Consider the following 57,671-nt stretch of genomic DNA (forward strand, 5'->3'; position numbering starts at 1 on the left):
ATTACGCGTCAGGATATTTTTGAACCTCGCGTGGTGTCGCCTTCGCTCGTTGTATTTCTGACCTATTTTAGTTTTGGTGGAGTCCTTACGCTCATTCCGGATTTTAGCGACGCCCTGGGCCTTCATAATCACGGCCTGTATTTTCTGGTATTTACGCTTACTTCCCTGCTGATCCGGCTGGTGGCGGGCAAAGTCTCCGACCGCTACGGACGGGTAGAAGGCACTGTGGTGGGGTGTGCCAACCTGATTGTGGCTATGCTTGTGACGGCATTTGCAACTTCGCAGGTACTTTTCTTTACGGGAGCCGTATTTTTTGGATTTGCCACGGGTATTTTATCGCCAATTCTCACCGCCTGGACCGTCGACCTGAGCGATGAGAACAACCGGGGACGGGCAATGGCCACTATGTATATTTCGATGGAAGCAGGCATTGGCATTGGGGCGTTTTTGTCGGCGGCTATCTTTGCCAACACCATGACCCGCATGCCGCTGGCATTTGTCGTGATGGCGCTTTTTGCTTTGGCCGCTTTGGTATATGCTTTGTTTATTTTAAAAGTTAAAAGAAAAACCGCCCATGTTGTTTGACGATTCTTACCAGACGATTGAGGCACCCGTCGAAGGTTTTTTTAAAGACCGCGGCAGTAAATTTCTGGCTTTTGCCTACCCCATACGATCCGAAGAAGACACAAAACCTCTGCTGCTGAACCTGCGCGAACAACACCCGAAGGCCGTGCATCATTGCTATGCCTACCGCCTTGGGCCCGACCGCAACCACTTCCGGGCCAACGACGACGGCGAGCCTTCGGGCACCGCCGGGCGGCCCATTCTGAACACGCTCTATTCACGCGATCTGACAAACCTGCTGGTCGTAGTTGTGCGGTACTTTGGCGGCACACTTTTGGGCGTGCCGGGGCTGATCAATGCGTACAAAACTGCTACCGAAGAAGCACTCAGTCAGGCCACCGTGACCACTCATTATGTATGCGATATATATCAAATCCTGTTTCCGTATGAAACCATGAACGAGGTCATGCGCGTCGTCAAAAGCTACGCCCTCGATGTGCAGGAGCAGGACTTTGCCATGACGTGTAAACTGCTGGTGCGGGTCCGAAAAACGCAGCTCAATCAGGTCGTACCAGCTTTGGAAGCAATTCGGCACGCCGAAGTAAAGTATTTACACACGGTCTGATTATTCTTCAATCCGAAATACATACGCATACGACGACCCGACGGCCTGCGCTGTTTTGGCGGAGACTTCAATAAAACCGTTTTTAACCGGACATTTTTTCTCCGGGCCGAGTAGCATGACGCGGGCTTTTTCGGGCAGCGAGAGGCCATCCGGTTTCAGGCGCGTTGGTAGCGTCTCCCCGGCTTCTGCCAGGTAAGTTGCGTAGCGCGTCTTTCCTTTTTGGGTAAAAGCCCATTTCCCCTGACGATAGGGTGCCAAAGGCCGCGTTTCATAAATAGATTCCCCGTTACGATCCATCCAAACTCCAACTTCCCGCAAGCGATCGTAGGCTTCGTTGTGCCACTCGCCGTCGGGCCCGGGTGCAATATTGAGCAGTAAGTTTCCGCCTTTGGCCACAATATCAACGAGCGTATGTACCAGTTGATGCGCCGATTTAAAATTCTCCTTCGGAACATACGACCACGAACTACCCATCGTCATGCACGACTCCCACGGAATGGGCATGTACTGATCCGGAATCTGCTGTTCAGGAGTCACATAATTTTCAAACTCCCCCGTTACCGTCCGGTCTACTACCAGCAAACCCGGCTGATGGCTGCGGGCCATTTTGGCAATGCGCGCCATGTCAATATCCTGCTCGTAAGGAATCGATTTTTGCCAGCTGATGGCCGGATCAATGGTGTTATAGGGACGAACCCATCCGCCATCGAGCCACAAAATATCCACCGACCCGTAGCCCGTCATGAGTTCTTCAATCTGATTGTAGGTAAAGTCCTGAAATTTTTTCCACATATCCGGGTACTTTTTGGGGTCATACGACGAGTTCCGGTCTTTGGGTGGAAAATACGGCCACCAATACGAATCGACGTTCCAATCGGGCTTGGAAAAATAAGTCCCCGTCATAAACAACCCCTTGTCTCTGAAAGCAGCCAAAATCTCCTTCGTAACATTGCTGCGCGGATTATCGGCAAACGGAGATTTTGCACCAGTGATCTTATAGTCAGTCTGTTTGGTATCAAACATACAGAAACCATCGTGATGCTTGGTCGTAAAAACCACATACTTCATCCCTGCTCCCTTCGCTGCTTCTGCCCATTTTTCAGGCGCAAAGCGGGTGGGGTTAAAGGTCGTTTGCAGCGCCTCGTAGTTCTTCTTGTACTCGTACCAATTATGCGCATGCGGCCCCCGGCGCTCGCACCAGCCTTCATCTTCGGGGCATAGCGACCACGACTCCACAATGCCCCACTGACTATACGTGCCCCAGTGCATCAGCAGCCCAAACTTTACATCCTGCCAATGACTTAGTTTGGCTTTTACCTGCTCGTCGGTGGGTGGCACATACCTTGAATGGTCTTGTTCGGCATGCTGTTGCGCCTGAGTCATCCGGGCAATTCCCAGAAGGAGAAGGAGTACAATATATTTTTTCATGGTCTGATGAGCTAGCTACTACGAAGTTTCTTTTTAAATTAATTTTCTAATGTACGCAAGTATATTAAAAAAATTAATCATTAAGAAAAACTAACTGCCTTGAAGCACCAAAGCCATTCTATTTTAATTTACCTGAATATGAAAGCAGGTGAAGCTAATCGAGCTTCAGATTTTTGAGGAAGTTTAATCAAGATCTTTACCCCCCCTCACTTCCGAAGTTTGTCAGAGCGAATATCCGCGTCATCATAAAAGTATTCGTCAAACGTACGCCCGGAGGCTTTTCCGTGCCGCAACACCGAATACACAAGTCCGATCATAATCACCGGCGAAAACATGAACATCCCCAGGGCCAGGTTATTTGACAAACCCAGCGCAATTACCAGAATGTAAATCAACAAATAGGCTGTGGCAGCCAATGCTACTATATTTGGATTTTTGAGCATGAGTAAAAATCGTTTAGTATGAAAATATGTCTCAATTTTTCACAAAAACATTCGTACCAGGCAATTGTTCAGATGTCCCTTTGCCCTGATCAATCCTCTTTCTTCCCGAACCTATCCCCTATCTTTGGGGTTACTATTCAGATACAGTACTAGCCAAATTTTCCCCCTTGAAATCAACCAATACAACCGACCTCACGGGCTACGATTCCATCGAAGTACAGGGTGCCCGGGAGCATAATCTCAAAAATATTGACGTCACTATTCCCCGCAACAAGTTGGTAGTAGTGACCGGCATCAGCGGCAGCGGTAAGTCTTCGCTGGCTTTTGATACCATTTATGCCGAAGGACAGCGGCGCTACATGGAAAGCTTTTCGAGCTACGCCCGGGGATTTATCGGTGAAATGGAGCGGCCCGATGTGGACAAAATCAGCGGGTTGTCGCCCGTGATTAGCATCGAACAAAAAACTACGTCCCGCAATCCGCGCTCAACGGTAGGCACCGTTACGGAAATCTACGACTTCCTGCGCCTGCTGTATGCGCGTGCCGGCACGGCTTACTCCTACGTTACGGGCCGGCCCATGGTCAAGCAATCTCAGGATCAGATTATTGATCAATTGCTTAGTCAATTTTCGGGGCAGAAAATCAGCTTGCTTGCTCCCGTTGTCAAGGGCCGCAAAGGGCATTACCGGGAGCTTTTTGTGCAGATTGCCCGCCTGGGCTACAACAAAGTACGGGTAGACGGCGAGGTGCAGGAAATTGAACCCAAAATGCAGCTCGACCGCTACAAGGTGCACGATATTGAGATTGTGGTAGACCGCGTCATTCCCAAAGCCGAAGAACGTTTTCGTTTGAGTCAGTCGGTAGCGACGGCCATCAAACAAGGCAAAGGAGCGATGATGATTCTGGATCAGGCGGGCGAAACCAACTATTTTTCCCAAAATCTAATGGACCCCGAGTCGGGCATTAGCTACGACGACCCGGCGCCCAATAGTTTCTCTTTCAACTCTCCCTATGGCTGGTGCCCGGGTTGTCAGGGGCTTGGATTGGTGGAAGAAATCACCGAAGAATCGATCATTCCCGACCGCAGCCTGAGTATCAGCCGGGGCGGGATTGCGCCGATGGGCGAGTACCGCGAAGCCTGGATTTTTAAGCAGCTGGAAGTCTTGCTCAAAAAACACAAGGTAAGTCTCAGTACGCCTATCGAAAAGTTTCCACCCGAAGCGCTTCACCTCGTGCTGTATGGCAGCGACGAGCCCGTACCGGTACCTTCCAAGAAATATCCCGGCACGGAATGGGATACTAAGTTTGACGGAATTATTAATTTCCTAAAAAGGCAACAGGAAAACGGGACCGAAAAAATTCAGGATTGGCTCAAAGATTTTATGGTGATTCGCACCTGTCCCGAATGCGAAGGCGGGAGGCTGCGCAAAGAATCTTTACACATAAAAATTGACGGAAATAATATTGCCACGCTGGCCGAAATGGACATCCGCGAGCTGGCCAACTGGCTCGTAGGTCTGGAAGATCGCCTTGAAAACCGGCAGCGGGTCATTGCGCACGAAGTACTGAAAGAGATTCGAAAACGGGTCGGTTTTTTACTCGACGTAGGTCTTGATTATCTGACTCTTAACCGTGCGCTGCGTACGCTGTCGGGCGGGGAAGCGCAGCGCATTCGGCTTGCTACCCAAATCGGCACGCAGCTGACGGGTGTGCTATACATCATGGACGAACCGAGCATTGGTCTGCATCAGCGCGACAATGTCCGGCTGATCAATTCCCTCAAAAACCTCCGGGATCTGGGCAATACCGTACTCGTGGTGGAGCACGACAAAGACATGATGCTGGCTTCGGATTATATCGTGGATATTGGCCCCGGTGCCGGACGCCACGGCGGACACATTGTAGGACAAGGCACGCCCGAGGAGTTTTTGAAAAATGGCTCCACCACAGCCGATTACCTCAGCGGTCGGCAAGGCATTATTCCGCCTGCTCAGCGGCGCAAAGGCAACGGAAATTTCCTGCACCTGAAAGGTTGCACTGGCCACAACCTCAAAAATGTGACGCTCAAATTTCCGTTGGGTGCCATGGTTTGCATTACGGGTGTAAGTGGTAGCGGCAAATCTTCGCTGATTCATGAAACCCTGTTTCCGCTGCTCAATCAGCATTTTTATCGCTCCCGCCGCGAACCGCTTGCGTATAAAAGCATTGAAGGCCTCGAACATCTCGACAAGGTTATTGAGGTAGATCAGTCGCCAATTGGCCGTACGCCACGTTCTAATCCGGCGACATATACCAACCTGTTTACAGACATCCGCACGCTTTTTGCCGAACTCCCCGAATCCAAAATCCGGGGCTACAAGCCGGGGCGTTTTAGTTTTAATGTCAAAGGTGGTCGCTGCGAAGACTGCGAGGGAGCAGGGATGAAAAAAATTGAAATGGATTTTCTGCCCGATGTCCATATCAATTGCGAAACCTGCAAGGGAAAACGCTTCAACCGCGAAACCCTGGAAGTACGTTTTAAAGGAAAATCAGTGGCTGATATTCTGGATATGACGGTAGAAACTGCCCTGGATTTTTTTGAAAATCAACCCCGAATCCTGCGTAAAGTACAAACGTTGCACGATGTAGGGCTGGGGTATATCACTCTTGGTCAGCACGCCACTACGCTTTCGGGCGGTGAAGCACAACGCGTGAAACTATCCGAAGAACTATCCAAACGGGATACCGGAAAAACGCTCTATATTCTGGATGAACCTACCACAGGTCTGCATTTTCAGGACATCCGGCATTTGCTGGTAGTGCTGCAAAAACTCGTCGATAAAGGCAATACGGTTTTGATTATTGAACATAACCTCGACGTTATCAAGGTATCAGATTATGTCGTTGATCTCGGTCCCGAAGGCGGCGGGCTTGGCGGCAAGATTATCGCCGAAGGCACCCCCGAAAAAGTAGCGCAGGTAAAAGGCAGCTACACCGGGCATTTTTTGAAGCTGGAGCTGGGATAGAAAAATCTGCTTTTGAGAAGTTATCAGAATTAATGAACTAAAAAATCTTCACCCCCCTTTTGCAACTTTTCTTTCTAATAGTTACTCTTGGTTAATAATTGAAGTTCTTACTTTTTTCATTAACCACAATATGTATGAAAAACTATCTGATCCTTGCACTATTCCTGATGGCAGGAAACACATTTGCACAATCTTCCACACCAACTCCCTGGCTAAACAAAGGTGAAATACAGGTTGGCGTGGGCTTTGGTACAGGTTTTGGCGATTATTCGGGTACTACCGTTCGCACAAGGCCTTATATTCAATATTTTATCAAAGACCGATGGGCCGTTCAGCTGGAAGGTCAGTATGAAGTGCATGGATTGGATAAGCAACAGGAATATCTAAGAGAGGATTTGAAAAGGCCTCAATACCTTGGAGCGGGAATAGCTACGCAATACCATTTCCTGAAAACCAATCGATTTTCTCTGTATGGTCAGGCAGGATACACTTATGGGAGATATAGGGTTTATACGTATGATTTCAGCAGCAGTAGCCTTCCCTTTCCCACCCGAACGATCACCACAGACTACGGCCGTTTCAGCCTCGGCGCAGGTGTTCAGTACCGATTGGGAGATCGCTGGAGGATTCACGCCCTGGTGGAGAGGCAGGCCGCTACGGAGTTAAAATTCAAAGGGGGTGCTACCTCGGTTCAGGTTGGGGTAAGTTTCCGAATCAGGTAGGTCTATGTAAAAAAGAGTAAGCCAAAAAAGTCGGGCAAACTTTCAGATTACATAATTTTCAGCCCGTTTTACTGCAATTTGAAAGTTTGACTTTCAGATTGCAGTAAAACGGGCTGAACCGGATAAGAAACGTCCGGCCATAAGTAATGAATCTGTAAAGCACCTAGTCGTGCGATGGGCTGTTTTTCTTCGCTTTTTTATCGGCTCTTTTCTCCTTCAGATTCTTCTCAGCCTTTTTCTTTTCTCCTTTTTGCGGAGATTTCTCTTTTGCCATGATCGTAATTGGTTTTTAGGAAAGATACCAATTTAAACCCACAACCGCTAATTCTTTCTTTATCAGTCGCCTGACCAATACGGTTCCTGAGTGATGCGGTCAAATTGGCTAAACCAGCCCCAAAAGCCGTTCGAGATGATGGTAGCCAATTCCAAAAAAGTGTTTGGAAGCGTCTATTTTTCGACGAATTGCTTCACGATCGGGCGAAGTACCACGGCGTTTTTCTCCAACAATGAGTACATTTTTGGGCGTGTGAGCATCCGAAATAAACTCCATGACACGCGTTGAATAGCCATAATATTCCAGGATCAGCGAACGGATTCCATCCGTCACCATTTCGGCCTGTCGTTCCAGAAAAATGCCATGTTTTGTCAAAAAATCCAGATCTGACGACGCCCGGTGTTTTTCCATTTCGCGTCGAATCTGTTTATGACAGCAGGGCGCCACAACAATCAGATCAGCGTCTGCCCGAATGCCCTGAAAAATGGCTTCGTCCGTTGCCGTGTCGCAGGCATGCAGGGCAATCAGCACGTGTATTTGCTCCGGAGAAACATAATTTTCGATGGTTCCTTCTGCAAATTTCAGCCCGCTGAACCCCGATTCTACGGCTACGCTGTTACAAAAACCAACCAGTTCTTTTCGGAACTCTACACCGGTCACCTGCGTATTTTTTAGTAACGTGTGCGTCAGGTAATCGTACAGGGCAAAGGTGAGATAGCCCTTTCCAGCCCCCATGTCCACAATTGTCGTGAGCGGGCGAGCGGGTAAATTTTGGAGCAAATTGCTCAAAATTTCGATGTAGTGATTGATCTGCCGGTACTTGTCCTGCCCCTGTTTGTAGACCGTCCCCTGCGCATCCGTTAGGCCCAATTGGTACAGGTACGACTTGCCCTGCGCTTCAATTTTACGAGGCTTCTGTTTGTCATGTTCCAGTGATGGCAATTCGGTAACGGACGGCTTCTCGTGCCGCAGCCCAAAACGGCCTTTGGAGTACTGAACGACTACGTCCTGATGCAGTGTAAACAAATGCCCAAACCGAAATCCATTGACTGTCAGCAGCGTTTGCAGGAGCAGCAGAGCTTCTTCGGGTGAATAATTTTTGGTAACATCCTTCCGTTTGTAGCGATACAGAAACGAGAGTTTTTCCTGTTTTTTGACAACTATTTTTTTGATATACAGGCTTTTCAGCTCTTCTTCCGGACCTTTATAATCACCAAAGTTAGCTTTTATAAACAAGCCGTTGGCCAGACTTTCCTGAACATGGGAGATAAAATCGCGGGTAATTTCTGCGGTCATAGATTGGTGGTTTCGGATAGTAACAGCCGATTCCTTCAAAACATTCGGTTGCGCTAGGTCCAACGGCTCACGTAGTCCGAAAACACATCCTTATACTGATCACCAATGGGCACGTGGGCGCTGCCGATTTGAATATTGTTGCGGGCGATTGCTCCTATTTTTTCAAGATTAACGATAAACGAGCGATGCACACGCATGAAGCGCTCAGCAGGCAGCTTTTCTTCCAGCGCTTTCAGGCTCGTGAGCGAAAGCAATGGTTTGCTCTCATTCAGGAGATGTACTTTTACGTAATCTTTTAACCCTTCAATGTACAGAATATCGCTGTAAGCTACCCGGATAAGCTGATATTCGACTTTCAAAAATAGATAGTCTTCTCTGATTGGCTGGGTCTGAGGTGCTTGCTGAACCATGGGCGTTTCGGCTTTGTGAATGAGCTCAAAATACGTCAGCGCTTTTGTGGCAGACCGCAGGAATTCCTCGTAATTGAAGGGTTTGAGCAAATAATCAAGCGCATCTACCCGAAACCCTTCCAGGGCAAAATGATTGAAGGCCGTTGTAAAAATAATACGCGGGCCCTGCCCCTGCGCGCCTGATTTTTCGAGCACCCGCGCCAGTTCAAGACCCGTCAGGTCCGGCATTTGAATATCCAGAAAAAGTACATCTACCTGCTGCGTGTGCAAGCCCTGCAAGGCTTCCACGGCACTGGAAAAACGTCCCGTAAGCTTTAAGAAAGGGGTTTTTTCGATAAATGCACACACGAGCCCGAGAGCAAGCGGCTCATCGTCGACGGCCAGGCAGTTTAAAGTTATCATACGGCTTGTAATTCCAGATGAACACTGTATTCACTCTCTGCCCGATTTTCCTGCACGTCGAGTGCGTAGCGTCCGGGGTAAAGCAGATCGAGGCGGCGGCGCGTATTGACGAGCCCAATGCCGTTGCTTTCTTCCAGATTGACTGATTTTTTATCAGAAAATAGCGTGTTACGTACTTCCACATAAATTTTCCCACCATCCTGCCTGATCAGAATTTCGATGCGGCTCGGCTGCGTGGCACTCACTCCGTGCTTGAAGGCATTTTCGATAAATGGTAAAAACAGCATCGGCGCAATCGGCACGTCGTTCATCGGGTGTGGCGGGGTCAGCAGCACCGTCACTTTATCGGTCAGCCGCAGCTGCATAAGTTTGATGTAATCCTGCGCAAAGGCTATTTCCTGACTCAGCTGCACGGTACCCTGCTGCGAATCATAGAGTACGTAGCGCATCATGCGCGACAATTTGTGCAGGGCCTCCCGGGAGGCCTCCACGTCAATCACCGTCAGGGCGTAAATATTATTAAGCGTATTGAAGAAAAAATGCGGGTTAATCTGCGCTTTTAGAAACGAAAGTTCGGAGTCGATTTTTGCCCGTTCCAGTTTTTGTCGAAGTTCCACATCATGCTGCCATTTCTGAACTACCGCGAAGCTTGTGCTGATACCAATGACCATCAGAGCGGTGAGTAAGGAAAAATAGTCGAACCAATCTTCGCGCCTCATGACGCCCGTATTTCTAACCGCCTTAAAGGCGTTTTCCATGCTTTCACGAAGGCCAATCAGCTGTTCTACTTTCTGCACGAGCACTGCTACGGTAATAACAGCGACCATATTATAAAGGATAAACTTGCCGGTTCGGTTCATAAACAGCAGCCTGGGAACCCACACCTGCGTATTGACATAAAATATAGCAAGCAGCATTCCAAACAATACCGCCTGCTTAACCCAAAACTGCATCGGAATGGTGATACGCCAGGTTAGTGGTTGCCACAGCAAAAGAATTGCCCCAAGCAGTGACCAAACCAGGGCCTGAATAACCCAGGGCATGAAGCGGCGTGATGAAAGTGATTCCATAGGTATAGTACCGACAGGTGGTTAAGTACGCGTAAAAAAATCAAAAAAACATCCCTATACGTCAATCGGCACCAACAAGACTACATAGTACTTTTTAAAGATTTACTTTCAATAGACGAATACGTATTTTATATCGACGAACTGCCCTGATTTATCTATTAACTTATTGATACACTTTAATTTCCAAATCTTTCCAGGTTTATCGGTCAAAAAAGGGGTTTAGTCTATATGAACAATGTTCCTGTCTATTGTGCTTCTTTTGTTGTCAACAAAGGTTGTTATTTTGGAGTAGTATCTGAGTCATGCAACGGCAGAAAACTAATTTTGTACATTTTTAGGATTTAGCTTTTGTTTCAAACTCTTTTACTTGTTTAAATACTCCAATAAATATTAGCCATGAAAAAGCATTATCTACTTTTATTTTTACTCACCTTCTTCGCTGCTCAGGCATGGGCTCAAATCCCGACCTTCCCGGGTGGTGGCGGTGGACGGCCTTCGCAGCAACCGGCAGTAATTCCGGGCACAGCCGACGACGTAGCCCGCGGAAATGGAAAAATCAGTGGAACGTTGGTTGACTCTGTGTCCAAACAACCCATTGAGTTTGCTGCGATTTCGCTGGTAGAAATTAAAAGTAACAAGCCAATCGACGGAACAACGACCGACGACAAAGGCAATTTTTCGCTGACCAAAATCGCAGAAGGCGATTACAATTTACTCATTTCTTTTATTGGGTATAAAGGAAAACAGGTAAAAAAAGTAAGCATTGGCCGTCGTGCCACGATTGAACTCGGCGAAGTGGTGCTAATTCCCGATGTGGTGCAACTGAACGCAGTTAACGTGGTTGGACAGGCCGAAATGATCGAGGAACGGGTTGACCGCCTGGTTTATAATGCCGAAAAGGACATTGCCAGCAAAGGCGGCGACGCAACGGAGGTCATGCGCAAAGTGCCGATGCTCAGCGTGGATTTGGACGGAAATGTATCGCTACGCGGTAGCTCAAACGTAAGGGTATTGATTAACAACAAGCCGTCCACAATTCTGGCAAACAGCGTGGCTGATGCGTTAAAGCAAATCCCGGCGGATATGATCAAATCGGTTGAGGTAATCACCTCGCCTTCTGCCAAGTATGATGCCGAAGGTACTGCCGGGATCATCAACATTATTACCAAAAAGAATACGCTTCAGGGCGCTACGCTTGACCTGAACACAGGAGTAGGCAACCGAGGCTCCAACCTCGGCCTGCGCGGAAGTTACCGGACCGGCAAGATGGGTTTTAATCTTGGTGGATTTGGCCGCGCTACGTACAATGTCATTGGTAAAGGAGAAAATATTCAGGAAGGAAATAGAAATGGCAGTCCGTTTTCTACCCGGCAAACAACCGAATCACTCAACACCGGCGGTTTTGGCTCCTACAATTTGGGCTGGGATTATGATATTACTGAGAAGTCATTTGTGACAGCAAGTGTACGCTATGGCGTGCGCAATCAGAATAATACGCAGTCAATTTCAACGATCAGTTCGTTTGGAAATAATCCTGCTACAAATTCATTCCGGGATGTTACAGTGACGGACTTATCCGGAACCGTTGACGTAAACATTGACTACACCCGTCAGTTGAAAAAGCCACAGCAGGAGTTCAGCATTCTGTCGCAGTTTAGCCGGAATAACCGCACCAATGATTTCGACGCTGATTTGTTCAGTTCTTCTACCTCCCTGGAACTTCTGGGTCAGGAAGGCAACCGCAACGGCAGCTACAATCAGGAAAGTACGATTCAGCTTGACTATCAGTCGCCGATCAAAAAAACGCAGATGATTGAGTTTGGTGCGAAGGGGATTTTCCGGGAAGTAAATAGCGATTTTACCTATTTTAGCACGATTGCTACGCCACGGCCCGCCAACGAGCTTAACTACGATCAGAATGTAGCCGCTACGTATTTGTCCTACACCTTTTCTACAAAAAATAAATACTCGTTCAAAATCGGTAGCCGCTATGAATATACTACGATCATGGCCAATCAGGGAGAAGCTGATCTTGCCATTCCTGATTACGGCAATTTGGTTCCAAGCGTAAATATTTCAAAAACATTTAAAGGTGGAAAAACCGTTAAACTGGGCTACAATCGTCGCTTGCAGCGTCCGGGGATTCAATTCCTGAACCCAAACATCAACGCAGCTAACCCACAAAATATCACGGTAGGTAATCCAAACCTTGCACCCGAACTGACCGATCAGTACGAGCTGAGCACGAGTTGGTTTAAAAAGTCGGTATATCTGAATCTTTCGTTATTTGCCCGGAATACCAATAACTCCATCGAGAGCATTCGCTCTACCGACGAGCAGGGCGTGATTACAACTACGTACGGCAACATTGGCCAAAAACAAAACTACGGCCTCAACCTCTTTGGTAACGTAACGCTCTTTTCCAAATGGCAGCTTGGCGGTGGATTGGATACGTACTACGCGTACCTCTCGAACAATAGCGGAAACACAGCTCTTGGTACGACGAACTCCGGTATGGTAATTTCCGGACGGATTTTTACCAACCTGACTATCAAAAATGGCTGGGGTCTGCAGGGCTTTGGGTTTATCCGTGGCCGGGATGTACAGCTGCAGGGCACCCAAACGGGCTTTGCGTTTTATAGCCTGGGCGCCAAGAAAGATTTTGCCAATAAGCGCGGTAGCGTGGGTATTGGTGCAGAGAACTTCCTGGCAAAGGCGTTTAGGGTAGAAACCATTTTGGACACACCCAACTTTACACAAACGAACATCAACAATCTATATAATCGTGGCGTGCGGATCAACTTCTCTTATAAGCTAGGTAAAATGAGCTTTGATGAGCAGCCCCGCCGTCGCCGCAAGAGCGTCAATAACGACGACGTGAAGAGCGGTGGAGATGGTGGTGGTGGCGATGGCGGCGGTCAGCCGCAGCAAGCCGCCCCTGCCGCAGGAGGTGGACGCCCCCGAGGAAAATAAACCCCTAATCTATATGTTGAAAAACGGCCAACCTGATTCAGTTTGGCCGTTTTTTTTGATGTTATTTATTGTTTGAAACCTGTTTCACATTTTTACATTCAAATTTTTCAGATTCACAGGGCTGCAACCTGTGCTTGCAAATTGCGCCCTTTCAGGGCTGAGGGCAGGAAGTTTTTGACTTTTGATCTATCAATAAAAAACCTAATTATTCAGATTCACAGGGCTGCACCCTGTGCTGGCAAATTGCGCCCTTTCAGGGCTGAGGGCAGGAAGTTTTTGACTTTTGATCTATCAATAAAAAACCTAATTATTCAGATTCACAGGGCTGCAACCTGTGCTTGCAAATTACGCCTGAGGGCAGGAAGTTTTTGACTTTTGATCTATCAATGAAAAACCTAATTATTCAGATTCACAGGGCTGCACCCTGTACTTGCAAATTGCGCCCTTTCAGGGCTGAGGGCAGGAAGTTTTTGACTTTTGATCTATCAATAAAAAACCTAATTATTCAGATTCACAGGGCTGCACCCTGTGCTGACAAATTGCGCCCTTTCAGGGCTGAGGGCAGGAAGTTTTTGACTTTTGATCTATCAATGAAAAACCTAATTATTCAGCGGCTTCACGTCAAAAGTCAATTGTTGGCTTCCCGGCACGCCTTCGGGGGTTACTCCCTGAATAACTACCTGATACGTTCCGGGTTGATCAGACGTAAAAAACTCTACCTGCTGCTTGCCTTGTGCGTCGGTCGTAAGCGTGGGTGCCCAAAAAAGAAGGTTGCGAAAATCGGGCAGACGGCTGCTTTTCCGCAGGGCACTGTCGTAGCGGGGCGAATAAAACTCTTTGGGCGATTGCTCAAACGAATACGAAAGCACCAACGCCCGCGGGTCGAGCGGAAAGCCCGCCATGTCGCCTTTGTAGGTAGAGTAGCTCACGATTCCTGAAAACGACAAATGTCCCAGGTAATAGCGGGCATCAATTACTTCCAGCTTTTTGATTTTTAAGGGGTCCATTTCCATGATTTTATCAGTATCAAAAATGGGTACTCCATCCAGCAAAATCAACGGATCCTGTGTAAAAAGTGCCGAAGGCTGATTGATTTTATCAATCACATAAAAGTGAAATTTCTTGTCTCGTTTGCGAACAAAAACGCCCGGAACATACTCCCGCATGACCTCTTCCATCGTTGGAAAACGGGTGTAGGCATCCAGAAAATATTTCTCGTCGGGTTTGCCATAAAACCCAAGACTGTCTTTTTCAAAAAGCTCTTCCTTACGTACTGCCGCAGGTGCAAAGGCATTGAGCGTCTGCATATTGATACTTCTGTTGAGCAACAATGCCGCCTGCTCTGTGCTAAGTGTCAGTTGAGGAACTGGGCGCATTGAGCGCTTGTCGGTATATGGACTTTTCAATTCGATGCGGTGCGTGCTGTCTTCCCGCAGATTGGTCTGTAAAATAATCTCTTTGGAATCCCGAAGTTTTTTTACCTCAAAACGAAAAGCCCCCACACTATCGGCCTGCGCCACAAAGAGCCTTGCCTGTGTATCAGGCGCTGCAAGGTACACGTTGGTATAAGGTTCGGGTTGGCCGGAAATGGTATTCGTAACTTTGCCTTCCAGAAAATGCCCGCCATATTCGGGAAGATGTGCAAAAGCAGGTTTTGAAACATCCTCTGCCTGCGGCCTGAATCGGCTCCATCCGTGGGTAAGCATCAGGTGGTCAAGCGATTCTTTTGCTTCCGGACCCGTTTTTTCAAAATACCAATCGGGAGACTCTACGGTTCCTTTCAGATCCGATGTAAGCAGCAGGTAGCTTTCAATGCGTTGTGGTTGAGGATGATGCAGGGAATCGGTCAGGTATACCGCTACCGACATAGTTGCAGAAGACTGCCCGGTGGTGTTCACACTGAGTTGTACTTTTTCCCGGCTTTCAAACGTATTTTTATTAACCGCAGCACGCACAGGCAAGGTTTTGGCCGGAGGTTTGAAATATAGCCGTTCGGCCACGGGTCGTGCGTTTTGGTCAAAAAGTGTCAGGTGATTTATGCCCTCACGAAGGGTGGATTTATCCAATAAAAAAATAGCCTCTCCCTGCCGTACCTCGCTCGAATACACCGATGCCCCATGATGTGCCAGCAAATGAAGCGTTGCAACCGGAGCCTTTGTAAGCACCCGAAACCGCAACCACTGACTCGTAGAATCTTTGAGCTGCACGGCATAGCCCTGCGGGAGCACCGTCGGGAGTGAGTAAGTAGACGTTTGTCCATTGGCGGTACGGATTACGGCGCGGTAGGTTTCGTTGGCGGTGGGAGTAAATTCAAAACTGCCGATGCCAAACTGCCGGGGTTCAAACCGAAGGAGCGTATCCTGTGCATCATTGAGCAACATTCCCTGAAAGGCAATTCCTTTCCCCTGCCCGTCTGTTGCCCGAAAAGCAATTCGATTCAATACATTTCCGGCCAACTGTCCGCCTTCGGGAAAAAACTGCACGTCCTGACTCGCCTGCACACGCTCAGGGGAAGACGGAGGAAATTGCTCAAACGGATTGAGAATGGTAAGGGCGCTTTCAAAAAAGAACTCCGGGCTGAAATTCTTCATCCAGTTGGTGTAGCTTCTGAGCACATAGGTACCCGTAGGCAACGAAACCGGCAGCAGCATAGAGCCGTTTCCGTGTCCCTGATCTAGCGTTACTTTGGCCTGCACTACGGAATTCCCCTCTGCGTCCAGCAGTTCCAGATAAGCAATTTTACTAAGTACATCGGCAGGGCGATTGCTGTGCACATCCAGCGCATAGAGTTTACACCACATGGTTTCGCCCACCACGTACAAAGGCCGGTCGGAATGGACAAATATTTTTTCTGCGTAGGTTTTGGTCGAATGTGCCGCTAGCTCTGCCTTTGTTCCGACGGAAGTAACCTGCGCTTTGGTGGCCAATGATGTAAAAACACACAGCCCGCCAAGCAGAAATAAGCTCTGTATTTTTTGTTTTTTATAGGTCATAAAAAAACTTTTCCACGGTTGGGAATATTTCAAATATTCTAAATAAATATCTTGATTATAAGATATATACAATATTTTTTAACACGATTCTTTCCAAAACGCATCAACGCCAGAAAGGCGGCCGCACCGTAGTGCCTCCTCTCAGGCGGCAATCCACGCAGGATTCAAACGCCATCACGTACAGTGTTTGGGTGGAGCCGGTCGGAATATATTCTTCTGAAATTTTATCAAAAGATTCAGCCAACTCACCCAGCGAGAGTGTATCTACGGGTGCGCAGGAGGTCGCATAGCGGCCTAAACTTTCGGCCACAAACAGCCGCTCTTCCTGCTGGGTGGAAGCGCTGAAATACCCAAAAACCAACGCCGATGGATCGCTCACACACATAATGTTGCCCCGCACCTGCGAAGGCTGTGGGTCAAAGAGTGTGCCCGTCCCTTCGGTAGTTTTGGCGAGGGTAGTCCAGTATTCATATTCTTCCTGCGAAAGCCCATACTGCCGCACCAGCACGCTGTACTTTACTTTTAGTTTCCCGGTAGCCGCTGCAACATACGTAATTGGCTGATCTTTAATAATATCCTGACTCAACTTTACGGACGTTCCCAGTACAATGCGTGACGATTTAGCAAAGCTCCAGCACGTACTTATGTCCTGCAACCGCCCCACAACCGCCCCATTTATATATTCGACCGGCGAGTACATATCAGAATAATACTGCCAGGTTTCTTCAAAATTCCAGCGGTAAAAACGGGTAGCGTTGCGCGGGTCGTGGGTGTTGATATTTATCTGCACTCCGCTTCTATCTTCACGCACTTCGTACGTAAGGCTATCGATTGCAGGCGTTCGGATGATCGGTTCATAGCTCGAATAATATTCGTTGCCATCCTGAGTAAGAATATGGATACGGTATTTTTCATTGTCTTTGGCCGCAATGGGCGGAAGGATATACAGCCCATTCGCGGTTTCTGATAACGTAAACCGGCTCCCGGCATCACCTTCCACAAAGAGTCGGGCACGAGATTCAGGCATCGGTTGGCCCGTTTCGGCAATCGTCTGCGTGCGTGTCAGCCGAAACTGACTTTCCTGGTTAGGGCTCGTATTTAAAAACCCATCGACAACGAGGTACTGCCGGGCGCCGGTGATTTCTGGCGGGGTAAAGGGTTCTATGCAACTTTCCGTAAAAAGTAACAGAAGCAAAAATAACAGATTGGGTTTCTGTTTCATGCCATATAGTTTCAGGAACTGAATCATTGAATACATCTACTTAGAATCTGAAATTGTAGGTAATGGTTGGAATGGGCTGACCAAAAATCGAAAGCTTGTAGCCGTTGATCATGCCGTCCTGAGTTTGAAAATAAACCGACGTGGCATTTCGGCGCCCCAGCAAATTATACACCGCAAGCGTCCACGAACTATGCGCCATCTTGCGTACTTTATGGTTTCCCTCAATATTCATGGAGGCATCTACCCGGTAATAGTCCGGAATCCTGAACTGATTGCGGGAGGCGTAGTAAATGCGTTGGGCACCGTCAATCACGTACTTGCCAATGGGCGGCGTGTAGGGGCGTCCGGTACTATACGTAAAATTGAGCGACACGCTAAACCGGTGGCTAAACTTGTAGTTGCTGATGGCCGTAAAATCGTGCGGTTTGTCGTAGTTGCTTGGGTAATAATTTCCGTCGTTTGGCGCATCCTGCGAGCTGCGGTCCAGCGCCCGAAGCAGCGAGCGAGAGTAAGTATAGCTGACCCATCCGTTAAATTTTCCGGTCATTTTTTTTGCCAGAATTTCTACACCATAGGCTTTGCCCTGCGTGGCAATGACGGCCGTTTCGATGCGGTGGTTCATGATGAGCGAGTCGCCGCCTTTGTAATCCAGAAAATTGTTGATGTTTTTGTAGTAGCCTTCAATCGACAGCTCAATCTGATTACCCCGGAGGTTGCGATACAGCCCTACGGCCAACTGATCACCGGTTTGGGGTTTGATGTAGGTATCGCTCAGTTTCCAGATGTCAGTAGGCGAAGCAACCATCGTGTTCGATAGCAGGTGAATATACTGCCGCAGCGTGTTATAGCTTACTTTCAGCGACAAGTCGCCTCGCAACATGTAACGAGCCGACAGACGGTACTCGGGGCCGCCGTAGTTTTTAATGTTCTTGCCTGCGGCATATTGTTCTGAACCGAGGGCGTAAAGTTTATCAATCGGGAATCCCGGAACGTAGGTGTAGACCGTTTTTGGCCCCAAATAATTAAACATAGAAAACCGCAAACCGGCTGTTATCAGGAGCCGCTGATTGACCTCAAACCGATCTTCTATGTATACGGCCGTTTCCAGCGCTTGTTCGTCTTCAAGCTTGTCGGGCACAATGAGCGACTCCGGTCCCTTTGGCTGAAAGGAGCCTGGCGAAAGCTGGTAATATACCGAGTTTACGCCAAAATCAAGGGTATGTTTGGCGTGTAATAAATAGCTGAATTCGGCTTTAAAACTGGACTGTGCCACTCCAAACCGCAAATCAAACGAGTTAATTTCTGATTGCTCACTTTCCAGCGCGTAGGAATAGTTGCTATATGCGGCCGAAAACGTACTGTATAATTTGGGAGAAAATGTATGCTTCCATTTGAGCGACGCAAACTGATTTTTGTAGGAATAGAGTGTATCACCAAACAACCGGAACTGATCGTTGCTCTGATAGCCCGTGGCGTACACGCTGTTTCTTTCGTTGATTTCGTGGCTCAGATGCGCATTTACATCATAAAACGACGCTGTACTTTGGTTGTACGATGCGTTATCGAGCCGTTTCAGCAGCCAGTTGGAGTAAGTCGAGCGACCGCCAATCAGAAACGACGTTTTGTCTTTAATAATCGGCCCTTCCAGCGTCAGGCGGCCCGTGATGAGCCCGATACCACCCGAAGCTACGTACTTCTTTTTGTTGCCATCGCGCGTACTGATGTCGAGCACGGACGAAAGCCTGCCCCCAAAACGGGACGGAATGGTACTTTTATACAATTCCACATCTTTTAAAATATCCGGATTAAAAGCGGAGAAAAAACCAAACAAATGGGAAGGATTATAAACCGTTGCATCGTTAAGCAAAATCAGGTTTTGGTCGGCTGACCCGCCCCGAACGTTTAGTCCCACGCTGTTTTCACCCACCGATTTTATTCCCGGCAGAGTCAGTACGGTACGCAGCAAATCGGTTTCGCCCAGCGCCGTAGGCACTTGCTTCATGGTGGCGATAGTTAGCTTCACCTGCCCCATTTGGGTTCCGGCTACGTTGACGTCCCGCCCCGCTTTAACGGATACCTCTTTCAGGGCCGTGACACTTTCAATAATATCAATATCCAGCTTTCCATCCGAGTAGAGCATCACCTGCCGATAGGTTTCACGCATGCCTACGCTTTTCACGCGCAGCCGTTGTTTTCCGCGCGGAATCGTGAGCGCATAGTAGCCAAGAGCGTCGGTCGTCACCCCAACTTGCGGCGTTTCGATGTAGACCGCCGCGCCAATCACGGGCTCACCCGTCACGGCATTGCGCACGTAGCCCGAGACCGTAGAGTTGCCGGGTGCGATTCGTATTTTGCGTGGGCCGATGTCATATAGTTTATTTTCGGCTGAGGAAAGCAGTTTCTCCTGCTCATCCTGTCCCGGTGGTTCATATACGGCAACCTCCTGTGTGGACGAATTTCCCGGCAGGCGCGTAATTATGGCCTGTCCTTTGGTGATAAACACCCGGTTCTGATCGTCTACGGCATAGGTAAATTCGGTATCTCTAAAAACCTGTCCCAACACCTCCCGAAGCGGTTGGTTGTCTGCCCGAAGCGTAATGCGCAGGCTGTCGAGCTGCTGCGCATCGTAGTAAAAGTAATAGGGACTTTGGGCTTCAACCACGCGCACAAAGTCGCGGAAGGTAATGTCCGAAAACTGCCCGCTGATGGTGGTTGGGGTTTGGGCCCATCCGGCCTGAATTTTCAGGAAACACAGCAAGGTCAAAAAAAGTAAACGACTGTGGCTCATAGGCGTGTGAGTTGATCGTAGTGCGCTACCGTGGCCAACAGGGCAGCTTCCCGATTCTTTTTGAATTTTAAATGATTTTCACGGCTAAACTTTTTAAGCGCTTTTTTCTGATCTCCCAATAAAGTGAGCAAAGCTTTTTTGGAACGAATGATATGGAAAGAATTCTGGTGATAGACATAAAAAAACTCTTTGTAGGGAAACTCTGCCAGAACTCTGGTTTCTTCAATCCGCTCCTGTCTCTCCTTTATACGCCTGACCAACAGCCGGGTAGGCCCGCCATATACCACATCGTAAAAGCCCGTGCTGCGCAGACCGGGGAAAGAATCCTGCCCGGCCACAACCCGCACGAACCGATGACCGGGAAGGGTAAAATAGTCGATTTTTTCATTTTGTAGCCGCACCTGCCCAAAGCCTTTGACGTAGTTGATCACTACCTGATCCAGGGCTATATCAAACAAAATCGGAATGGAATCAAACTGCTGACCATCATACCGAACAGAACCCATTTGCCACTCGCGTGAGCCCAAAAACTGATGCTCTTTTTCGCGGGAGGCATAGATAAAATACTGCGGTCCGTTGTATAAATGCTGCGTTTCGACCACAGCGGAGTCATAAAGCGCCTGTGCATACACTCGACCCGAGGGGACCGGATCTGACGGAGAAACACGCTGCTGCCCAAAGCCGGGCAAACCGACAGTTGCTGCCAGCGCTAAACCAATGAAAACTAGACGCATCTTGACACGAAATATTGATAAGTTTACAGTCGGATACTAAACTACAAAACTTTTATGAAAGCTGTATACGAATGGGTACTTCGGAAAGCATAAATCTGTGGCAGATTACTTCCTGATTATGTCAGATTCAGGAAAATAAATTTGGATAGAACTCTCTCCTTAAATCCTTATATTATTTCTGATTTTAAATCAAAAACCATTCAACCTGTATACTCTTATGCGTTGTGTTTCTTTCTTACTGGCCTTCGGATGGCTTTTCAGTATACAACTAGCGCCCGTACCGTGTGCCTCAGCCGCCGATCTGCAAACGATTCAGCCCATGGATACTACCCACATTGACCGGGAGTATACGCTGGAAGCTACTATGCTGGGATATTTTGGGCCGGACGGTGCCCGGAATCCGACACTTCGAGCCAACAAAGGCGACCGCATCCAGATCAAAATTACCAATGGCGAGACGATGACGCACGACATTGCGCTCGAAAAACTGGGAATAAAAAGTGAAACCATTCTGAAAAAAGGAGCTTCTGCCACCATTCAGTTTGTGGCAACGGAAAGCGATACGTACTTCTGCACCGTACCGGGTCACCGTGCCGCCGGAATGGTCGGGAAGTTTGAGGTGGTTGAAGGTGCACTTTCAGGAGTAGTAACTGCCGGAAAATTGCCCGAAAAGGACGGAAGACCGCTTAACCTCAATTTTGAAACCGGTACTTTACAGGACTGGACCGCCACGGGCGACGCCTTCACAACCCCACTTTATTCACTTGATCCCTCGCCCATACACGAATTAGGAATGAGTATTGGGTTTGAAGGAGGCTATTTTCTGAGCAGTGGCGGCACAGCCCACGCCACCCAAACCGGCACCCTCACGTCCGCACCTTTTCGGGTCACACAGCCTTTTGCTGCCTTCAGGGTTTCTGGCGGCGCGTTAACTGATACTCGTGTAGAACTTGTTTTAGCGGAAAACCAGGAGGTTATTTTTAAAATTTCGGGCAATGGCCGGGCTACGTTGCTGCCTGTGGTAGTTAATCTGGAAGCGTACCTGGGAAAAGAAATTTTCATTAGGATTATCGATCATGAAACCGGGCTTTCGCAAATCCCCTACATTCCGCACGACAAATGGGCACACATCAATTTTGACGATTTCCGGTTTTACGCCAGTCGCCCCAAATTCCCAAACGAACTACGTCCCGAAGATATCATCGTGCTGCCTCCCGTTGATCCCGTGCTAAACGCCGGGCTGTCGGGCCTGGAAGCCGCCAAAAGCATGACTCCCCCACCGGGCTTCAAAGTAACGCTTGCCGCCGCCGAGCCGGACATCGTGCGCCCCATTAGCTTTACACTCGACGCCCGTGGGCGGCTGTGGGTGGTAGAAGGACATACGTACCCTACACCCGCCCCGGCGGGACAAGGGCGAGACCGGATTCTGATTTTTGAAGATACAGACGGAGATGGCACGCTAGACAAAAAGAAAATCTTTGCCGAAGGCCTCAACCTCGTCAGCGGAATTGAAGTTGGCATGGGCGGCGTGTGGCTGGGTGCTGCCCCGCAGCTGCTCTTCATCCCGATCAACGCTGCCACCGATTTGCCCGCCGGGCCACCGCAGGTTCTGCTCGACGGCTGGGGCACGCAGGATACACACGAGGTACTCAACAGCCTGCGCTGGGGCCCCGATGGCTGGCTCTACGGCACCCACGGTGTCTTTACACATTCCAACGTAGGCAAGCCGGGCACGCCCGATGCCGAACGCACCAAACTCAACGCCGGTGTGTGGCGCTATCACCCTACACGGCATGTTTTTGAGGTTTTTGCCGAAGGAAGCAGCAATCCCTGGGGCATTGATTTTAACGACTACGGCCACCCGTTCATTACCGTTTGCGTGATTCCGCACATGTACCACATCATTCAGGGCGCGCGCTACCAACGGCAGGCTGGCAAGCATTTTAACCCCTATACCTACGACGACATCAAAACCATTGCCGACCACGTGCATTGGGTGGGCGAGCGCGGGCCTCATGCCGGGAACTTCCGCTCAGCATCCAAAGGCGGCGGCCACGCGCACGCCGGGGCAATGATTTATCTGGGCGGAGACAGCTGGCCCAAAACCTATCGCAACCAGATATTTATGAACAATATCAACGGCGCCCGGCTCAACGTAGATCAGCTGGAACGGGCGGGGTCCGGCTATGTAGCGCACCATCAAAACGACTTCCTGGCCATGAACGACTCGTGGTCGCAGTGGCTCAATTTTAAATATGGGCCTGACGGATCGGTATTTGCCATTGACTGGTACGACAAAAATCAGTGCCACAGCCCCAACGCCGACGTACACGACAAAACCCTGGGCCGGATTTTTAAGATCAGCCATGAAAATGATACCTGGGTAAAGGTCGATCTCTCAAAAGCTTCTACCGCGCAACTCGTGGCATATCAGCTGCATCCCAACGACTGGTACGTGCGGCAGTCCCGGCAGCTTTTGCAGGAGCGCGGTCCCGACAAAAAAGCCCATACAGCCCTGAAAACGATATTGACTACCAACCCCGACGTGACCCGAAAGTTGCGTGCACTGTGGGCGCTGCACGTAACGGAAGGTTTATCGGAAAAAGACCTGATTGCCTTGCTGGGGCATGAAAACGAGTACCTCCGCAGCTGGGCTATTCAGCTTTTGGCCGAAGACAAACAGGTATCGCCCGAGGCCTTGAAACGCTTTGAAGCCCTGGCCCGCACCGATGCCTCGGCGCTGGTACGGCTGTACCTCAGCTCGGCCATGCTGCGCCTGCCGCCTGCCCAACGCTGGGGAGTGGTAGAAGCGCTGGCGCAAAAAGCCGAAGATAAAGAGGATCACAACTTGCCACTGATGGTGTGGTATGCCGCTGAGCCACTCGCCGCACTGGACCTGAACCGCGCACTGGCACTGGCCGAAAAAGCCACGCTTCCCCGCCTGCTGACTTTCATGAGACAGCGTGTGGCTGCCCTCGATACCGACGAAGCCCGCAAAGCGTTGCAGCGCTTTCAGGAGCGGCTGGGGCATGAGAACGGGCATGAGGGGCATTAAGATTTGGTAGTTAATAGATTTATTTTTAGAGAATTAATAATAAATTACTTTCAAATAAAATGCTGTAAGTTCATCCTTTGGATGTAATAATCTGAAAACTACCCATTTTCTATGAGCCTTTCCCGACGCGAATTTCTCCGACGAAACTCCCTGACCGGCCTGAGCGCCGTATTAAGTCCGGGCCTGCTGGCCGAAGCAGTACCGGCCCTTGCCCCAATCAGTAAAGGAACAAGTGGAATATCTACGGACCTTGCCGCTCTGGGTGGGCCACCGCTCCGCACAAAACCATGGCCGACCTGGCCTATCTGGAACCCTGAAACAGACGAAAAACGCCTGCTCGAAGTGATTCGGAGTGGGGTGTGGTCACGAGCTTCGGTTGTGAGTGAGTTTGAAGAAAAGTGGGCAGCTACGGTAGGGGCTAAACGTTGCCTTTCGGTCGTAAACGGCACCAACGCATTGATTGCTTCCCTGGCGCAGTTTGACATTCAGGGCGGCGATGAAGTACTTGTTCCGGCCTATACGTTTATTGGAACGGTGGCGCCAGTGCTCGCTGTGGGTGCCATGCCGATATTTGTTGATGTGGAGCGGGATACCTTTCAGATGGATCCGGCTCAAATTGAAGCCCGCATTACGCCCCGCACACGGGCCATTATTCCGGTGCATATTCTGGGGCTGCCTTCCGACATGACGCGCATCCTGCCCATTGCCCGAAAACATAATCTGATTGTAATTGAAGATGCCTGTCAGGCACACATGGCCGAAATAGACCACAAACAAGTAGGCACCTTGGGCGATGCCGGATGTTTTAGTTTTCAGAACTCCAAAAACCTGGCTATTGGCGAAGCGGGCGCTATTGTCAGCAACAACGATGCGTTCATGGATCGCTGTTTTTCCTACCACAACTACGGCAACCCGTACGGGACTGTTTCGGGAGTAATCGGCATCGGTACGCTGATGCAGGGCACCAAGCTTCGCCTGACTGAGTATCAGGCTGCTATCGGACTGGCACAACTCGAACGCCTCGACCAGCAAACGGCCCTCCGCAACGCCAACGCCGCCTACTTGAAAGCAAAAATTGAGAAAATTCCGGGCATTCTTCCGTACCGGCTTTACGACAGCGTCACAAGGGCGGCCTTTCATTTGTTTCCGTTCCGCTATGAGCCAGAAGCCTTTAAAGGCTTGTCACGCGAGCAGTTTCTGAAAGCCCTTACTGCCGAAGGCATTCCGTGCTCGGGTGGTTATACGCCGCTCAATAAAATGCCCTTTCTCAACGATGCCTTCGAGTCCAAAAACTACCAGAAAATCTATCCAAAAGAGATGATTAACTACAACTCCTACTTGGAAAATAATCAGTGTCCAACGAATGATCTGCTGTGTCAGGAGGCGGTATGGCTTTCTCAAAGTATGCTGCTTGGGAGCCAAACGGATATGGACGATATCGCCCATGCAATTGAGAAAATTCACGGACAGGCGGATAAACTGGTGATGAAAAAATGAAAAGAATAAGCATCTTCTGGTTTTTTCAAGTCATTTTTCTTTTTGTTTTGACACCCGTTCTGAGCCGGGCGTCTGGCTGGAAAGCGGGAGTTGCCAAAGTTAATATTACGCCAAAATCTCCCGTTTGGATGGCGGGTTATGCCTCCCGAACTCGACCGTCCGAAGGTGCTCTACACGACCTGTGGGCGAAGGCGGTAGCACTGGAAGACGAAAACGGCAACCGGGCCGTGCTTGTTACCACCGACCTGTTGGGTATTCCCGGCTCTGCATCCAATCGGGTGCGTGGTGAACTGCAAAGAAAATTGGGTTTATCCAAAGCACAGATTCTCCTCAATAGTTCTCATACCCACTCGGGGCCCGTACTTACCAATGCCCTGATTGATATTTATCCACTTACTAACGAAGAGCAGAAAAAAATAGACGATTATACCCAACAACTTGAATCCCAACTGATTCAACTCGTTAGTGATGCCTTTCAACGTATGGAACCGGCCTTGCTTTCCTCTGCCAACGGCGTGACACGCTTTCAGGTTAATCGGCGCAACAACCGGGAAGCAAGCCTGCGCGAACAGTCCGAACTGAAAGGCCCGAACGATTATGCCGTGCCAGTTATCAAAATTGCCGATACCAGCGGAAGCCTCAAAGCGCTCGTTTTTGGCTATGCCTGCCATAATACCGTCCTGGATCTCTATAAGTTTTCGGGCGATTACGCCGGTTTTGCTCAATTGGAGCTCGAACAAGCCTATCCCGGCACAACCGCTCTGTTTTTTCAGGGCGCTGGTGCCGATCAAAATCCAATGCCCCGGCGCACGGTACCACTTGCCCGGCAGTTTGGCCGTGAACTTTCCGTTGCCGTTCAGCGGGTACTGGACGAACCCATGCAGCCACTTGAACCTAAGCTCGCTACTGCTTATTCTGAAATTGAACTGGCCCTTTCACCGCCACCTACTGAGGCTGGATTAAGTGAAATCATCAGGAACAGCGAGCCCTATCAGCAGCGCTGGGCACGCCGCACGCTGGCCCTTCGGCAGGCTGGCGAGTCTTTTCCTGCGTCCTATCCGTACCCGGTGCAGGTATGGCGGCTGGGCAGTCAGGTGCTGGTTGCGTTGGGCGGTGAACTGGTGGTGGAGTATGCGTTGGAAATCAAAAAACGGTACGGTCAGGAAGTGTTTGTGCTAGGGTATTCCAACGACGTCATGGGCTACATTCCCTCCGAAACCATCCTGAAAGAAGGAGGTTACGAAGGAGCCTCCTCGCAGATGGTCTACGGCCAACCCGGCCCCTGGACTCCGGGCCTGCAAGTACAAATTTTGAATGAAGTAGAAAAACTAGCCGGTCAAGTGGGGGTTTTTATAAGAAAATGATAAAGATCTGAGCTGACATTTATTTGAAACTAAGCTTATTCATTACTAAACAGCTACTACCAAACGACTTCTCCCATGCCCCAAAAACCCCTCGTCGCTACTCCTTACTACTCCGGCTTTGAACTTGCCCACGATACCTACAACGCCATCACCGCAGCGAGTGATGGAAATATCTACTATGTGCTCTGTTCAGATTCCCCAACCGTTGGCGGCCGGATGTATCAGTACAATCCCACTACCGACCAAACCCGTTTTCTGGCGGACCTGACCGAAGTGTGCAGCGAAACAAACGCCATCCCGCAGGGCAAAAGCCACGTACGTTTTTATGAGCGGCAGGGAAAACTGTACTTTGCTACGCACGTAGGCTACTATCAATTAATCAACGACATGGAGTGCCTGCCCGTGGAGCCTCCAAACGGCCTGAATCTCTATCCCGGTGGGCATTTCCTGTCGTACGACCTGGCTACCGAACAGCTGGAAGATCTGGCCCTGGCACCGCAGGGCGAAGGCATTTTGACCATGACAATGGATAAGGAGCGGGGCGACCTATATGGCATTACCTGGCCGGTGGGGTACTTTCTGCACTATGATCCCCGAACGGGAACGCTGCACAATCGCGGCGCAGTTTCGGCCAAAGGCGAGGCGGGCACCCCCGGCAGCGACTACCGCGTGCTGTGTAGGTCGATGGTGGTGGATCCGCGCGACGGAGCCGTGTATTTCTCCACCGCCGAAGGCCACATCGGCCGCTACCGACCCGAAACAGCTACGCTGGAACAGCTGGAAAACGTGGACCTCCGGCTCGATTACTTTGGCCGCTACGATCCCACGCAGCCCGGCAGCATGGGCTACAACTGGCGTAAGATTTTCTGGTATGCCCCCGAGCAGGTGGCCTACGGCATTCACGGCAATTCCGGCTATTTGTTTCGCTTTGATCCTCAGCGGCCCGGCATCGAACTCGTGGAACGACTCACCTCTGAGCCTTCCCGCCGCAGTGGCATGTTCGATCAGTTTAGTTACGGCTATTTAGGATTTCAGTTGGGGCCCGACGGACACACGATCTACTACCTCACGGGCGGGCCTATCTACGAAAACGGGCAACGGCTCAAAGGCCTCGACCACATAGCCCGGGGCGCGGCCAAAGGACTGGAAAATCTGCACCTCGTTACGTTCCATATTCCGACCCGCACCTACAGCGACCACGGCCCCATTTTTTATGCCGACGGCTCTCGACCCACCTACGTTAATTCCCTGACCATAGCCGCCGACGGCACGGTGTGTTTTTTGGGGCGGTTTTGGCACAAAGGGCGCGAGATTCAGGATTTGGTACGGGTGAGGGTTGGATGAATAGAGGACCAAGTGTAAAAATTGTGGACCAACTTAGATTATTCATATCCAACTTCCCTCCTTTTCGAATTGACCCTGAATTTGCTCTAAAATGTATTACACCAAATAAAAAAGCACTTAACAATTTCTTGTTAAGTGCTTAATTTTCAATTGCTCCCGAAGCTGGGCTCGAACCAGCGACCCTCTGATTAACAGTCAGATGCTCTAACCGACTGAGCTATTCGGGAGTATGTCAATTCCCGGTTTTATCCCCTCTGATTATTAAGTCAGATGCTCGAACCGACCGGCAAACGGTTTGTGAGCTATTTGGGGGTATGTTTGCTGCACATGTACTGTGCTAAATTCAATTAAGAAATACTACAATGCAGTTGTGTTCCTCAATTGTGGGTGCAAATGTAAGAGGTTCTAAAAAGCCACGCAAGTATCCGTGGCTTTTTTTTCTTAGGATTGTACTTTCTGCAACAGTAACTCCTTGACTTTCTTTGCGTCTCCTTTGGAAAAATTTTTCATAATTATTTCCTGACGCATGCGGGGAATGATCCGGATGGTCGAAAAAAAGATTCCGGCTTCGATTTCAACACCTGAAATATCATTGTAAAACACAAAATTGTCGGTGCTGCTAAGAGCCTTGCGGACTTTGAAAGTCACGCCTTTTTCGTTGAAGGTAATCTCGTCCGGGAACATGGGGTTCAACAGGGCGCTTGCTTTGAATCGTTCGTTCATGGGGTCGTACTTCTAAAATAATTAGTTGAGTGAGCGGGTAAAATCAGTTGGGAGCACAAAGGCTGCTACAAAGGTACATAAACGACTTTCTTGGTCTCGAAAAATTCTTCATCGAAATGAGCGGATAAATCAAAAGTTTTCACCTTGCCGCCATATTCCGCAATTTCTTCCGCAAGATCGCCTCCTTTCAAATATAGAATTCCGTTTTTGAGACTGTGAAAAGAGTTAGGACTAATACCGTGCCGGACCCACTGAACAAAAGGCGAAAGACGCGTGACGGCACGGCTTACAACAAACTCGTAGGCATCTGCCGGAACGTACTCCGCGCGGGCTTTTTCGGCTTTTACGTTGGTTAGATTCAGTGCGTTGGCTACTTCCTGCACTACTTTAATTTTCTTGCCTATGCTATCAATCAGGTGAAACTGTACTTCCGGAAAAAGTATTGCCAACGGGATTCCCGGAAAACCGCCTCCCGTACCGACATCAAGGACGGTGGTGCCGGGCTTAAAAGTCAATACTTTGGCAATTCCGAGCGAGTGAAGGACATGACGTTCGTATAGAGTGTCAATATCTTTACGTGAAATGACATTAATTTGGGCATTCCAGAAACTATACAGTTCTTCGAGCTGGGCAAATTGTGCTCGTTGCTGTTCGCTGATTTCCGGAAAATAACGGAGTAATAAATCCATAGGTGAGTCTAAATAAGGTTTGGGAGGCCGTAAATCCGGCGCTTTTATAGTTTACCGCCACTGGATTTTTTTCTTTTTCCGCGAAAAAACCAGACCGCTCATGATCAGATAATACAGAAAAAAGGCCATATCCATGAAGATAAACAAAAACCATTCGACGGTGCGATCCAGCCGTTTGTTAATGCTTTGCAACACAAAAAGCTGAATCAGCCATCGCCCGACAAATACGCCTGCGAGCGTTTGAAGTAAAAGTAAATCCTGCGTGTAGATACCCCATATCAAGGCAACGATACCCGTTAGCCAAAGTCCCGTATGCGACGCCGAAAGTATTCCCAGTCGAATTTTGTTGCTTGTCTTGTAGTACTTCCCAACCGAAAGATGACGCTTTTTTTGGCGATACCAGGCTTTCCAGCTCGACTTGGCGTAGGAATAAACGAATGATTCGGGATCCAGATTGATGGATGTGTTGTACGTCCGGGCGGCCTGATTCATAAACAGGTCATCATCTCCACCCACAATATCCTTATGTTTATAAAAGCCTCGGTGCGCAAAAAACAGGGACGTATGATACATGAGGTTTCGGCCTACACCCATATATGGACGACCTGCCAGAGCCAGAGAAAAATACTGTACGGCTGTAAAAAATGTTTCACACCTGATAAACCAGTTCAGTACACCTTTTTCTTTAAAATATGGAGAAAAACCAAGCACAATTTCTTTCCTGTCGACTAATTGAGCGGCCATTGATGCAATCCAATCGGATCCTGCGGGGCGACAATCTGCGTCGGTCATGAGTGCAACCGGATAGCGGGCATGCTTCATTCCCATCGTAATCGCATATTTTTTGGGTGTAATGTGCGCATGTTCATTATCAATCCTGATATACCGAACGTGGCTCCACTGAGCGATCGATTCCTTCAAAAAATCATCCGTTCCATCAGACGAACGATCATCCAGCACCAGGACTTCAAACGTTGGATAGTCCTGTGCATCAAGCAGGGGAAGCAGTTCTTTCAGGTTTTCCAGCTCGTTCCAGGCGCATACCAGCACTGATACGCCAACGGCATTGCTTGTGGCGGGTTCAAGGTCGGGTTGCTCATAGCGAATCAGCCTTGTGAAGATGAATAAATAGTATACGAGCTGAATGCTTGCGAAAGTCAGGAGGAGGATCAGTAAAGGTTCTGTCACGCGAGAGTAGGATTAAGGGCCTTGTTTTTTGGCAAATATACGTTCATTGTCAGGAATGTTTATGGACATAGCCTTATTTTTGCGCCGCATTAATCCCTACACGGAATGAAATTTTTTCTTGAAAACCAGGATAAAAACACCAAAGCCCGGGCTGGCCGGATTCAGACAGACCACGGCACTATCGAAACACCCATCTTTATGCCTGTGGGCACGGCAGGTACTGTAAAAGCGGTTCATCAGCGCGAATTAAAGGATGACGTACAAGCGCAAATCATTCTTGGCAATACGTACCATTTATATTTACGTCCCGGGCTTCCGATTATTGAAGCCGCCGGCGGTCTGCATAAATTCAATGGCTGGGATTTCCCGATTCTGACCGACAGTGGCGGGTATCAGGTCTATTCGCTTGCCGGAACAGGACGTAAAATTAACGAAGCAGGTGTGGAATTTAAATCCCACATTGATGGCTCCCTCCACACATTTACACCCGAAGGAGTCATGGACATTCAGCGAAAAATTGGAGCGGATATCATCATGGCTTTTGATGAATGTACCCCCTACCCCTGTGAATATGACTACGCAAGAACTTCTATGGAGTTAACTCACCGTTGGCTGCAACGATGCTGCGACCGGTTTGATACCACCGAAAGTTTGTATGGGTACCAACAAACGCTCTTTCCTATTGTACAAGGAAGTGTATATAAAGACCTTAGACAACGATCGGCAGAAAAAATCGCTTCATTTGGCCGGGAAGGAAACGCCATCGGCGGTCTTTCAGTGGGCGAGCCTGCTGAGATCATGTACGAACTAACCGAAGTTGTCTGCGATATATTGCCGGCAGATAAACCCCGCTATTTGATGGGTGTAGGTACGCCTGCCAACATTCTGGAAGGTATTGCACTTGGTGTAGATATGTTTGATTGCGTTATGCCAACCCGCAATGCGCGCAATGGCATGCTTTTTACAACAGAAGGCATAATCAATATACGGAATGAAAAGTGGAAAGATGACTTTTCCCCGATTGATAAAAATTTAGGTGGATATGTTAGTACTTTTTACTCGAAAGCGTACCTTCGTCATCTGGTTAAGTCAGATGAAATGCTGGGAGCACAGATTGCCAGCGTACACAATCTGAGTTTTTACCTGTGGTTGGTGAAAGAAGCTCGCCGACGAATCATGGCTGGCGATTTTCGTATGTGGAAAGAAGAAATGATAAAAAAAGTAATGCAACGCCTCTAAATGTTTATAGCTGGTATTTTTTCAAAAAAATTTTAGTTTTTAATCGCATTTAAGGTAAATTTAGAAACTTATAAAAGTTGGTTAACTCATTTTGTTCTCCTACTTTTGTGCCTAGGTGGTATGTGACAATAGTACCTGTTTTTTAGTCTTAATTAAGAAGAGAATCCTTATTCATCAAATAACGCTAACCTGTAGAGTATGAAAAAAGTATCCCTGTGGATTGGTTCGCTTGTTGTGGGGTCAATGCTTTCATTGCCATTGAGCGCTCAGCAACAACAGCCTGACTCGCCCGATTATAATCCAAAGGCCTCCTACGAAGGCCCTTACAAGATGAATACCTGGTCAATCGCTGTTCACCTTGGCCCATCCCAGTTTTTTGGTGATTTGCGGGAATATGACTTTTTTCCCGTAACCGGAAACTCATCCGATACACAAAGTGAATGGGGAACTTTCCAGGGGGGAGTTACTATCAATAAGCAACTATCGTATTTGTTTGGTGTGAGAGGAGATGTATCTCTCGGAACACTGAAAGGCATGAAGCGCCGGAATTATTATCGCTACTTCCGCGGAAACTATACAGATGCCTCTCTTTCCGGAACTGTAAACTTGAAAGGTCTTCTGTTTGGTCCTACCAAAATGAAGCACTGGAAAATTGACGGCTATGCAGGTTTTGGACAGGTATGGTACAATTCTACGGCTTATGAGCTTGGCTCAGGACGTGAAATTCGCAGCACCGACGGAACTACAAACGACTGGATTATTCCAATGGGTGTTACCATCAACTACGAATTGACAAAACGTCTGGATTTAGGTCTTGACTTCCGTGTAAATCATACAAACTCCGATTTGATTGATGCTACCTATGGTGGTGACTTCTCTCGTGACCCGGCTGACGGAATTGTCATCTCTAATTTCCCAACTTCGCGTAAAGGAAATTCCGCTCTTGACAAATACGGATATGGCTCAGTGATGCTTACTTACAAATTGGGAAAAAATCCTTTGCGTGTTAGCAAGCAAGACGGAAAATATACTTACAACCCCGATCAGGGAGGATTTTATAACCTGCGCTACACCGATCCTAAACTGTTGGTGAAGCCACCGAAAATCCTGACACTGGAAGAAATGGACTCTGTGGCTAAGGCTAATCGTCCTAAGGATATTGACCCAAAACTTTTGCTTGATACCGATGGTGACGGAGTTTCTGACTTCTTCGACAAGGAGCCTAACTCTCCTGCCGGAAGCGTCGTAGACGGTAGCGGTCGTGTCATTGACTTTGATCAATATGTGAAAAATGCACTTGCATCAGGAGCTGCCTGTACCGAGATTTTCGCAAACGTGATGTTTGAAACAGACCGAAACGAGATTAAAGCTGAGTATCGCGAAATGCTGGCAAATGTAGCCGCCTTGATGAATAAGTCAGGATGCCGCCTGCAACTCGCTGGTCATGCCGACCGCCGCGCGTCTGATCGTTACAACATGGCGCTGTCGCGTCGCCGGGTTGAAGCTGTAAGAGCCTACATGGTGAACGAAGCAGGTCTGAAAGATGCAAGCAAGATCATCGTTGACTATTTCGGAGCATTCAAGCCAATTGCTGATAGCGCTACCCGTGAAGGTCTGATGAAAAACCGTCGTGTAGAACTACGATTGCTACCTTAATTCTCAGATAGACTTAAAAATACTCCCAGATAGAAAGGCTCCCGAATGGGAGCCTTTTTTCATCCTGATTCATTAGCTTTGCGCTATAACACAATCTGTTTTACAAACTACTAATTGCCCCCTCCGTGTCTGACGAGTTCATACCTAACCATCCAACAATTGCCGTTATTGGGCTGGGCTATGTGGGCCTTCCGCTTGCTCTTGAATTTGCCAGTCAGTTTCAAGTGATTGGTTTTGATACAAACTCTGCACGCGTTGATGCCATGAAACAGGGATTGGACCCGTCCCATCAAATGGATTCAGCGGCATTTTTGAATAAAACCATTGAGTTTACAAGCCAAACAGAAGATTTACGGCAAGCCACTTTTTTTGTCATAGCCGTACCAACTCCGGTTGACGAATATAAAGTTCCTGACCTTACCTCGCTTCTGAAAGCCTCCGAAACCGTAGGACGCGTATTGAAAAAAGGTGACGTTGTGGTATTTGAATCGACCGTATATCCCGGATGCACCGAGGATGACTGCCTGCCAATTCTCGAACGGGTGTCAGGTTTGAGTTTAGGTATCGATTTTAAAATTGGCTACTCGCCGGAACGAATAAATCCGGGTGATAAAGTACATACGCTCGCTACAATCCTGAAAATTGTGTCGGGAAGCGACAACGCAGCTCTTGAACAAATTGCTGAAATATATGGGAAAATAATTACGGCAGGTATCTACAAAGCCTCCTCCATAAAAGTAGCAGAAGCAGCCAAAGTCATTGAAAATACACAGCGCGACCTGAACATTTCGTTGATGAACGAGCTGGCCATTATTTTTGATCGATTGGGCATTGACACGCAAGAAGTTATTGAAGCGGCTGGCACCAAATGGAATTTTCTGAAATTTTATCCCGGTCTAGTTGGCGGGCACTGCATTGGAGTAGATCCATACTATTTGCTGCACAAATCGCGGCAATTGGGCTACGACCCGCAGGTCATTCATAGCGGGCGCCGAATCAATGACGGCATGCCCGCTTTTATTGCCAGCAAACTTGTACAAATGCTGATTCAAAAAGGCAAGAGCCCGCAGCATGCCCGGGTACTTATGATGGGGATTACCTTCAAAGAAAATATTTCGGATATTCGTAATTCAAAGGTGGCCGATTTGGTGCGGGAACTCATGCAGTTTGCGGTGCACGTCCACCTCGTAGATGCCTGCGCTTCGCCAAATGAAGTAGCCCGGGAATATAACCTGACACTCCTCGACGAGCCCTCCGGAAACTACGATGCAGTGGTGGTGGCCGTAGCACATGATGAATATAAAAGCCTAACTATCAGTTACTTCAAATCCATCACTCAGCCTGACGCTATACTGATGGATTTGAAAGGATTATATAAAAACCAGTCGGATCAACAACTTACCTACTGGCGACTTTGAGAAAAAAAACTATGAAGCAATACGACTATTTAATTGTAGGAGCCGGACTCTGGGGAAGCGTTTTTGCGCATGAAGCTACGCAGCGTGGAAAGAAATGTCTCGTAATTGACCGTCGCAATCACCGCGGAGGGAATGTTTTTTGTGAAAATGTAGAGGGAATAAATGTACATACCTACGGTGCTCACATTTTTCATACCAATGATAAAGAGATATGGGATTACGTCAATTCATTTGTGGAGTTTAACCGCTATACAAATTCGCCGGTAGCAAACTATAAAGGAGAATTGTATAATCTCCCGTTCAACATGAACACGTTTTATCAGCTTTGGGGCGTGAAAACACCCGACGAAGCCAAAGCAAAAATTGCGGAACAGGTCAAAGAAGCCGGAATTACGGAGCCTGCCAACCTGGAAGAGCAGGCTATATCGCTCGTGGGAACGGACATGTATCAGAAATTGATCAAGAGCTATACTGAGAAACAGTGGGGACGAAAAGCAACCGAGCTGCCTGCCTTTATCATCAAACGGCTACCGGTGCGGTTTACATTCGACAACAACTACTTTAATGATCGCTATCAGGGTATTCCAATTGGTGGATATAATAAGCTCACCGACGGCCTTTTGGCTGGGATAGATGTTAGACTAAATGTCGATTTTACTACGGAGAAAGACACGCTCGCTCAACTTGCGGAAACAATCGTATATACCGGAAAAATTGACGAGTATTTTGACTTCCGCTTTGGTGCACTGGAATACAGGAGTCTGCAATTTGATCATGAAGTATTGGATACTGAGAATTTTCAGGGAAATGCAGTCGTAAACTATACCGACGCCGAAACGCCATTTACCCGGATTATTGAGCACAAGCATTTTGAGTTTGGCACACAGCCCAAGACCGTAATTACCCGCGAATATCCCAAAGAATGGACTACCGGAGCCGAGCCCTACTACCCGATTAATGATGCTAAAAATGATAAATTATTCCGTCAGTACAAAGAATTGGCTGAGCAGGAAAATCATGTCATTTTTGGTGGCAGACTGGCCGAATATCGCTACTATGATATGCATCAGGTTATTGGTTCGGCGTTAAAGAAGGTACGCGTGCACTTTGGTGATTAATTGTGAAAAACGGAATGAAATTATACCCTACGCTTTTTTTTCTGTCGCTGGTTTGTCTGTGGCTCGTTGGTTGCAGCAGTCAACCTATCCCTACGACGATTCGTACGGAAAGCCTTGACCCGGGAACAATGCAGGTGGAAAAAGGAGCGTACCAAATTAAAGCCGGCGATAAACTGCTGATCCGCAATTTAAACTGGGCTTCTTCATTGTTTCCGGAACCTGGGCTGGATAACAGTGCAACAGGTAGTAGTGGATTTTCTACTACCGTCGCCCAAAATGGCACCATTCGATTACCTGAATCTGGACGTTTACAGGTAGCAGGGTTAACGCGTGAGGAGCTGGCCGATTCACTTTCCAACCGTTTCCAAAACATTGTTCTGAATCCTCTATTTGAAGTAGAGGTAACAAATCTTAGGGTAAAGGTACTGGGGTCTATGAATATTCAGGGCGTCGTTGCACTGGATAAAGATCATACCTCTCTGGGTGAAATTATTGCCAAATCGGGCGGAATCAAATACACCGAAGCCGACAATATTATTCAGATAATCCGGGGCGAAGGAACTGAGCAGCAGGTGATTGAATATGAATTTCGACAACTGGGCGATCCGAAAATCATGAATCAACAGGTATTTGATAATGATATTGTTTACGTTCCCCCCAGCAAAGGCTCTTTACGCAATGTACGCATGCAACGGGTACTTGTCGTTGCCCAACCGCTGATTATAACGCTCAACCTTACACTCATTATTCTCAACTATTTCAGGTAATGTCTGCACACACTTCTGGTATGCATCTTTCTGGACAAAAGCCGTTTTTACACGAAATAGGTTGTGATTTACACGTGCATGTGTTGCCCGGAATAGACGATGGTTCCCCTGATCTGATGGAGAGCATGCAGATTCTGGAAGCTCATTATGAGGCAGGAATCCGGAGGGTGATCGCCACGCCTCATATCCGTTCCGATTTTTTTCAGAATACCCGTCAAACAATTTATGACGCCTGGGCGCTGCTGCATGAACAGGCGCTGCAACGCTGGCCCGACCTCCGCCTGACCTACGCTGCCGAGCACTTCGCGGATGATTATCTGCTACAACTTATTGAAAGCGACAAGCTACTGCCGCTCTTCGATCGCTATGTGCTTATCGAAACTTCTATGCGGGTGGAGCAACCCTATTTTATGGAAATTGTAGAACGGTTGATTGAAAAAAACTGGAAACCCGTACTAGCTCACCCCGAACGCTACCGCCCCTGGCACCAAAAGCCCGACCGCTACGCACAACTTCGGGAAATGCAGGTGATTTTTCAGGTAAATCTCCTTTCACTAGGTGGAATGTATGGCGCTCCCGAGCAGAGAATGGCTGAGCAATTGATTCAAAAAGGGTGGATTGGAGCTGTCGGGACCGATCTTCATCGGGTTAGTCAGTTTAAATATTTAAGAAAAGCAGCTCAAAATCCTGCGTATGGCAGGCTATGTTCCGTTTCTCTGTTAAACCATCAGTTACTGAAACATGAAGCAAGAAACTGATAACGCACTATTTGAAAAGTTGCTGGGCAACGCTGAATCGATCGACTTTTTGAAACTAATCAAAGTTTTTCTAAGCCGTTGGTGGTGGATTGTCACATCAGTGGTTCTGGCGGGGATTGTGTGTTTCTTATATTTAAAAATAGTAACCCCTTTATACATAGGCTCAGTTACGCTTAAATATACGAGTAAACAATCTGAACTTGACGGACTAACCGGGGGAAACTCTCCTCTGATGCTGGGAACGGGAAATATTGATTACCTGACCGAAAAATTTAATGTACGCTCACCTGAGGTAGTCAAAAATGCGCTTGTGAAGCTCAACAACCCGTTTTCGTTTTATCGTCTAAAAGCTTTCCGGCGGGTGGATGTGTATCCGTTTCAGCCGATTGAACTGGAAGTACTGGATTTTGATGCGGATACCTATCAATACGGAATTTTTACGCTGGACGAAGAACTCCAACTGCGCTATCAGGTAGGCGCAAATGAGCGGCTCATACCATTAAAAAAGCGCTCAGTAGTAACCTTGCCCGGACTTATTTTCAGAGTGAAAGAAATTCATACTGCGCCCGGCTACCTGTACGAATTCAGCTACAACGACCCGCAACGCCTGACCAATCAGTTTGTGGGGCGAATCGACATGGAAGAAACCGAAGACGCTATGCCTGTCATGAATCTTCTGTTTCGACACCATAATGTTGATTTTACCAAAGATTTTCTTGAAAAACTGGTTGAATCGTACGAAGAAAATGACCTTCGGCAAAAACAGCAATCATCCGATCTGACGATTCATTTTATTAAGGATCAGGTAAATATTTACTCTGCTTCCCTCAAAGAGGCCGCCCGGGAACTGGAACTTTTCAAGCAAAAAAATCAACTACTCGATGTAAGCAGCTCTGCTCTGGAAATCACGGGGAAAGTTCGTGAACTGGAACAGCGAAAAAATGAACTGGAAATTCAGAAAGCTTATATTTCTATGCTTGAAAGCAACATGGGCAAGACTTTTGAAACCGTCGATTACCTATCGGTAGGCCTCGACGGCTCCACGGACGCCGTATTGCTTTCGCTTCTGGAAGGGTTTAATTCACTCATTACACAGCGAAAAGGACTCCTGCAAAAATATAGCCCCAAGTCTGCCACAGTACAGAATATCGACGAACAACTAAACAAATTTCGTAGTCAGATTCTGGATAATGTAGCTCTTCAAAAACAAAAAAACAACCGCACGCTGAGTATTTTAAGTGAAAATATTGCCATTCTGAAACGACAGTTTGGACAAATTCCGGCCCTGGAAAAAAACTTCATTTATCTGCAAAGCAACTTTGAAGTAAATAAAGGAATTTACTCCATGCTGGTGAATAAAGAAATTGAGTCGTCTATTGTGCGGGCCGGTATGCTTCCGTCTTTTCGGGTCATTACTCAGTTTGATACGGATAAAGTTTCTCCAAAACCAACCCGCATTATTCTGATATTCCTCATGGGGGGCCTGATGCTGGGACTTGGACTGGTTTGGATGGCGCGAATGCTAAATTCAACGTTTACCGATCCTTCCCGAATAGAACAGCATCCGCGCGTTCAGCTGCTCGGAATTGTACATCACTTTCCGGAAAAAACCAGTATTTCTCCGCAGGATGTTACACGATTTTTGCATGATCGCACCGTGTTTACGGAGTCGCTGACTGCTTTGAGAACCCGCATCAGTTTTTCGAAAACATCGCTAATTAAAGACAACAAGCCCGGGCAGGGAAAATTACTATTAATCACCTCTGAGCAGGCGGGCGAAGGCAAATCGTTTATAACGGTTAATTTAGCTTTATCTTTTTCTAAAATTGGCAAAAAAGTACTGATCATCGGAGCCGACCTCCGAAAATCACGCATTCATTTATACTTCCGCCCGGAGCATCCGTACGGGCTGAGCCAATACCTGGAAGAACCGGGCGATATCAAACGGCTGATCTATTCCTCTACCCAAAAAAATCTGGATTACATTCCAGCCGGGCCGGCGCCTTTTAACCCCGCTGAACTGATGCAGAATGCGGTTTTTGAAGATATTTTAAGTTATTGCCGCGAAACATATGACTATATACTGCTTGACACCGCGCCGGTCGGCCTGGTTTCAGACAATATTCCGTTACTTCGCCATGCGGACTACGTATTGTTCATTGTTCGATGGCTCTATTCAAATCCTGACTCGTTCCGCCTGGCCGGACAGTTGGCTGATGAATACGCACTCAGTGAAGTTTCGGTAATTGTTAATGATTTTGCTCCTGATAATCTGTACAGTAGCCTAATCACGGGAAGCTATTATGGCTCAACGTATAGCCACTACCAATACAACTACGGATATAATGCGAGTGGATATCTGGGCAACGCTCAATCACGATGGAAAAAAATGCTCGGAAAAATAGTTAATTTCAAGAAAAAATAGACCTGACAAGCCAACACACACGATGACTTACACATTGCCCAAAGTAATTTCTGAAATCGGCTGTAACCATATGGGACAGTTTGAAATTGCGAAGGAATTAATCCTCCTCTCCAAAGAGTGCAAGGCCGATTATGCCAAATTTCAGAAGCGCAATTCCAGGGAATTGTTGACCTCGGAACAGTACGAAGCGCCGCATCCGGTGCCCTACAATGCTTACGGTGCGACCTATGGGGCGCATCGGGAGTTTCTCGAATTTTCCCAGGAACAGCATGCCGACCTGAAACGCTATGCCGAATCCATTGGTATAGGGTATACTACATCGGTTTGGGATGTTACTTCTGCTCAGGAAATCATTGAGCTGGCGCCCGAGTTTGTAAAGGTCCCCTCGGCCTGCAACAACCATTTTGAGATGCTCAAACTGCTACGTGACGGGTATGCGGGCGACGTGCATGTGTCTACCGGCATGACCACCCTGGACGAGATTGAGCAATTGGTTGCATTCTTTGAAGAAACCAATCAGGCCAAAAACAGGCTTGTGGTCTATAATTGTACATCGGGCTATCCGGTACCGTTCAAAGATATATGTTTGCTGGAAATCCGACGGATTCAGGAAAACTACGGGGATCGGGTTAAGGAAATCGGTTTTTCGGGACATCATCTGGGAATAGCAATTGACCTGGCGGCCTATACGCTGGGGGCCGTTTGGATTGAGCGCCATTTTACCAAAGACCGCACCTGGCGCGGCACTGATCACGCGGCTTCTCTGGAAGTGCCTGGCCTGCAAAAACTTGTGCGTGATTTGCATCATACATACGAGGCACTTACCTACAAGCCAACGGAGATTCTGGAAATTGAACAGGCACAGCGCGACAAACTTAAATACCGGGTTCATTGAAAAATATTCTCGCTATCATTCCGGCCCGAGGCGGTAGCAAAGGTCTGCCCGATAAAAACATCCTGCCACTTGCGGGCCATCCGCTCATTGCGTACAGCATTAAAGCCGCGCTGGATTCTCCCAGTATTTCACGGGTCATTGTTTCTACGGACTCCGAGGCAATTGCGGACATTGCCCGCAGCTACGGTGCCGAAATTCCATTTATGCGACCTGCCGAACTTGCGCAGGATCAAAGCCTCGACTACGATGTATTTCTGCACGCCCTTTCCTGGCTTAAAGAAAACGAAAACTACTCGCCGGAATTGGTCGCCCAACTCCGGCCAACTTCACCCATTCGCTATGTGGCAGATATTGAAACCTGCATTGAACGCATGGCTGCCTACCCCGAAGCCGATAGCATCCGCATCATTACGCGCGCGGCCAATACGCCTTACAAAATGTGGCGGGCATCCACGGAAGAACAAGCGATGACTCCTTTATTGACGCTCGACGGGCATCCTGAATCATATAACGAACCTCGTCAGAATTTGCCTACGATTTACTGGCAGGTAGGCACCCTCGACGTGATTCGTCCGGAGGTAATTCTTGAAAAAAACAGCATGTCGGGAACAAACGTATTTCCCTATCGCATTGAACCCGAGCAGGCGATTGATATTGACGATATATTTAGCTTCCAACGTGCCGAAGCGTACATTTCGACGCACGACTGCATTAAATTCTAATCCATGATTGATCCCGAAAACCCGGTTGTTGTGTTTGGTGCAGGTTCCATTGGTGAGCGGCATTTGGGCATTCTGCAAAAACTGGGGTATTCCAACTTGTGGGTATACAGGCAGCGGGCCTTGCCATTACGCATCATAGATTCTCAGCATATTCAGGTTTTTACCGATTTGGATTTATTGGATAAAATAAATCCTCAGGCGGCAATAATTTGTACGCCAACGGCTCAGCACCTGGTTCAAACAAAACTTTGCCTCGAAAAGCAAATTCCGGTTTTAGTAGAAAAACCACTTTCACATACCACCGAAGGAATCAATGAGTTAAAGGACATCGTAAGGAGTAACCAAGCCTATATTCAGGTTGCGTACATGCTGCGGTATCATCCTTTTTTTCAAAAAATAAAATCACTGACCCAAAGTAACGAATGGGGCCGACTGCTCAGCGCTCAATCGTATTGGGGCGAATACCTACCCGACTGGCATCCCTGGGAAGACTATCGTCAGTCGTATGCTGCACGCAAAGAATTGGGCGGAGGTGCAGCGCTTACACTTAGCCACGACATTGATCTGATCAATTGGATTGCCGGAAGTGCGGTAAAAAGCTGGAATACGTTGAAAAATTTTAGTGCCCCGCTCGAACTCGACGTAGAATCCGGTTCGGACATTTCGCTGGCTTACGACAGTGGCCTCACGGCGCACTGCCACCTCAATTTCCATGAACGGTTTCCCCGTCGTACCTATCGTTTTGTGTGGGAGAAAGGCTCTATTGAAATAGACTATTTCAAATCCTGCGGTTGGTTCTTTGGCCCCGGCACTGAATCCACGGAGTGGAAACTGCCGGATTTTGATCGAAACCAACTTTTTGAAGCACAAACAAAAGATTTTTTTCAACGGATAAATACAGGTAATTTCGCTGAAAATTCTGTCAAAGCGCTCGACGAATCAGAGGTTATCATAAAGATTTGCTCTTGACACCCTGGTATTATTTTAAATCATGCACGCACAACCATCCATTCATCCCTCCCTTTCAGTTGCCAATAAAGTCATCCTTGTTACCGGAGCCTTTGGCCTGATCGGAAAAACCATTTCGGAGGCTTTTTTACAGCAAGGCGCCCGTGTGGTACTCGCCGATTTGAAACAGGATAGAATGACTTCTTTACAGGAAGAACTTTCCGCTCAGTTTTCTCAAAGTCAATTCCTGATACATGCGCTTGATATTACAGACGAAACCAGCTGCGAGCAGGTCGTAGCGGCCACGGTAGCTGCCTTCGGCTCGTTGGATGTATTGATCAATAATGCCGCAATTGATGCTAAATTTGACAAAGAACACGCAGGAAGTATCAATCCCAGCCGATTTGAAAATTATCCTCCCGAACTGCTGCAACAATCCGTTGATGTAAACCTGACCGGAACGGTGCGCATGACGCAACACGCCTGCCGGCAGATGTTAACCCAAAAGAGCGGACATATCATTAATGTAGCTTCTACATATTCCGTTGTTGCGCCCAACCAAAGTCTATATGATTTTGGCGAGGGAATCAAGCAGTTTAAGCCCATTGACTACATTGCCTCCAAGTCGTTTGTTCCGAATTTTACGCGTTATGTTGCTACTTTTTATGCCAAAGACGGCATTCGGTGTAATGCCATTGTGCCGCATGCCATCTATAACAATCATGATGAGGCATTTTTGGCAAACTTCGCTAAACTTTCACCCATGGGGCGCATGTGTACACGCGAAGAACTCATCGGCCCGTTTACGTTTCTGGCCTCGGACGCATCGAGCTATATGACGGGTTCAATACTTACCGTAGATGGAGGATGGACAGCATGGTAGAAATCAAACTTTTCCTGACCGACGTGGACGGCGTACTTACCGACGGCGGCATGTACTACACCGAAAGCGGCGATGAATTCAAGAAATTCAACACCCGCGACGGCATGGCGTTTGAAATATTACGCAAAGCAGGTATCAAAACGGGAATTATTACGTCTGAAAATACGCAGATGGTAGCCCGAAGAGCAGCCAAGATCAAGGCAGACTACCTCTATCAGGGCCAACGCGATGGCGGTAAACTAGCCGCAGCGCTGGAAATTTGTGAGAAAGAAGGCCTTACCATTCAACAGGTAGCCTACATCGGCGACGACCTGAACTGCATTAGCCTACTGGAAAAAGCAGGTTTGGCAGCTTGTCCGGCTGATGCCGTAGAGGCTGTAAAAAATGTGCCGGGAATCATGCTTCTGTATAAAAAAGGTGGGGAAGGCTGCGTACGGGAATTTGCGGAAAGGATAATCGAAAAGTTATGAGTCTATCGAAACAAACCGACCAATGGGATCTTGAAATACAACCCGAATCGAGTTTCTTTGAACTCAACTGGCGTGAACTTTGGCACTATCGCGATCTAATCCTCCTGTTTGTAAGGCGCGATATAGTGTCAACCTATAAACAAACGATTCTTGGGCCCATTTGGTTTTTTATACAGCCCATTCTGACGACGCTTACCTACGTCATTATTTTTGGAAATATTGCCGGTATTTCAACGGGTGGTGTTCCCAAAATCTTGTTTTATCTGGCAGGTATTACCCTTTGGAATTATTTTCAGGAATGCCTCATGAAAACATCGGATACGTTTATACTCAATCAAAACCTCTTTGGTAAAGTCTACTTTCCACGCCTTGCCATTCCAATTTCAATTGTCATTTCCAATCTTTTTAAGTTTTTCATCCAACTTGCTCTGTTTTTGGTTGCGTGGGTTTATTTCCTGCTACAAGCCGAGAGTCCGATTCAACCTAACGGAACATTAGCACTTTTTCCTGTCTATTTACTTCTGATGTCGGGTTTGGGTTTTAGTTTTGGGGTGCTCATTTCTTCACTTACTACCAAATACCGTGACCTTCGTTTTCTGATTCAATTTGGCGTACAACTGCTTATGTATGGCACGCCAATTGTATATCCGCTCGAAATAGTGCCCGACAAATACCGACTGCTTTTGCTGGCCAACCCGATCACGAGTGTCATAGAAGCTTTCAAATATTCGTTTCTGGGGCAAGGGTATTTTTCCTGGTTCGGATTGGGATATAGTTTGATCTTTATGGTAATTTGCCTGTTTCTCAGCATTCTGGTGTTCAATCGAGTCGAAAAAACCTTCATGGATACCGTCTAAAATTATGTCAGATACAGTCATTCGCGTCGAAAATATCTCTAAACTTTATCAACTCGGTGAAATATCTACCGGAACTTTAAGCCGTGATCTTCATCGTTGGTGGGCCGGTGTACGTGGCAAGGAAGATCCTTTTCGGAAAATCGGGCAAACTAACGACCGAAGTACAAAAGGCAGTAGTGACTATGTGTGGGCTTTACAGGATATTTCATTCGATGTAAAACAGGGAGAAATACTTGGTATTATTGGCAGAAATGGCGCTGGTAAATCTACTCTACTTAAACTTCTATCGCGGGTAACGAAGCCTACCTCCGGGCGGATTCGGGTCAAAGGCCGCATGGCGTCCCTGCTCGAAGTGGGTACGGGCTTTCATCCCGAACTGACAGGTCGTGAGAACATCTTCCTCAACGGCGCGATCATGGGCATGAAGAAAAACGAAATTCGCGCTAAACTGGACGAAATCGTAGACTTTGCCGGTGTAGAACGGTACCTTGATACACCCGTAAAACGCTATTCCTCCGGCATGTACGTACGGCTCGCCTTCGCCGTAGCCGCGCACCTTGAACCGGAAATCCTTGTAATTGATGAAGTATTAGCCGTAGGCGATGCCGAATTTCAGAAAAAGTGCCTGGGCAAGATGAAGGATGTTAGCGAGAAGGATGGGCGAACCGTGCTGTTTGTAAGTCATAATATGGACGCCATTCAGAAACTTTGCAGTCGGGGAATGTTGCTTAATAATGGGCAACTCCACCAACAAGGCGAGCTTAGCAAAGTACTTGATACCTATCTTTCAATAAATAAAAGTGCCGGCGCATCCTTTTTATTTCAGCCGCCTGCAAATCTGGAAGAGTGCCCAGGATATGTAATAAGAGTCACTATTGAGGACTTAGCAGGCACTTTACTCCCTGAAATACCCCTTTGGGATCCCTGGCAGGTTCGGATTCGGTTCAAAGTGCAAAAAACTATTCCTCATTTTGTAGCTGGCATGGGAATTAACACATCCCTTGGCATGCCACTGCAAACTACATGGAGTAAGCCTCAGGATATTAGAGCCGGCGAATATGAGATCATTTTCCAAAATACAGATCTTGCCTACGCTCCCGGCATTTACTACCTCGACATTGGTCTGTCCTCGTACCTGCGGACTTTTCAATATATAAGTCAAACCGTAGCTCTTCATATATCAGATGTTCCTTCCCCACAGCAAACGGCATCAATCATAAATACGAAGAGCGGGTTGCTTTTGAATCAGCTGGAAACACTGTGTACTCAGGTAAAGTAACTTGTTTTAATCTCTACAAAAAACTGATTAAGTAAATGAAATCACTGATTCATACACTCGTTGGCAAAACGCTTTACCTTCGTTTACACATCTGGAAAAAAAGAATATTTGGTAAAAGTAAAGACATTGAAAAACAGGATTTTCTCAAAAGAAAGAGATTCTATGCTTCATTTGTACAAAAGGGAGATTTATGTTTTGATGTAGGAGCCAATCTTGGCAACCGAATCGAGCCCCTGCTTGCCCTTGGAGCACGTGTTGTAGCCGTAGAACCGCAGGAATTTTGCTACACAGAACTCTTGAAAAAATTTGGAAATAGAATCGAACTCGTAAAAAAAGGCTTAGGCGAAAAGGAAGAGACAAAGGAGTTTTTTGTGGCAGATGCACACACAATTTCTTCATTTTCAGTCGAATTTATAGAAAAAGTAAAAAATGGCCGGTTCAAACAGCATCAGTGGAGCCCTCCCATTGAAGTTGAGATGACAACACTTGATGCCCTCATTGAAACGTTTGGCACTCCTCGATTTATAAAAATTGACGTAGAAGGCTATGAACTGGAAGTACTCAAAGGACTTTCATCGCCTGTCAATATGATTAGTTTTGAGTACATGGTTCCGGAGCAAACAGCAAAAGTTTTGGCATGTATGCAGCAATTGGAAATCATAAGCGCAGATTGCGAGTATAATTTCAGCGTGGGAGAATCCATGAGTTTCGCCAATGAACGCTGGTTATCGCCTTCTGAAATGAAAACTTTTGTCCAAAGTAAAGCATTTAATGACACCGAATTCGGTGATGTGTACTGCCGCCATCGGCCGTAATAGTAAGCTATGTTTTAATGCTCATCGAATTTACACAGCTTTGCAGGTAGTTACACAATTCAGTGAATTAGGGCTCACGCTTCGCGAGTTTACATACATTCCTGAGAAACAAGGCGGACTGCTACGAGATGCAGACGTTCAAACATTCACAACTGACGATAGCTACGGCTGTGGCTGCTTCTGGTTTAGTAAAGAAAAATGATAGTCGTAAAATTACAGGGAGGTCTTGGAAATCAACTGTTTCAGTACGCTACAGCTAAGGCAGTAGCCATGGTGCACCAAACAGAAGTGGCTTTTGACGGACAATTTTTCGCTACTTCATCTCTTCAAAACATCCATACACCCCGGCAGTATGAACTCAATAACGTTGGAATTGCATTTAGAAAACCTTCTTTGTTGGATCAGATTTCATACGAAATGCTTGCAAATACAAAAATAGCCGGGAAATTTCTTCGCAGGCTTCGATCTGCGAGAATATACGCTGAAAATAAATCTAATTATACCAGTGAAATTTTTGAAAAAACCACATCAAATACCTATTTAAAAGGCTTTTTTCAATCAGAAAGATACTTTCTATCTATTCGCCCGATCTTGCTAAGGGAGATACTCCTTGATTACTCCGAAGCACCTACTTACGCAGAACAAATCATGAGTACGCAAGCCGTTAGCCTTCACATTCGGCGAGGAGATTACATCAGCCTTCCAGCTGCGGCTCAGTTTCATGGCATCTGTTCTCTTGATTATTACTCAAACGCTATTGACTATATTCAGTCGAAAATCACGAATCCACACATTTATGTTTTTTCTGATGAAATAGACTGGGCAAAAAATAAGCTCAAGGCGTCGGTTCCCCTTACATTCGTCGATCATGCTAATCCGGTTTCTGCTCATACTGACCTATCGCTAATGCACCTGTGCAAGCATCACATTCTGGCCAATAGTACGTATAGCTGGTGGGGTGCCTGGCTAAATCCATCACCTAAAAAAATAGTAATTGCACCGAAAATATGGTTTGCAGACCACTCTGCTCAAGAATTTACTGACGATCTTCTGCCTGCTTCATGGATTCGATTAGCGTAATAATACCGACCTGGAACCGAGCCGATACATTAGAAAAATGCATCAGAAGCGTGTTGGCGCAAACCATCGAGGTTTCGGAGATTTTGATTTGTGACGATGGTTCAACGGACGATTCAGAAAAAGTAGTGGCAGCAATTTCCGATCCACGCATTGTGTGGATACCGGGTAATCGTTCTGGCGGTCCGGCTACGCCCCGCAACCGTGGAGTGGCGATAAGTACCAGTGAATGGCTTGCATTTTTGGATAGTGACGATGCCTGGGCACCCGAAAAACTAGCCACCCAACTTACCTTTGCAAAGGAAAATAAGTTTTTAGCTGTTTGCAGCAACGGATTCAGAGTACTTGCAGACGGCGCATACTCAATATTTCATGGACCGGAACAATGCATAAAGGGGCTTTCAGAAACTTTGACTTTTGAAACCCTTCTACAAATCAATTTTGTGATTTGTAGCAGTGTGATTTTGCATAAAACCCTTCTGAAACCGGCTTTTGGCTTCCCTGAACAGTCATCACTAAAAGCAGTGGAAGACTACGCCTTATGGTTAAGAATTGCCTCTACCCACGACTTTGGATACCTTTTGCAGCCAATGGTGCTTTATCGTGATACGCCACAGACAAGTATTCGAAAAGGTGATTCTGTGGAGATTCAGAAAAAAAAAATTAAAGAGGTCTATAAAGATCTCCTGGCATGGAATCAGGAAGTTAATTTGCTGAATACGCATCAAAAAAGGTTGGTAAACCAACGGATCAAGCAGGTTAAATGCGGCCCATTTGAGACCTTTATGAGTAGAATAAAACGGTTATTCATTCGTTCGCTCTTTTCTTCAGGAACCGATAAACCGAAGGCATCATGAAAAAAATCAAGGCAATAATCCATCACATTTTCTTGATCCCGGCTCTTGTTCTTCTATATATTCAAGTAAAAAGACTAGGGAATAAAATCCGTCTCTTTTGCTTTTTCCCATTCTACCAAACCGGCGGTTCTGAACGAGTGCATGCAGACATAATTCAAAGTATCAGCTCTGATTTAACTAAGAATCAATTAGTTATTTTTTTAACAAAAAACTCAAAATCAAATACTTATAAAGACTTCTTTTACAAGCATAGTTCCTGCTTTGAAGTTCATTCTCTGGAAAGATCAAGATTCAAACCTTTACTATTAAGACTTTTGGCAAATGCTATTAGCCGTTCGTCTAACCCTGTCGTATTCGGTGCCAATGCCACCCTCTTATTCGACCTTATCCCTTTTTTGCCTGACCATGTAAAAATCATTGATCTTACCCATTCGTTTGTCCCCGAGGCTATGAACCCCGTGGAGGTCCGAAGTCTGCCGTATTTGAATCGCCTCACCAAGCGAATTGTTATTCACGAAAATGTAAAACTGGATTACCAAAAACTGTATCAACAAGCCGGAATAACAGATCAAAAATGGCTGGATCACATAGAAGTTGTGCACAACAAAGTTGGTTTTCCTCGATGGAATATTCAGCACAAAGTGTACGCTGTTCCGCCCCTTAAAGTCTTGTTTGTAGGGCGAAACAGCCCGGAAAAACGTATTGGTTTGATTGGTAAAATTGCCCACATTCTCCGTAACGATGCGATTCAGTTCACACTTGTAGGGGGCAGAGTGGCAGACTCGGTAGCAGAAAAACATCGCCCATATATCGATTTTGCAGGAGAAATTACTGCTCCTGCGCAGCTTACCGAACTTTATAAATCCCATCACGTAATTCTTCTTACTTCCCGTCGTGAGGGCCTCCCGCTGGTACTTATGGAAGGTATGGCGCACGGGGCGGTCCCTGTGACCACACGAGTGGGTGGAATCGGCTACCATGTACTTCACCTACGAAATGGCTGCCTGATCGAAAACCATGAGGATGAAGAACAGATTGTGCAGGAAATGGTCGTCTGTCTTCGTCAGCTTTCGGAGCAACCTGAATTCCTGAAAACGTTGGGAAAGGCTGCACAAGATTCTATTTTCCAGGAATTTAGTGATGAACAATTTACCCAAAAATGGCAGAATTTACTGCTACACCCATGAAAGCAAAACCTCGTAAAGTCCTGGTAATTTTGGCTCATACCGGAAGTGGTGGCGACACACAGTCGATATTCAATCTGCTTTCAGTTTTGTCTTTGGAAGGTTTTGATTTCCATTTTTTAAGCTATCAGCGAGGTGTTACACATACAAATTTTCAGCGTTTTGGTAAGATTTACACATTCCCTCTTGACGAAAAACCGTTGGTCAGGCGCATCATGAGGCGCTTTTTTCTATCAACTTTTGAGTGGTTAAAGAATAGATACGGTCGATATTTAATTAAAAAACTCAACCCTGATTTTGTCTATCTGAACACCGTCAACGAAAATGAATTTAGTAGTGCCGCCGTACAATCAGGCCGCCGATTTGTCGTCCATATCCATGAAATGGGCTTCGTAGTCACGCAACGTATGCGCCCTGCCTGGATAGAAACATTAGTGAATAAAGCAGAACTTGTCATTAGTCCGGCGCAGGCAGTTTCTGAATTTTATCAGGATGTATATGGTTTGCAAAAAGACAAAATCCGACTCATTTATGAAACCGTAGACGCTGTCCGGCTTGAAGACCACAACCCTGGCACTTCTTTTCGAGCGGCACATAATATACCTGAAAATGCGATTCTTGTCGGGGCTGCAGGATCGGTTATTTATCGCAAAGGGGTTGATCTATTGGTAAATGCCTGTGCTGAAATCCAACAGCTACGGCCCGAGCAACCTTGTTTATTTTTGTGGCTCGGAGGCTACCCCGACGAACTGCAAAGGCAACCATTTTTTCGGTCTATACAAAAATCCATTGCTCGTAAAAATCTATCTGAACACTTTCGGTTTTTGCCCTACACTCCGCAGGTAAGCGATTTTTATGGGCATTTGGATATATTTGTTTTGCCATCACGCATGGAAGCGTTTCCGTTGGTGGTGCTGGAAGCGCTCTTAAAAGAAATACCCGTAGTGGCTATGGATGTTGCGGGTGTGCGCGAAGTAATAGACCAACAAACGGGCTATCTGGTCAAAGATCAAAGTTCGGAAGGCCTGGCCGAGGGCATTCGTTACTTTCTGGAAAGCCAAGACCGTCGAAAAACCGCAGGCAAGCAAGGACGGGCACGGGTCCTTGAACAATTTGAGGCAAGGGTTCAGGCACCCAAATGGCTTCACTTACTACAAAATCTATGAAAATCGCCTTTGTTGTCTCGTTTTTTGACTTCCGCAACGATGTCCGTCGGGTTATTACGGAGGCTGCCCGGCAGCATGAGGTAGTCCTTTTGGGCCGGCCCGAGCATGAGGATGCTATTCGTCGGCATTTACCATCAGGCGTGGAGTTTCGATGTATTCAGGAAAAAAACACTGGCGTTTGGAATGCACTTTGGGAGCGCTTGTACCTGCTTTTTAGACGTCTTCCCCGCAGCCGATCCAACTTCTTTTTGATGGAACTTTTTAAGGCAAGCAATCAACCAAACGCTACGGCCAAAGCAAAAGCAATGACGCTGCTACGCTGGTCACAAAAACTACCTAAGTTTATTTCCTACGATTTCTATCTTCGTAGGCTACGGTATCAGGCAGGAACACAACTAAATGACATTGAGCGATTTATTTGTTTTACCGCCCTTGCAGATGATTACCTGCTGGCTCGGCTCTTGAACGAGAAAAAATCTGTACGAGTATATGTATACAGCTGGGATCATCCCTGCAAGCATACCTGTTTTTCTCAACGCGCTACCTATGCGTGCTGGTCTGAGGGGATTAGGGAAGATGTAATTTCGTTGCAAAAAATTTCCCAAAAACAGGTTAAGGTTACGGGCGCCAGTCAGTTTGGCTACATACACGAGTACTTGCACCTTCCCAAATTGACCCAAAGAGCTTTGCCCTTTCGGTATATCTATTTTGGTTGCGCTATCGGAATATCTGAGCTCGTACCTCACGAACTTCGTCTGATTGAACTACTTTCGAAAGTTTTGCTCAGAGTACAGCCCAACTGGATGTTGCTGATTAGGCCGTATCCGGTATTAGCTAATTGGGAGCTTTACGAAGCCCTTCGGAAGCTTCCCAATGTCGTATTTGACGATGCTTTTCGCATGCAGGATGCGTCGGTACAGGAGGATAATATTCAAAAAAAATATACTACCATTCAGCAAGCCGAGGCATTTTTTCACCTTGGCACAACGATGGGCCTGGAAGCATGTTTTACAGAAACCCCTTCATTTATTATTGATTTTGGCTATACAAGCAAAGAGGGATTAAGTTTGTATAACTTTATTCATCAATATCAAAACGATCGGCACTTGATCCAGGAAGCACCCCAAAATGCTATTCGTTCGGAAGCACATTTGGCAGAAGTTTTACAAGCGCCGGATGATCCCAGCTATCGCGAATTAAATAAGACGATCCAACAGAAGTATGCCTTGCAATCTTTTGCTGGTTTTACGGAGAATCTAATTGAAGGATTATGAAAAAACGGCTTACCCATTTTTACATCGCCTGGCAGGCATTCAATGATTACCTCTACCGGGAATGGATCATGCGTGTACCATTTTATCTGTTCAGGCTATTTTTTATAAAAAAAACGCTGGCAAAACTTGGGCAAAACTGCTTTATTGCCATGGAGATTGAAACTCGGTACGGCAAAAATATTTCCATCGGAGACAATTGCATTATTAATAAAAAGGTGCTGCTCGACGGACGCGGAGGGAGGCTAACACTGGAAAATAACGTGGATGTTGCTCAGGAAGTTAACATATGGACCTTATCCCACGATCCGCAGCACGATTACCATGCCACCAAAGGTGCTGATGTGTACATTGAAGAATACGTGTGGATTGCCTCCCGCGTTACTATTTTGCCCGGAGTACGGATTGGCCGGGGTGCAGTAGTGGCGACGGGCAGTGTGGTTACCAAAAATGTGCCGCCTATGACCATTGTCGCGGGTGTTCCTGCCAAAGTTGTTGGTCAACGGACGAGTCGATTGCAATATACCCTCAATCATCAGCCATGGTTTCGATAGCAACCAAAACAACAATCGCCTGCCTGCCCGTGGCTGGGCCTCAAAATCCGTATCAACGGTTGATGATTGAGGGGCTCAATCATGAAGAACGGCTCCACGCATTTAGTGGCATACACGACAAGTTTTGGGGCATTGGCCGTACAGTCCTGAAACATCGGCCTGACTACCTGCATTTTGACTGGATCATCTCGTACTATTTCAGGAGATTTTCGATTCTTACCTATTTGAGTGTTTTCACGTTTTGCGCCCAAATCTTTCTGACTCGTCTTCTAGGTGTAAAGATCGTATGGACGCTTCACAATATAGTCCCACACGATATGACGCACCAATTGGCTGTTCATCGGTTTTGCCAGCGATTTCTGGCCCGACGCTGCGAGTGGATCCGCGTGTTTGCCACTAGTACCATTGCCGAAGCCGCCGAGGAATTACGAATTTCAGACACTCGATTTCGTGTAGTTCCCGAAGGCGACTACACGGCTGTCTATCCCGATACGATTACGCAAGAGCAAGCACGAACCTACCTGAACCTACCGGCTCAGGCCCGAATTATGCTCTATCTTGGGCTTATAAAACCTTATAAAGGTGTGCTTGAACTCGTCAGGCATATGAAAAAACTGGATACCCCCAATACATTCCTGCTCATTGCGGGCAAAGGTATGGATTCAACGTATGTCGAAGAAATTCGAAATGAGCTGATTCCTTCCATCATGTTGGTAGATCGATTTATTGAAACAGACGAATTGCAGTACTTTTTCCAGGCAGCTGATGTAGTCGTGCTGCCCTTTAAAAAAATAGAAAATTCGGGCTCGGTTATTATGGCAATGGGATTTGCCAAACCCATCATCGCACCCGCCGCAGGCGCTGTAACCGAACGCCTCGCCGGGCAAAGCCAATGGCTGTTTTCTTCCGCGGACGAGCTGCCGGAAAAAATTACGGGGTTAATAAACGCCACAGATCAGGAGCTGAAAACCATCGGAAAGCGTAACTTTGGCGTTTTGTCGAACCACCGCTGGGAACATTTTGCCCTTCTCTTTTCATGAAAATACTAACCGTCATCGGCACGCGCCCCGAAGCCATCAAAATGGCTCCCCTCATCCGACTCCTTAACCAAACACCGGAATTTGAACATAAACTATGCTCAACCGGGCAGCATCGGCAAATGCTGGCGCAGGTCATGGATTTTTTTGAAATAGAAGCGGACTTTGATCTTGACATTATGCAGCCCGGTCAGGATTTGACCGATATCACCTGCCGGATTTTACAAGGCATGCGGCAAGTTTTAGCAGATTTTCAGCCCGATTGGGTACTGGTCCACGGTGATACAACAACTTGTTTGGCAGCGACTTTGGCAGCTTTTTATGCAGGTATCAAGGTAGGCCACGTAGAAGCAGGCCTGCGAACAGGAAACTTGCAGGCGCCGTTTCCCGAAGAAGCCAACCGCCTGCTCGTCGACCGCCTGGCAACGGCGTACTTTGCCCCTACCCAACGTAACGTAGACAATCTGCTCAAAGAAGGGGTAAGCGCCGACCGCATTGTCCAGACCGGCAACACGGTGATTGATGCGTTGCTATGGGCTACCAATAAAGTACGGGGCTTCTCTTTGAAAGTCCCCAAAGCCGTTCAGGAAGCATTTACTCTGGACCGTCGTGTGCTGCTTGTAACTGGTCACCGCCGGGAAAATTTCGGGGAGGGCTTTGAACAGATTACCGAAGCTATTCGGGTGCTGGCTACTACCTATCCAGAACTTGCCATTGTGTATCCCGTACACCTCAATCCAAACGTGCAGCAGCCTGTACAGGCCCGGCTGACCGAAATTCCCAACGTATATTTGACCGCACCGTTCGAGTATCCGGATTTTATTTTTGCCATGAAACATAGCTGGCTTATCCTCACAGATTCAGGAGGTGTACAGGAAGAGGCCCCTTCGCTGGGCAAACCGGTGCTGGTCATGCGTGATACCACAGAGCGCCCCGAAGCGGTGGAAGCGGGAACGGTGCAGCTGGTAGGGGCTCATCGAGAGCGCATTGTGGCCGCCGTACAGCAGATGTGGCAAAACCACTTAGCTACCGTGCCGGTCAACCCCTATGGCGATGGCTTTGCCAGTCAGCGCATTGTATCATTTTTAAGCCAGGCACCCTCTTTTCTATGAACAAAATGTCTTCTTTTATAGCTTCCCAACGAAACGTTCTGATGTATGTCGTGGCCATTTTCCTATTGGCCGGCGCCATATACGCATCGTTTTTTTTCTGGCGAAGTCAGCGCATGAGTACCAATTGGATGGGCCCGTTTCTGTCAGCAGCCCAACATCTCCAACCCGGTGAACGGACGTTTTTGATTGATCTGGAAGATGTTTTAAGATTCAAATCCTTGGACAATGTGGTGCAGGAAGATGCCTATCATTTTGCGCAAAGCACAAATACTCAGCCCTATATCTACGACCCAATTGGCTACCCATACCTGATCAAAGCGGCCACACTACTTTTCCCCTGGGCGGGAAATCAGCTGGCGATAATACTGCTGCAATGTCTCGTGCACAGCCTTCTTTGTATCTGTGTATTTACAGCACCAGGACTACCGATGGGATTCAGAATGTTATTCTTTGGGTTCTATGCACTCAATCCACTGATTCTGAGATTCGTCATATTCAATCACTATTACTTCTGGCAGGCAATTCCGTCCTTTTGGCTACTATTCGGGGCCTTGGGCATTCGGGCAAAATTCGGCTGGGCAGTTCTTTTCCTGACCCTCCCTTTGGTTTTACTAGCCCGGCCTACGACCCTTTTTATTTGCCTGTTCTGCCTGCTTGTTCTGTATCGGTTTGGGCCAAAAGCAAGAGCTTTGGGATATACGATATTTTTTATTACAACGGTAACATTCCTTTATGTTCCCAATCAAAAAAACCCCTGGCACACCATGTATGTTGGTATAGGCGGATACTCAAATCCGACTGGCATAAAACTAAGTGATGAGTCGGGTTATGCACTTTTTGAGGAAAACACGGGCAAGCTACTCAACGCATCAACGGGAGGAAATTACTTTGAACCCAAGGTCCAAAACACCTACCATATGCTTACTCGTCAGGCCTATCTTTCAGCGTGGAAACAGCATCCTTTTCTACTTATAAAAAATAGTGTCGTGTATTTTTTTGGTGCATTTAGTTTAGGATATATAAACAAAGCTCCTGATTGGCTTAACTATTTTTTGGCTGCCACAGGGTTCTTATATTTTGTATTTCTACTATATAAAAGAAAATATTGGCTACTTGCAGCAAGCACTATTACCGTCATTGGCTTTGCGCCCTACTATCCACCCATTCAGGCCTATATGTACGGCAACTACCTGCTACTGATTTGGGCATTGATTGAAGTCATCCTGCCTTTTTTCCCCAAGTCATGGTCTGACACAAATCCCGCTGATTCATGAAGCCGTCCATCCTATATCTTTCTTTTAATGATGGCAGCGATATGCGGGTAAACAAGGAGCTGCGCACGCTGAGTCAAAAAGCATCCGTAACCCTGCTGGCGTTGGGAGAGCGGTCGCAGTGCTATGCCGAAATCCATGTAGAAAAGCTGGTCTTCGTGGAAGGCTCTCGGAAGGCTGTTTCGACTTTGCTACGCTATATTGTTACTGGCATTTATTTACTTGTCAGTCGCCGCTACCACTCAGTACATGTAATAAATGAACCGCAACTGATCATTTTTTGGCCATTTTTATGGTTTCAAAAGCGGGTTGTACTTGATATCTTCGACTCTATTTTCCTGCGAAAGAATCGGCCCGGAAATCAATTGGCCTGGCTGAAAAAAATCGTGTATGCACCCCTGCATCAGGCACTCGTGACTGACGAAAACAGGCTTGAACTTCTTCCTGATTTTCTAAAAAAAAACGCCCGCATTGTCCCGAATTACCCATACCGACTGGCTCAACTTCCTCTAAAAGAACGCTCTGCCGGACTTAGGGTCATGTATTTTGGCTGGTTGGGTGAATTGCGAGGCACGCAAACCATCGCAGGACTCCTTGCTGCTGATCCGGCACTGACCGTATGGATGGCTGGCTGGCTCACCGACGACGCCTCGCGTGAACTTACGCAGCACCCGCGCGTGCGGTGGTTAGGAGTGATACCTCAGGCAGAAGCGCTCAACAAAGCTGCTCAGGTTGCCGATTACATTTTATGTGTATATGCGCCCATAAACGATAATAATATTAACGCCAGCCCAAATAAAATCTACGATGCCATTCAGACCTGTACGCCCGTAATTATAAATGCGGAAGTAAAGGTATCGGCATTTGTAACGGAGTTGCAACTTGGACACGTGATTCCTTCATATGAAGTAACGAACTACCAAATTCTAGCCCAACAGCTGTTACAAAAGCGAAATACATTTACATTTAAGGAAGAAATCAGGCAAGCTTATACCTGGGAGAAGGTAGAAGAACGCCTTCATCTGGCGCATGATATGTAGTTTAATCTCATGAAAATACTTTTTTGTACCAATGTTTTTGAAA

The 57,671-nt window shown here is 47.3% G+C and carries 48 protein-coding genes and 1 tRNA gene (2 of these 49 running past the window's edge); 36 read left to right on the forward strand and 13 right to left on the reverse strand.

What is annotated here, in order from left to right; translation table 11 throughout:
- Together EZE20_RS16855 and EZE20_RS16860 are read left to right on the forward strand one after the other, a co-directional pair.
- Positions 1-585 carry the 3' end of an MFS transporter gene (locus EZE20_RS16855; protein WP_132119797.1) on the forward strand. 603 nt of this gene lie to the left of the window's left edge, so only the last 585 of its 1,188 coding nucleotides appear in the window; its start codon lies off the left edge, out of view; it ends in the stop codon at positions 583-585.
- On the forward strand, positions 575-1,189 hold the full coding sequence (locus EZE20_RS16860) for an IMPACT family protein (protein WP_132119799.1): 615 nt from the start codon (positions 575-577) through the stop codon (positions 1,187-1,189). Before EZE20_RS16855 ends, EZE20_RS16860 begins: the two co-directional genes overlap by 11 nt.
- Here EZE20_RS16860 and EZE20_RS16865 read toward each other — a convergent pair whose 3' ends face one another.
- Both EZE20_RS16865 and EZE20_RS16870 read right to left on the reverse strand, forming a co-directional pair.
- Positions 1,190-2,617: an alpha-L-fucosidase gene (locus EZE20_RS16865; RefSeq protein ID WP_132119801.1), complete on the reverse strand. Its 1,428-nt coding sequence runs from the start codon at positions 2,615-2,617 to the stop codon at positions 1,190-1,192.
- A gap of 206 nt (positions 2,618-2,823) precedes the next feature.
- A complete protein-coding gene (locus EZE20_RS16870; RefSeq protein ID WP_132119803.1) occupies positions 2,824-3,060 on the reverse strand; it encodes a hypothetical protein in 237 nt (78 codons plus the stop codon).
- 167 nt (positions 3,061-3,227) lie between these two features.
- Between EZE20_RS16870 and uvrA the strand changes: the two genes are divergently transcribed.
- Together uvrA and EZE20_RS16880 are read left to right on the forward strand one after the other, a co-directional pair.
- A complete protein-coding gene (gene uvrA / locus EZE20_RS16875) occupies positions 3,228-6,065 on the forward strand; it encodes an excinuclease ABC subunit UvrA (RefSeq protein WP_132119805.1) in 2,838 nt (945 codons plus the stop codon).
- A gap of 134 nt (positions 6,066-6,199) precedes the next feature.
- Positions 6,200-6,787: an OmpW family outer membrane protein gene (locus EZE20_RS16880; protein ID WP_132119807.1), complete on the forward strand. Its 588-nt coding sequence runs from the start codon at positions 6,200-6,202 to the stop codon at positions 6,785-6,787.
- 382 nt (positions 6,788-7,169) lie between these two features.
- Here EZE20_RS16880 and EZE20_RS16885 read toward each other — a convergent pair whose 3' ends face one another.
- Genes EZE20_RS16885 through EZE20_RS16895 form a run of 3 tightly spaced genes read right to left on the reverse strand, consistent with a single transcriptional unit; the run spans position 7,170 to position 10,239 of the window.
- A complete protein-coding gene (locus tag EZE20_RS16885) occupies positions 7,170-8,357 on the reverse strand; it encodes a class I SAM-dependent methyltransferase (RefSeq protein WP_132119809.1) in 1,188 nt (395 codons plus the stop codon).
- A gap of 53 nt (positions 8,358-8,410) precedes the next feature.
- The gene (locus EZE20_RS16890; protein ID WP_132119948.1) at positions 8,411-9,166 is read right to left on the reverse strand and encodes a LytR/AlgR family response regulator transcription factor; all 756 of its coding nucleotides are present in this window, start codon (positions 9,164-9,166) and stop codon (positions 8,411-8,413) included.
- A complete protein-coding gene (locus tag EZE20_RS16895; RefSeq protein WP_132119811.1) occupies positions 9,166-10,239 on the reverse strand; it encodes a sensor histidine kinase in 1,074 nt (357 codons plus the stop codon). The genes EZE20_RS16890 and EZE20_RS16895 overlap by 1 nt, the downstream gene beginning before the upstream one ends.
- A 396-nt stretch (positions 10,240-10,635) precedes the next feature.
- Here EZE20_RS16895 and EZE20_RS16900 point away from each other — a divergent pair, with 396 nt between their 5' ends.
- Positions 10,636-13,212, forward strand: coding sequence for a TonB-dependent receptor domain-containing protein (locus EZE20_RS16900; RefSeq protein ID WP_132119813.1), 2,577 nt, complete (start codon positions 10,636-10,638; stop codon positions 13,210-13,212).
- 599 nt (positions 13,213-13,811) lie between these two features.
- On the opposite strand, the gene EZE20_RS16905 is transcribed toward EZE20_RS16900, so the two are convergent.
- From EZE20_RS16905 to EZE20_RS16920, 4 genes are all read right to left on the reverse strand, one after another.
- Positions 13,812-16,205, reverse strand: coding sequence for a hypothetical protein (locus tag EZE20_RS16905; RefSeq protein ID WP_132119815.1), 2,394 nt, complete (start codon positions 16,203-16,205; stop codon positions 13,812-13,814).
- Between the two features lie 103 nt (positions 16,206-16,308).
- Entirely contained in the window at positions 16,309-17,427 is a 1,119-nt protein-coding gene (locus EZE20_RS16910; protein WP_165933500.1) for a DUF4249 domain-containing protein, read from the reverse strand.
- A 40-nt stretch (positions 17,428-17,467) separates the two neighbouring features.
- The gene (locus tag EZE20_RS16915; RefSeq protein WP_132119819.1) at positions 17,468-20,215 is read right to left on the reverse strand and encodes a TonB-dependent receptor; all 2,748 of its coding nucleotides are present in this window, start codon (positions 20,213-20,215) and stop codon (positions 17,468-17,470) included.
- Positions 20,212-20,949 (reverse strand): hypothetical protein, encoded by a 738-nt coding sequence (locus EZE20_RS16920; RefSeq protein ID WP_132119821.1) that lies wholly within the window; start codon positions 20,947-20,949, stop codon positions 20,212-20,214. The genes EZE20_RS16915 and EZE20_RS16920 overlap by 4 nt, the downstream gene beginning before the upstream one ends.
- A 217-nt stretch (positions 20,950-21,166) precedes the next feature.
- Here EZE20_RS16920 and EZE20_RS16925 point away from each other — a divergent pair, with 217 nt between their 5' ends.
- From EZE20_RS16925 to EZE20_RS16940, 4 genes are all read left to right on the forward strand, one after another.
- The gene (locus tag EZE20_RS16925) at positions 21,167-24,004 is read left to right on the forward strand and encodes a PVC-type heme-binding CxxCH protein (RefSeq protein ID WP_132119823.1); all 2,838 of its coding nucleotides are present in this window, start codon (positions 21,167-21,169) and stop codon (positions 24,002-24,004) included.
- A gap of 111 nt (positions 24,005-24,115) precedes the next feature.
- Positions 24,116-25,501, forward strand: a complete 1,386-nt coding sequence (locus tag EZE20_RS16930; RefSeq protein WP_132119825.1) for a DegT/DnrJ/EryC1/StrS family aminotransferase — start codon at positions 24,116-24,118, stop codon at positions 25,499-25,501.
- Entirely contained in the window at positions 25,498-26,865 is a 1,368-nt protein-coding gene (locus EZE20_RS16935; protein WP_132119827.1) for a neutral/alkaline non-lysosomal ceramidase N-terminal domain-containing protein, read from the forward strand. The genes EZE20_RS16930 and EZE20_RS16935 overlap by 4 nt, the downstream gene beginning before the upstream one ends.
- 75 nt (positions 26,866-26,940) lie before the next feature.
- A complete protein-coding gene (locus EZE20_RS16940) occupies positions 26,941-28,209 on the forward strand; it encodes an NHL repeat-containing protein (RefSeq protein ID WP_132119829.1) in 1,269 nt (422 codons plus the stop codon).
- A 153-nt stretch (positions 28,210-28,362) separates the two neighbouring features.
- Here EZE20_RS16940 and EZE20_RS16945 read toward each other — a convergent pair.
- The 4 genes from EZE20_RS16945 to EZE20_RS16960 form a co-directional block, all read right to left on the reverse strand.
- Positions 28,363-28,436, reverse strand: a tRNA-Asn gene (locus EZE20_RS16945).
- A gap of 214 nt (positions 28,437-28,650) precedes the next feature.
- Positions 28,651-28,932, reverse strand: a complete 282-nt coding sequence (locus tag EZE20_RS16950; protein ID WP_132119831.1) for a hypothetical protein — start codon at positions 28,930-28,932, stop codon at positions 28,651-28,653.
- A 65-nt stretch (positions 28,933-28,997) separates the two neighbouring features.
- A complete protein-coding gene (gene rsmG, locus EZE20_RS16955; RefSeq protein WP_132119833.1) occupies positions 28,998-29,621 on the reverse strand; it encodes a 16S rRNA (guanine(527)-N(7))-methyltransferase RsmG in 624 nt (207 codons plus the stop codon).
- Between the two features lie 51 nt (positions 29,622-29,672).
- A complete protein-coding gene (locus EZE20_RS16960; protein WP_132119835.1) occupies positions 29,673-30,809 on the reverse strand; it encodes a glycosyltransferase in 1,137 nt (378 codons plus the stop codon).
- Positions 30,810-30,914: 105 nt separating this feature from the next.
- Between EZE20_RS16960 and tgt the strand changes: the two genes are divergently transcribed.
- From tgt to EZE20_RS17090, 27 genes are all read left to right on the forward strand, one after another.
- Positions 30,915-32,048 (forward strand): tRNA guanosine(34) transglycosylase Tgt, encoded by a 1,134-nt coding sequence (gene tgt, locus EZE20_RS16965; RefSeq protein ID WP_132119837.1) that lies wholly within the window; start codon positions 30,915-30,917, stop codon positions 32,046-32,048.
- Positions 32,049-32,246: 198 nt separating this feature from the next.
- The gene (locus EZE20_RS16970; protein WP_132119839.1) at positions 32,247-33,704 is read left to right on the forward strand and encodes an OmpA family protein; all 1,458 of its coding nucleotides are present in this window, start codon (positions 32,247-32,249) and stop codon (positions 33,702-33,704) included.
- A 125-nt stretch (positions 33,705-33,829) separates the two neighbouring features.
- The gene (locus tag EZE20_RS16975) at positions 33,830-35,122 is read left to right on the forward strand and encodes a nucleotide sugar dehydrogenase (RefSeq protein WP_132119841.1); all 1,293 of its coding nucleotides are present in this window, start codon (positions 33,830-33,832) and stop codon (positions 35,120-35,122) included.
- A gap of 11 nt (positions 35,123-35,133) precedes the next feature.
- Positions 35,134-36,240, forward strand: coding sequence for a UDP-galactopyranose mutase (glf, locus tag EZE20_RS16980; protein ID WP_132119843.1), 1,107 nt, complete (start codon positions 35,134-35,136; stop codon positions 36,238-36,240).
- Between the two features lie 14 nt (positions 36,241-36,254).
- Positions 36,255-37,007, forward strand: coding sequence for a polysaccharide biosynthesis/export family protein (locus EZE20_RS16985; protein ID WP_132119845.1), 753 nt, complete (start codon positions 36,255-36,257; stop codon positions 37,005-37,007).
- 20 nt (positions 37,008-37,027) lie between these two features.
- Entirely contained in the window at positions 37,028-37,765 is a 738-nt protein-coding gene (locus EZE20_RS16990) for a tyrosine-protein phosphatase (protein WP_132119847.1), read from the forward strand.
- The gene (locus tag EZE20_RS16995; RefSeq protein ID WP_132119849.1) at positions 37,749-40,190 is read left to right on the forward strand and encodes a GumC family protein; all 2,442 of its coding nucleotides are present in this window, start codon (positions 37,749-37,751) and stop codon (positions 40,188-40,190) included. The genes EZE20_RS16990 and EZE20_RS16995 overlap by 17 nt, the downstream gene beginning before the upstream one ends.
- Before the next feature lie 22 nt (positions 40,191-40,212).
- The gene (locus EZE20_RS17000; RefSeq protein WP_132119851.1) at positions 40,213-41,085 is read left to right on the forward strand and encodes an N-acetylneuraminate synthase family protein; all 873 of its coding nucleotides are present in this window, start codon (positions 40,213-40,215) and stop codon (positions 41,083-41,085) included.
- Complete coding sequence (locus tag EZE20_RS17005) at positions 41,082-41,807, forward strand: acylneuraminate cytidylyltransferase family protein (RefSeq protein WP_199879913.1); 726 nt, start codon at positions 41,082-41,084, stop codon at positions 41,805-41,807. Before EZE20_RS17000 ends, EZE20_RS17005 begins: the two co-directional genes overlap by 4 nt.
- Positions 41,808-41,810: 3 nt before the next feature.
- Complete coding sequence (locus EZE20_RS17010; protein WP_132119853.1) at positions 41,811-42,776, forward strand: Gfo/Idh/MocA family protein; 966 nt, start codon at positions 41,811-41,813, stop codon at positions 42,774-42,776.
- 22 nt (positions 42,777-42,798) lie between these two features.
- The gene (locus EZE20_RS17015) at positions 42,799-43,638 is read left to right on the forward strand and encodes an SDR family oxidoreductase (protein ID WP_132119855.1); all 840 of its coding nucleotides are present in this window, start codon (positions 42,799-42,801) and stop codon (positions 43,636-43,638) included.
- Positions 43,623-44,108, forward strand: coding sequence for a KdsC family phosphatase (locus tag EZE20_RS17020; protein ID WP_228713835.1), 486 nt, complete (start codon positions 43,623-43,625; stop codon positions 44,106-44,108). The genes EZE20_RS17015 and EZE20_RS17020 overlap by 16 nt, the downstream gene beginning before the upstream one ends.
- Positions 44,105-44,965: an ABC transporter permease gene (locus EZE20_RS17025; RefSeq protein WP_132119856.1), complete on the forward strand. Its 861-nt coding sequence runs from the start codon at positions 44,105-44,107 to the stop codon at positions 44,963-44,965. The genes EZE20_RS17020 and EZE20_RS17025 overlap by 4 nt, the downstream gene beginning before the upstream one ends.
- A 4-nt stretch (positions 44,966-44,969) precedes the next feature.
- The gene (locus tag EZE20_RS17030; protein WP_132119858.1) at positions 44,970-46,244 is read left to right on the forward strand and encodes an ABC transporter ATP-binding protein; all 1,275 of its coding nucleotides are present in this window, start codon (positions 44,970-44,972) and stop codon (positions 46,242-46,244) included.
- A gap of 35 nt (positions 46,245-46,279) precedes the next feature.
- On the forward strand, positions 46,280-47,059 hold the full coding sequence (locus EZE20_RS17035) for an FkbM family methyltransferase (RefSeq protein WP_132119860.1): 780 nt from the start codon (positions 46,280-46,282) through the stop codon (positions 47,057-47,059).
- Between the two features lie 40 nt (positions 47,060-47,099).
- A complete protein-coding gene (locus EZE20_RS24085) occupies positions 47,100-47,261 on the forward strand; it encodes a hypothetical protein (RefSeq protein ID WP_165933501.1) in 162 nt (53 codons plus the stop codon).
- Positions 47,258-48,139, forward strand: a complete 882-nt coding sequence (locus tag EZE20_RS17040) for an alpha-1,2-fucosyltransferase (protein WP_132119862.1) — start codon at positions 47,258-47,260, stop codon at positions 48,137-48,139. The genes EZE20_RS24085 and EZE20_RS17040 overlap by 4 nt, the downstream gene beginning before the upstream one ends.
- Complete coding sequence (locus tag EZE20_RS17045) at positions 48,121-48,993, forward strand: glycosyltransferase family 2 protein (RefSeq protein WP_132119864.1); 873 nt, start codon at positions 48,121-48,123, stop codon at positions 48,991-48,993. Before EZE20_RS17040 ends, EZE20_RS17045 begins: the two co-directional genes overlap by 19 nt.
- Before the next feature lie 314 nt (positions 48,994-49,307).
- Positions 49,308-50,180, forward strand: coding sequence for a glycosyltransferase family 4 protein (locus EZE20_RS17050; RefSeq protein WP_165933502.1), 873 nt, complete (start codon positions 49,308-49,310; stop codon positions 50,178-50,180).
- Positions 50,153-51,343, forward strand: coding sequence for a glycosyltransferase family 4 protein (locus EZE20_RS17055; RefSeq protein ID WP_132119868.1), 1,191 nt, complete (start codon positions 50,153-50,155; stop codon positions 51,341-51,343). The genes EZE20_RS17050 and EZE20_RS17055 overlap by 28 nt, the downstream gene beginning before the upstream one ends.
- Positions 51,340-52,617: a hypothetical protein gene (locus tag EZE20_RS17060; RefSeq protein WP_132119870.1), complete on the forward strand. Its 1,278-nt coding sequence runs from the start codon at positions 51,340-51,342 to the stop codon at positions 52,615-52,617. Before EZE20_RS17055 ends, EZE20_RS17060 begins: the two co-directional genes overlap by 4 nt.
- Positions 52,614-53,168 (forward strand): acyltransferase, encoded by a 555-nt coding sequence (locus EZE20_RS17065; protein ID WP_132119872.1) that lies wholly within the window; start codon positions 52,614-52,616, stop codon positions 53,166-53,168. Before EZE20_RS17060 ends, EZE20_RS17065 begins: the two co-directional genes overlap by 4 nt.
- Positions 53,156-54,208 carry a glycosyltransferase gene (locus tag EZE20_RS17070; RefSeq protein WP_132119874.1) on the forward strand — a complete coding sequence of 351 codons (1,053 nt, stop codon included), beginning with the start codon at positions 53,156-53,158 and terminating at the stop codon, positions 54,206-54,208. The genes EZE20_RS17065 and EZE20_RS17070 overlap by 13 nt, the downstream gene beginning before the upstream one ends.
- Positions 54,205-55,317: a non-hydrolyzing UDP-N-acetylglucosamine 2-epimerase gene (wecB, locus tag EZE20_RS17075; RefSeq protein WP_132119876.1), complete on the forward strand. Its 1,113-nt coding sequence runs from the start codon at positions 54,205-54,207 to the stop codon at positions 55,315-55,317. Before EZE20_RS17070 ends, wecB begins: the two co-directional genes overlap by 4 nt.
- 5 nt (positions 55,318-55,322) lie before the next feature.
- On the forward strand, positions 55,323-56,591 hold the full coding sequence (locus EZE20_RS17080) for a hypothetical protein (RefSeq protein ID WP_132119878.1): 1,269 nt from the start codon (positions 55,323-55,325) through the stop codon (positions 56,589-56,591).
- On the forward strand, positions 56,588-57,628 hold the full coding sequence (locus EZE20_RS17085; RefSeq protein ID WP_132119880.1) for a glycosyltransferase family protein: 1,041 nt from the start codon (positions 56,588-56,590) through the stop codon (positions 57,626-57,628). Before EZE20_RS17080 ends, EZE20_RS17085 begins: the two co-directional genes overlap by 4 nt.
- A gap of 9 nt (positions 57,629-57,637) precedes the next feature.
- Positions 57,638-57,671: the 5' end (the start) of a glycosyltransferase family 4 protein gene (locus EZE20_RS17090; protein ID WP_132119882.1), read on the forward strand. Its footprint extends 1,076 nt past the window's final position; the window shows 34 of its 1,110 coding nt (coding positions 1-34); the start codon lies at positions 57,638-57,640; its stop codon lies off the right edge, out of view.

This window comes from Arundinibacter roseus (genome assembly GCF_004348825.1).
In the GTDB taxonomy this organism is placed as follows: domain Bacteria; phylum Bacteroidota; class Bacteroidia; order Cytophagales; family Spirosomataceae; genus Arundinibacter; species Arundinibacter roseus.

Excerpts from the sequence above, each read along its gene's own strand:
- EZE20_RS16860 (WP_132119799.1), top strand. The coding sequence starts at position 575 with ATGTTGTTTGACGATTCTTACCAGACGATTGAGGCACCCGTCGAAGGT.
- EZE20_RS16865 (WP_132119801.1), bottom strand. The coding sequence starts at position 2,617 with ATGAAAAAATATATTGTACTCCTTCTCCTTCTGGGAATTGCCCGGATG.
- EZE20_RS16870 (WP_132119803.1), bottom strand. The coding sequence starts at position 3,060 with ATGCTCAAAAATCCAAATATAGTAGCATTGGCTGCCACAGCCTATTTG.
- EZE20_RS16880 (WP_132119807.1), top strand. The coding sequence starts at position 6,200 with ATGAAAAACTATCTGATCCTTGCACTATTCCTGATGGCAGGAAACACA.
- EZE20_RS16885 (WP_132119809.1), bottom strand. The coding sequence starts at position 8,357 with ATGACCGCAGAAATTACCCGCGATTTTATCTCCCATGTTCAGGAAAGT.
- EZE20_RS16895 (WP_132119811.1), bottom strand. The coding sequence starts at position 10,239 with ATGGAATCACTTTCATCACGCCGCTTCATGCCCTGGGTTATTCAGGCC.
- EZE20_RS16900 (WP_132119813.1), top strand. The coding sequence starts at position 10,636 with ATGAAAAAGCATTATCTACTTTTATTTTTACTCACCTTCTTCGCTGCT.
- EZE20_RS16905 (WP_132119815.1), bottom strand. The coding sequence starts at position 16,205 with ATGACCTATAAAAAACAAAAAATACAGAGCTTATTTCTGCTTGGCGGG.
- EZE20_RS16910 (WP_165933500.1), bottom strand. The coding sequence starts at position 17,427 with ATGAAACAGAAACCCAATCTGTTATTTTTGCTTCTGTTACTTTTTACG.
- EZE20_RS16915 (WP_132119819.1), bottom strand. The coding sequence starts at position 20,215 with ATGAGCCACAGTCGTTTACTTTTTTTGACCTTGCTGTGTTTCCTGAAA.
- EZE20_RS16920 (WP_132119821.1), bottom strand. The coding sequence starts at position 20,949 with ATGCGTCTAGTTTTCATTGGTTTAGCGCTGGCAGCAACTGTCGGTTTG.
- EZE20_RS16925 (WP_132119823.1), top strand. The coding sequence starts at position 21,167 with ATGCGTTGTGTTTCTTTCTTACTGGCCTTCGGATGGCTTTTCAGTATA.
- EZE20_RS16930 (WP_132119825.1), top strand. The coding sequence starts at position 24,116 with ATGAGCCTTTCCCGACGCGAATTTCTCCGACGAAACTCCCTGACCGGC.
- EZE20_RS16935 (WP_132119827.1), top strand. The coding sequence starts at position 25,498 with ATGAAAAGAATAAGCATCTTCTGGTTTTTTCAAGTCATTTTTCTTTTT.
- EZE20_RS16940 (WP_132119829.1), top strand. The coding sequence starts at position 26,941 with ATGCCCCAAAAACCCCTCGTCGCTACTCCTTACTACTCCGGCTTTGAA.
- EZE20_RS16950 (WP_132119831.1), bottom strand. The coding sequence starts at position 28,932 with ATGAACGAACGATTCAAAGCAAGCGCCCTGTTGAACCCCATGTTCCCG.
- rsmG (WP_132119833.1), bottom strand. The coding sequence starts at position 29,621 with ATGGATTTATTACTCCGTTATTTTCCGGAAATCAGCGAACAGCAACGA.
- tgt (WP_132119837.1), top strand. The coding sequence starts at position 30,915 with ATGAAATTTTTTCTTGAAAACCAGGATAAAAACACCAAAGCCCGGGCT.
- EZE20_RS16970 (WP_132119839.1), top strand. The coding sequence starts at position 32,247 with ATGAAAAAAGTATCCCTGTGGATTGGTTCGCTTGTTGTGGGGTCAATG.
- glf (WP_132119843.1), top strand. The coding sequence starts at position 35,134 with ATGAAGCAATACGACTATTTAATTGTAGGAGCCGGACTCTGGGGAAGC.
- EZE20_RS16985 (WP_132119845.1), top strand. The coding sequence starts at position 36,255 with ATGAAATTATACCCTACGCTTTTTTTTCTGTCGCTGGTTTGTCTGTGG.
- EZE20_RS16990 (WP_132119847.1), top strand. The coding sequence starts at position 37,028 with ATGCATCTTTCTGGACAAAAGCCGTTTTTACACGAAATAGGTTGTGAT.
- EZE20_RS16995 (WP_132119849.1), top strand. The coding sequence starts at position 37,749 with ATGAAGCAAGAAACTGATAACGCACTATTTGAAAAGTTGCTGGGCAAC.
- EZE20_RS17000 (WP_132119851.1), top strand. The coding sequence starts at position 40,213 with ATGACTTACACATTGCCCAAAGTAATTTCTGAAATCGGCTGTAACCAT.
- EZE20_RS17010 (WP_132119853.1), top strand. The coding sequence starts at position 41,811 with ATGATTGATCCCGAAAACCCGGTTGTTGTGTTTGGTGCAGGTTCCATT.
- EZE20_RS17015 (WP_132119855.1), top strand. The coding sequence starts at position 42,799 with ATGCACGCACAACCATCCATTCATCCCTCCCTTTCAGTTGCCAATAAA.
- EZE20_RS17020 (WP_228713835.1), top strand. The coding sequence starts at position 43,623 with ATGGACAGCATGGTAGAAATCAAACTTTTCCTGACCGACGTGGACGGC.
- EZE20_RS17025 (WP_132119856.1), top strand. The coding sequence starts at position 44,105 with ATGAGTCTATCGAAACAAACCGACCAATGGGATCTTGAAATACAACCC.
- EZE20_RS17030 (WP_132119858.1), top strand. The coding sequence starts at position 44,970 with ATGTCAGATACAGTCATTCGCGTCGAAAATATCTCTAAACTTTATCAA.
- EZE20_RS17035 (WP_132119860.1), top strand. The coding sequence starts at position 46,280 with ATGAAATCACTGATTCATACACTCGTTGGCAAAACGCTTTACCTTCGT.
- EZE20_RS17040 (WP_132119862.1), top strand. The coding sequence starts at position 47,258 with ATGATAGTCGTAAAATTACAGGGAGGTCTTGGAAATCAACTGTTTCAG.
- EZE20_RS17045 (WP_132119864.1), top strand. The coding sequence starts at position 48,121 with ATGGATTCGATTAGCGTAATAATACCGACCTGGAACCGAGCCGATACA.
- EZE20_RS17055 (WP_132119868.1), top strand. The coding sequence starts at position 50,153 with ATGGCAGAATTTACTGCTACACCCATGAAAGCAAAACCTCGTAAAGTC.
- EZE20_RS17060 (WP_132119870.1), top strand. The coding sequence starts at position 51,340 with ATGAAAATCGCCTTTGTTGTCTCGTTTTTTGACTTCCGCAACGATGTC.
- EZE20_RS17065 (WP_132119872.1), top strand. The coding sequence starts at position 52,614 with ATGAAAAAACGGCTTACCCATTTTTACATCGCCTGGCAGGCATTCAAT.
- EZE20_RS17070 (WP_132119874.1), top strand. The coding sequence starts at position 53,156 with ATGGTTTCGATAGCAACCAAAACAACAATCGCCTGCCTGCCCGTGGCT.
- wecB (WP_132119876.1), top strand. The coding sequence starts at position 54,205 with ATGAAAATACTAACCGTCATCGGCACGCGCCCCGAAGCCATCAAAATG.
- EZE20_RS17080 (WP_132119878.1), top strand. The coding sequence starts at position 55,323 with ATGTCTTCTTTTATAGCTTCCCAACGAAACGTTCTGATGTATGTCGTG.
- EZE20_RS17085 (WP_132119880.1), top strand. The coding sequence starts at position 56,588 with ATGAAGCCGTCCATCCTATATCTTTCTTTTAATGATGGCAGCGATATG.